General features: G+C 66.1%; 55 protein-coding genes, 1 pseudogene and 1 riboswitch (1 of these 57 only partly in view). Of the genes and pseudogenes, 24 read left to right on the forward strand and 32 right to left on the reverse strand.

Going from position 1 to position 55494, the window contains the following annotated elements; all coding sequences use genetic code 11:
- The 3 genes from QW887_RS27740 to QW887_RS27750 form a co-directional block, all read left to right on the forward strand.
- A partial coding sequence (locus QW887_RS27740) for a hypothetical protein (RefSeq protein WP_316195499.1) occupies window positions 1-516 on the forward strand: 516 nt, incomplete at its 5' end.
- A 114-nt stretch (window positions 517-630) separates the two neighbouring features.
- Window positions 631-861 (forward strand): hypothetical protein, encoded by a 231-nt coding sequence (locus tag QW887_RS27745; protein ID WP_315718098.1) that lies wholly within the window; start codon window positions 631-633, stop codon window positions 859-861.
- Between the two features lie 52 nt (window positions 862-913).
- Window positions 914-2965, forward strand: a complete 2052-nt coding sequence (locus QW887_RS27750; protein ID WP_316195501.1) for a S8 family serine peptidase — start codon at window positions 914-916, stop codon at window positions 2963-2965.
- A 709-nt stretch (window positions 2966-3674) separates the two neighbouring features.
- Here the strand turns inward: QW887_RS27750 and metW are convergent.
- Window positions 3675-4340 (reverse strand): methionine biosynthesis protein MetW, encoded by a 666-nt coding sequence (gene metW / locus QW887_RS27755; protein ID WP_315718100.1) that lies wholly within the window; start codon window positions 4338-4340, stop codon window positions 3675-3677.
- Between the two features lie 3 nt (window positions 4341-4343).
- The gene (locus tag QW887_RS27760) at window positions 4344-5558 is read right to left on the reverse strand and encodes a homoserine O-acetyltransferase (RefSeq protein WP_315753818.1); all 1215 of its coding nucleotides are present in this window, start codon (window positions 5556-5558) and stop codon (window positions 4344-4346) included.
- Between the two features lie 91 nt (window positions 5559-5649).
- Window positions 5650-5729, reverse strand: a riboswitch (SAM riboswitch).
- A gap of 197 nt (window positions 5730-5926) precedes the next feature.
- Here QW887_RS27760 and QW887_RS27765 point away from each other — a divergent pair.
- Genes QW887_RS27765 through QW887_RS27775 form a run of 3 tightly spaced genes read left to right on the forward strand, consistent with a single transcriptional unit; the run spans window position 5927 to window position 8827 of the window.
- Window positions 5927-6760, forward strand: a complete 834-nt coding sequence (locus QW887_RS27765; protein WP_315718102.1) for a chorismate mutase — start codon at window positions 5927-5929, stop codon at window positions 6758-6760.
- A gap of 37 nt (window positions 6761-6797) precedes the next feature.
- Window positions 6798-7895, forward strand: a complete 1098-nt coding sequence (gene hisC / locus QW887_RS27770) for a histidinol-phosphate transaminase (RefSeq protein ID WP_316195503.1) — start codon at window positions 6798-6800, stop codon at window positions 7893-7895.
- Window positions 7892-8827, forward strand: a complete 936-nt coding sequence (locus QW887_RS27775) for a prephenate/arogenate dehydrogenase family protein (RefSeq protein ID WP_315753824.1) — start codon at window positions 7892-7894, stop codon at window positions 8825-8827. Before hisC ends, QW887_RS27775 begins: the two co-directional genes overlap by 4 nt.
- 2 nt (window positions 8828-8829) lie before the next feature.
- Here QW887_RS27775 and QW887_RS27780 read toward each other — a convergent pair whose 3' ends face one another.
- A complete protein-coding gene (locus QW887_RS27780; protein WP_316195505.1) occupies window positions 8830-10014 on the reverse strand; it encodes a DUF2125 domain-containing protein in 1185 nt (394 codons plus the stop codon).
- 99 nt (window positions 10015-10113) lie between these two features.
- Here QW887_RS27780 and QW887_RS27785 point away from each other — a divergent pair, with 99 nt between their 5' ends.
- Entirely contained in the window at window positions 10114-10710 is a 597-nt protein-coding gene (locus QW887_RS27785) for a gamma-glutamylcyclotransferase (protein ID WP_409977989.1), read from the forward strand.
- A gap of 3 nt (window positions 10711-10713) precedes the next feature.
- Here the strand turns inward: QW887_RS27785 and QW887_RS27790 are convergent, their stop codons facing one another.
- From QW887_RS27790 to ftsE, 4 genes are all read right to left on the reverse strand, one after another.
- Window positions 10714-11481 carry a lysophospholipid acyltransferase family protein gene (locus tag QW887_RS27790; protein ID WP_315718107.1) on the reverse strand — a complete coding sequence of 256 codons (768 nt, stop codon included), beginning with the start codon at window positions 11479-11481 and terminating at the stop codon, window positions 10714-10716.
- A gap of 12 nt (window positions 11482-11493) precedes the next feature.
- Window positions 11494-12207, reverse strand: a complete 714-nt coding sequence (locus tag QW887_RS27795; protein ID WP_315718108.1) for a YdcF family protein — start codon at window positions 12205-12207, stop codon at window positions 11494-11496.
- A 255-nt stretch (window positions 12208-12462) separates the two neighbouring features.
- Entirely contained in the window at window positions 12463-13431 is a 969-nt protein-coding gene (locus tag QW887_RS27800; RefSeq protein ID WP_315826642.1) for an ABC transporter permease, read from the reverse strand.
- Window positions 13424-14083, reverse strand: coding sequence for a cell division ATP-binding protein FtsE (gene ftsE / locus QW887_RS27805; RefSeq protein WP_006615648.1), 660 nt, complete (start codon window positions 14081-14083; stop codon window positions 13424-13426). The genes QW887_RS27800 and ftsE overlap by 8 nt, the downstream gene beginning before the upstream one ends.
- Window positions 14084-14297: 214 nt before the next feature.
- Here ftsE and QW887_RS27810 point away from each other — a divergent pair, with 214 nt between their 5' ends.
- From QW887_RS27810 to QW887_RS27820, 3 genes are all read left to right on the forward strand, one after another.
- Entirely contained in the window at window positions 14298-15152 is an 855-nt protein-coding gene (locus tag QW887_RS27810) for an MJ0042-type zinc finger domain-containing protein (protein WP_316187402.1), read from the forward strand.
- 54 nt (window positions 15153-15206) lie between these two features.
- The gene (locus QW887_RS27815; protein ID WP_315718112.1) at window positions 15207-15587 is read left to right on the forward strand and encodes a response regulator; all 381 of its coding nucleotides are present in this window, start codon (window positions 15207-15209) and stop codon (window positions 15585-15587) included.
- A gap of 302 nt (window positions 15588-15889) precedes the next feature.
- On the forward strand, window positions 15890-16831 hold the full coding sequence (locus QW887_RS27820) for a transposase (protein ID WP_316195507.1): 942 nt from the start codon (window positions 15890-15892) through the stop codon (window positions 16829-16831).
- 254 nt (window positions 16832-17085) lie between these two features.
- Here QW887_RS27820 and QW887_RS27825 read toward each other — a convergent pair whose 3' ends face one another.
- The 7 genes from QW887_RS27825 to QW887_RS27855 form a co-directional block, all read right to left on the reverse strand.
- Complete coding sequence (locus tag QW887_RS27825; protein ID WP_315718114.1) at window positions 17086-18255, reverse strand: mandelate racemase/muconate lactonizing enzyme family protein; 1170 nt, start codon at window positions 18253-18255, stop codon at window positions 17086-17088.
- 34 nt (window positions 18256-18289) lie between these two features.
- Entirely contained in the window at window positions 18290-18997 is a 708-nt protein-coding gene (locus QW887_RS27830) for an SDR family oxidoreductase (RefSeq protein WP_315718115.1), read from the reverse strand.
- A complete protein-coding gene (locus QW887_RS27835; RefSeq protein WP_315718116.1) occupies window positions 18994-20064 on the reverse strand; it encodes an ABC transporter substrate-binding protein in 1071 nt (356 codons plus the stop codon). Before QW887_RS27835 ends, QW887_RS27830 begins: the two co-directional genes overlap by 4 nt.
- Before the next feature lie 21 nt (window positions 20065-20085).
- On the reverse strand, window positions 20086-20925 hold the full coding sequence (locus tag QW887_RS27840) for an ABC transporter permease (RefSeq protein WP_315718117.1): 840 nt from the start codon (window positions 20923-20925) through the stop codon (window positions 20086-20088).
- Window positions 20918-21745 (reverse strand): ABC transporter ATP-binding protein, encoded by an 828-nt coding sequence (locus QW887_RS27845; RefSeq protein WP_315718118.1) that lies wholly within the window; start codon window positions 21743-21745, stop codon window positions 20918-20920. Before QW887_RS27845 ends, QW887_RS27840 begins: the two co-directional genes overlap by 8 nt.
- Before the next feature lie 72 nt (window positions 21746-21817).
- Complete coding sequence (locus tag QW887_RS27850) at window positions 21818-22762, reverse strand: dihydrodipicolinate synthase family protein (protein ID WP_316195509.1); 945 nt, start codon at window positions 22760-22762, stop codon at window positions 21818-21820.
- A 28-nt stretch (window positions 22763-22790) separates the two neighbouring features.
- Window positions 22791-23606: an IclR family transcriptional regulator gene (locus QW887_RS27855; protein ID WP_315718120.1), complete on the reverse strand. Its 816-nt coding sequence runs from the start codon at window positions 23604-23606 to the stop codon at window positions 22791-22793.
- 221 nt (window positions 23607-23827) lie between these two features.
- Here QW887_RS27855 and greA point away from each other — a divergent pair, with 221 nt between their 5' ends.
- A complete protein-coding gene (greA, locus tag QW887_RS27860; protein ID WP_315718121.1) occupies window positions 23828-24310 on the forward strand; it encodes a transcription elongation factor GreA in 483 nt (160 codons plus the stop codon).
- 29 nt (window positions 24311-24339) lie between these two features.
- Complete coding sequence (locus QW887_RS27865; protein ID WP_315753845.1) at window positions 24340-24804, forward strand: metallophosphoesterase family protein; 465 nt, start codon at window positions 24340-24342, stop codon at window positions 24802-24804.
- A 55-nt stretch (window positions 24805-24859) separates the two neighbouring features.
- Here QW887_RS27865 and QW887_RS27870 read toward each other — a convergent pair whose 3' ends face one another.
- Window positions 24860-27208, reverse strand: a complete 2349-nt coding sequence (locus tag QW887_RS27870; RefSeq protein ID WP_316195511.1) for a phosphocholine-specific phospholipase C — start codon at window positions 27206-27208, stop codon at window positions 24860-24862.
- Between the two features lie 225 nt (window positions 27209-27433).
- Here QW887_RS27870 and QW887_RS27875 point away from each other — a divergent pair, with 225 nt between their 5' ends.
- Window positions 27434-28264: a MurR/RpiR family transcriptional regulator gene (locus tag QW887_RS27875; RefSeq protein WP_315753849.1), complete on the forward strand. Its 831-nt coding sequence runs from the start codon at window positions 27434-27436 to the stop codon at window positions 28262-28264.
- Between the two features lie 65 nt (window positions 28265-28329).
- Here the strand turns inward: QW887_RS27875 and QW887_RS27880 are convergent, their stop codons facing one another.
- Window positions 28330-30972, reverse strand: coding sequence for a TIGR02302 family protein (locus QW887_RS27880; protein ID WP_315718126.1), 2643 nt, complete (start codon window positions 30970-30972; stop codon window positions 28330-28332).
- A 1126-nt stretch (window positions 30973-32098) separates the two neighbouring features.
- On the opposite strand from QW887_RS27880, the gene QW887_RS27885 reads away from it, so the two are divergent.
- The 3 genes from QW887_RS27885 (at window position 32099) to QW887_RS27895 (ending at window position 34833) form a co-directional block, all read left to right on the forward strand.
- Window positions 32099-32905: a hypothetical protein gene (locus QW887_RS27885; protein WP_315718127.1), complete on the forward strand. Its 807-nt coding sequence runs from the start codon at window positions 32099-32101 to the stop codon at window positions 32903-32905.
- A gap of 37 nt (window positions 32906-32942) precedes the next feature.
- Window positions 32943-33986: a restriction endonuclease gene (locus tag QW887_RS27890; RefSeq protein ID WP_315718128.1), complete on the forward strand. Its 1044-nt coding sequence runs from the start codon at window positions 32943-32945 to the stop codon at window positions 33984-33986.
- 151 nt (window positions 33987-34137) lie between these two features.
- A complete protein-coding gene (locus tag QW887_RS27895; protein ID WP_315718129.1) occupies window positions 34138-34833 on the forward strand; it encodes a hypothetical protein in 696 nt (231 codons plus the stop codon).
- 2 nt (window positions 34834-34835) lie between these two features.
- On the opposite strand, the gene QW887_RS27900 is transcribed toward QW887_RS27895, so the two are convergent.
- The 3 genes and pseudogenes from QW887_RS27900 to QW887_RS27910 all read right to left on the reverse strand — a co-directional run bounded on the left by QW887_RS27900 (window position 34836) and on the right by QW887_RS27910 (window position 37119).
- Window positions 34836-35627 carry a hypothetical protein gene (locus QW887_RS27900; protein WP_315718130.1) on the reverse strand — a complete coding sequence of 264 codons (792 nt, stop codon included), beginning with the start codon at window positions 35625-35627 and terminating at the stop codon, window positions 34836-34838.
- A gap of 277 nt (window positions 35628-35904) precedes the next feature.
- Window positions 35905-36170 (reverse strand): annotated as a pseudogene (locus QW887_RS27905) (N-acetyl-gamma-glutamyl-phosphate reductase); the annotation flags it as partial.
- 94 nt (window positions 36171-36264) lie between these two features.
- Window positions 36265-37119 carry a LysR family transcriptional regulator gene (locus QW887_RS27910; protein ID WP_041751260.1) on the reverse strand — a complete coding sequence of 285 codons (855 nt, stop codon included), beginning with the start codon at window positions 37117-37119 and terminating at the stop codon, window positions 36265-36267.
- A gap of 132 nt (window positions 37120-37251) precedes the next feature.
- Between QW887_RS27910 and QW887_RS27915 the strand changes: the two genes are divergently transcribed.
- Both QW887_RS27915 and QW887_RS27920 read left to right on the forward strand, forming a co-directional pair.
- Window positions 37252-38238 carry a zinc-dependent alcohol dehydrogenase family protein gene (locus tag QW887_RS27915; protein WP_316195514.1) on the forward strand — a complete coding sequence of 329 codons (987 nt, stop codon included), beginning with the start codon at window positions 37252-37254 and terminating at the stop codon, window positions 38236-38238.
- Between the two features lie 53 nt (window positions 38239-38291).
- Window positions 38292-39116, forward strand: a complete 825-nt coding sequence (locus QW887_RS27920) for an SDR family NAD(P)-dependent oxidoreductase (protein WP_316195515.1) — start codon at window positions 38292-38294, stop codon at window positions 39114-39116.
- 99 nt (window positions 39117-39215) lie between these two features.
- On the opposite strand, the gene argC is transcribed toward QW887_RS27920, so the two are convergent.
- A complete protein-coding gene (gene argC / locus QW887_RS27925; protein ID WP_316195516.1) occupies window positions 39216-40190 on the reverse strand; it encodes an N-acetyl-gamma-glutamyl-phosphate reductase in 975 nt (324 codons plus the stop codon).
- A 104-nt stretch (window positions 40191-40294) separates the two neighbouring features.
- Between argC and QW887_RS27930 the strand changes: the two genes are divergently transcribed.
- Both QW887_RS27930 and QW887_RS27935 read left to right on the forward strand, forming a co-directional pair.
- Window positions 40295-40609, forward strand: coding sequence for a hypothetical protein (locus QW887_RS27930; protein ID WP_316195518.1), 315 nt, complete (start codon window positions 40295-40297; stop codon window positions 40607-40609).
- 33 nt (window positions 40610-40642) lie between these two features.
- Window positions 40643-40927: a HigA family addiction module antitoxin gene (locus QW887_RS27935; RefSeq protein WP_316195577.1), complete on the forward strand. Its 285-nt coding sequence runs from the start codon at window positions 40643-40645 to the stop codon at window positions 40925-40927.
- Between the two features lie 274 nt (window positions 40928-41201).
- On the opposite strand, the gene lysA is transcribed toward QW887_RS27935, so the two are convergent.
- The 3 genes from lysA to argH form a co-directional block, all read right to left on the reverse strand.
- Window positions 41202-42467, reverse strand: coding sequence for a diaminopimelate decarboxylase (lysA, locus tag QW887_RS27940; RefSeq protein WP_315718141.1), 1266 nt, complete (start codon window positions 42465-42467; stop codon window positions 41202-41204).
- A 275-nt stretch (window positions 42468-42742) separates the two neighbouring features.
- A complete protein-coding gene (lptM, locus tag QW887_RS27945; RefSeq protein ID WP_315718142.1) occupies window positions 42743-43036 on the reverse strand; it encodes an LPS translocon maturation chaperone LptM in 294 nt (97 codons plus the stop codon).
- Window positions 43037-43119: 83 nt separating this feature from the next.
- Window positions 43120-44511, reverse strand: a complete 1392-nt coding sequence (argH, locus tag QW887_RS27950; RefSeq protein ID WP_315718143.1) for an argininosuccinate lyase — start codon at window positions 44509-44511, stop codon at window positions 43120-43122.
- A gap of 98 nt (window positions 44512-44609) precedes the next feature.
- Here argH and tlpA point away from each other — a divergent pair, with 98 nt between their 5' ends.
- Window positions 44610-45299, forward strand: coding sequence for a thiol:disulfide interchange protein TlpA (gene tlpA, locus QW887_RS27955; RefSeq protein ID WP_316195520.1), 690 nt, complete (start codon window positions 44610-44612; stop codon window positions 45297-45299).
- 10 nt (window positions 45300-45309) lie between these two features.
- Here the strand turns inward: tlpA and QW887_RS27960 are convergent, their stop codons facing one another.
- The 6 genes from QW887_RS27960 to QW887_RS27985 form a co-directional block, all read right to left on the reverse strand.
- On the reverse strand, window positions 45310-45507 hold the full coding sequence (locus tag QW887_RS27960; RefSeq protein WP_315718145.1) for a putative motility protein: 198 nt from the start codon (window positions 45505-45507) through the stop codon (window positions 45310-45312).
- Between the two features lie 77 nt (window positions 45508-45584).
- Entirely contained in the window at window positions 45585-46463 is an 879-nt protein-coding gene (locus QW887_RS27965) for a 3-hydroxybutyryl-CoA dehydrogenase (protein ID WP_315718147.1), read from the reverse strand.
- Window positions 46464-46562: 99 nt separating this feature from the next.
- Complete coding sequence (locus tag QW887_RS27970; RefSeq protein WP_316195522.1) at window positions 46563-47507, reverse strand: electron transfer flavoprotein subunit alpha/FixB family protein; 945 nt, start codon at window positions 47505-47507, stop codon at window positions 46563-46565.
- The gene (locus QW887_RS27975; protein WP_315718150.1) at window positions 47507-48256 is read right to left on the reverse strand and encodes an electron transfer flavoprotein subunit beta/FixA family protein; all 750 of its coding nucleotides are present in this window, start codon (window positions 48254-48256) and stop codon (window positions 47507-47509) included. The genes QW887_RS27970 and QW887_RS27975 overlap by 1 nt, the downstream gene beginning before the upstream one ends.
- A gap of 132 nt (window positions 48257-48388) precedes the next feature.
- A complete protein-coding gene (locus QW887_RS27980) occupies window positions 48389-48961 on the reverse strand; it encodes a cob(I)yrinic acid a,c-diamide adenosyltransferase (protein ID WP_315736202.1) in 573 nt (190 codons plus the stop codon).
- A 45-nt stretch (window positions 48962-49006) separates the two neighbouring features.
- Window positions 49007-49201, reverse strand: coding sequence for a twin transmembrane helix small protein (locus QW887_RS27985; RefSeq protein ID WP_315718162.1), 195 nt, complete (start codon window positions 49199-49201; stop codon window positions 49007-49009).
- 130 nt (window positions 49202-49331) lie between these two features.
- Between QW887_RS27985 and QW887_RS27990 the strand changes: the two genes are divergently transcribed.
- A complete protein-coding gene (locus tag QW887_RS27990; protein ID WP_315718152.1) occupies window positions 49332-50225 on the forward strand; it encodes a YihY/virulence factor BrkB family protein in 894 nt (297 codons plus the stop codon).
- On the opposite strand, the gene QW887_RS27995 is transcribed toward QW887_RS27990, so the two are convergent.
- From QW887_RS27995 to QW887_RS28005, 3 genes are all read right to left on the reverse strand, one after another.
- Complete coding sequence (locus tag QW887_RS27995) at window positions 50152-51540, reverse strand: ATP-binding protein (protein WP_316186175.1); 1389 nt, start codon at window positions 51538-51540, stop codon at window positions 50152-50154. The genes QW887_RS27990 and QW887_RS27995 overlap by 74 nt on opposite strands.
- Window positions 51541-51864: 324 nt before the next feature.
- Window positions 51865-52734, reverse strand: a complete 870-nt coding sequence (gene gluQRS / locus QW887_RS28000) for a tRNA glutamyl-Q(34) synthetase GluQRS (protein WP_316171837.1) — start codon at window positions 52732-52734, stop codon at window positions 51865-51867.
- Window positions 52734-53600: a nucleotidyltransferase domain-containing protein gene (locus QW887_RS28005; protein WP_316186177.1), complete on the reverse strand. Its 867-nt coding sequence runs from the start codon at window positions 53598-53600 to the stop codon at window positions 52734-52736. Before QW887_RS28005 ends, gluQRS begins: the two co-directional genes overlap by 1 nt.
- A gap of 93 nt (window positions 53601-53693) precedes the next feature.
- On the opposite strand from QW887_RS28005, the gene QW887_RS28010 reads away from it, so the two are divergent.
- Window positions 53694-54347 (forward strand): DNA-3-methyladenine glycosylase 2 family protein, encoded by a 654-nt coding sequence (locus tag QW887_RS28010; protein ID WP_316195524.1) that lies wholly within the window; start codon window positions 53694-53696, stop codon window positions 54345-54347.
- Window positions 54348-54456: 109 nt separating this feature from the next.
- A protein-coding gene (locus QW887_RS28015) for a DUF2855 family protein (RefSeq protein WP_316195526.1) crosses the window boundary here: on the forward strand, window positions 54457-55494 show its 5' portion. 54 nt of this gene lie beyond the right edge of the window; only the first 1038 of its 1092 coding nucleotides appear in the window; the start codon lies at window positions 54457-54459; its stop codon lies beyond the right edge, outside the window.

Below are 55494 nucleotides of genomic sequence, written 5' to 3' on the forward strand. Positions count from 1 at the left end.
AGCGTGCTCAAGAAGATCGGACAGGGCGTCCAGACCGGCCTCGACGTCGGCCACAACCTCGGCATCTTCAGCGCTGGCCAGCCGGGCCAGCAGGCGGCGGCCGCGCAGCCCACCGACATGGAGCTGCAGAGCTTCTGGAGCGTGCTCAAGAAGATCGGTCAGGGCGTCCAGACCGGCCTCGACGTCGGCCACAACCTCGGCATCTTCAGCGCTGGCCAGCCGGGCCAGCAGGCGGCGGCCGCGCAGCCCACCGACATGGAGCTGCAGAGCTTCTGGAGCGTGCTCAAGAAGATCGGTCAGGGCGTCCAGACCGGCCTCGACGTCGGCCACAACCTCGGCATCTTCAGCGCTGGCCAGCCGGGCCAGCAGGCGGCCGCCGCGCAGCCCACCGACATGGAGCTGCAGGGCTTCTGGAGCGTGCTCAAGAAGATCGGACAGGGCGCGCAGACCGGCCTCAACATCGGGCACACGCTCGGCATCTTCAGCACCGGCCAGCCCGCAGGCACGATGCACTAGGACGGCGGATCTGAAGCAGCGACCCGCGCCATTCGCAACGCGGGTCCAAACAAGCAAGGCGTTGGGCGCACGAACAGTCCGCCCACCGCCGACCTGACATGGAGGGAGCGACGCATGGCGGATCCGAACTCAGAGCAGGAATTCATCGTGCAAGGCGAGCCGGTCAAGTCCGGCCAGCTTGCTGATCATTTGAGCCGCGAGCCCGGCGTGAAACGCGTCGGTCAGGTCGCGCCCGACGTCGTCATCCTGTCGATGACGAAGAGCCAGGCCGACCGCCTCCGATCGACTTTCAGCACGATCGTGGTGGAGCCGAATGCTCCGCTGAAACCCTTTGGCGCCGGCTGACTTCAGCCGCGCCCCCCGACGATGTCACGAGCGAGGATGAAGGAGCCCGCAAATGGCCGCACGAAGCAAACCTGAAATCTCGGATCCGAAGGATGCGGCCGGCACGGCCGTCAACGGCACCGGAGCACGGCCCGGAGCGGGGCAGCCACCAGCCGAGGCCGTTGCCGCACCGCGGGCGGCAACGCCGGTAGCCGCCGCTGCAGCCCCTGCCGCGCAAGGCACGGGCCGAAGCGACGGCGGCAAGGACGGCGGCAAGGCGCCGCCGGCAGCGGACCAACCCGTCGCAACGATCTCGCAGCGACGGGCGCAGTACATCCTGGCCCCGCGCCAGCAGACGGGGCTTGCGACCTTCAGCGCCGACTTCATCGTCCAGCAACTGACAAACACTCCGGACATCGACGTGGTGAAGACCATCCAGCCGCCGCGCCTGCTCGGATTCCAGAGCGCCGACCCGGGGCAAGCCCCGCTCGGCCCGATGGTGCTGGCCCGCATGGCGCCCGACAAGGCCGAATTGCTGAAGGCCCAGGCCGGCGCACGGCTCGCGGTCGAGCGCGATGCGCCGCTCACCTACATGCTCGATCCGACCGTCCCGCAGGTGCCGGCGCCGCACCAGCTTCCCAATCCCGGCGTTCTCATTCCCTTGGCCGACGGGTTCTCGACGACGATCGAAGTGGTCGGCGAGAGCGGCCCGCTGCCGGAGGTGGAAGTGTACGTGTTCGGCAGCGTATGGCCGGTTCAGGGCGTCACCGACGCCAGCGGCCGCGTCACGCTCAAGATTCAGGGCGAGACGCCCGACACCATCCGCTCGATCCTGATCAAGCCGCGGGTCGATTACTGGACCTTCTGGCTCGATCGTCCGCAACTGACCCCCGACAGCGTGAACCGCATCGCCGCGAAGACGCTGGGCGCCTACCTGCGCGGCTTTCCCGGGCAGCAATTGCTGGGATGGGGCCAGCGCGCGATGGGCCTCGACCGCGTTCCCCTCGCCTACAATGGCGCAGGCGTGAAGATCGCGGTGATCGATTCCGGCGCAGCACCAACCCATCGCAATCTGCACGGCGTCACGATCGGCAAGAGCATCGTCGGCAATGATCCCGCGAGCTGGACCATCGATACGATTGGCCACGGCTCGCATTGCGCCGGGATCATCGCCGGCGGGCCTGTCGGCAGCGGCGGAGGCATTCGCGGCTTCGCTCCGGCGGCCGAAATCCATGTCTGCCGGATCTTCCCGGGGGGCCGGTTCAGCGATCTCGTCTCGGCGCTCGACTACTGCATGGAGAACGGCATCGACGTCGCCAACATGAGCCTGGGCGGCGGCGAGCCGTCGCAGATCATCGAGGAGCGGATCCTGCGGGCCAAACAGATGGGCCTCGCCTGTATCGTCGCCGCGGGAAATTCGTCGGGGCCGGTCCAGTTTCCCGGCTCGACGCCGCATTGCCTGTCGGTCGCCGCGATGGGCAAATGGGGCGAGTTTCCCGAGGACAGCTTCCACGCCCAGCAGGCGCTGGACGGCTTCCGCAGCAGCGACGGATATTTTCCGGCCAAGTTCAGCTGCTTCGGGCCGGAGATCGACGTCTGCGCGCCGGGCGTCGGCATCGTGTCCTCGCTGCCGGCCGATGGCTTCGGCGCCTGGGACGGCACCTCGATGGCGACGCCGCACGTCACCGGCCTCGCCGCGCTGGTGCTGGCGCATCATCCCGACTTCAAGGGTCCGTTCGCGACGCGCGACGCGCGGCGTGTGGAGCGGCTGTTCCAGATCCTGAAGGAGACATCGACGCCGCTGCAATTCGGCGATCCCAATCGTGCAGGAGCCGGGCTGCCGAATGCGATGCGCGCCCTCGGCCTGGAGGCGAGCGTGGCCTCCGCGCCCGCGGCCGATCCCTCGCTCGACGTGCTCCGTCGCCTGTTGGGACTGGCGCGCGGCGCGCCGAACGCCGCGACGTCTCCGACGCTGGCGCCGCAGGCGCCGAATGGCAAGCTCAACGGATCCGGTTCGGTTGCCCGGGGCCCGGCAACGACCACCGGCGAGTGGTCCAGCCCGGCGGTCGGTGATCCCAGTCCGGCGCAAATCCGCGACATCATGCACAAGGTCGGCTTGCTGTAGATTGCCGGCCCAGCCACAGCGACGAAGCGGCGTCGTTGCACGACGGGCAGTTTGCGCATGAGCGTCATGCGCGAATTGCCCGTCGTGTTAGTTCGTCGCACGTTTGGCACTTGCGCCGTCGGGCAAATCAGGCGCAGATTTCCGCGCGTCCCGCCTCGCAGCAAGAGGGGCGTATCGCGGTCGTCACGAACGCTGAGTGTGGGATGCGATGGGCGTGTCGGATTGCGCGTGGGGCTTGCCTCGCGCGGACGAACAATTCCGATGCGCACGGTCAAGTCGCGCGGTCCTGGCATCCCGACGCTGATGCCAAGTTTGTTGTGGTGTTCTGCATCACTCGGACGACGGTGGCCAGAAAGCCCGGCGCACCGGGGAGAACGCGAAGCAGCCGTTCAACCATCGCGCAGGGAAGGCCGGGTGTTCCGGCTCGTACCTGTGGTTCCTGCCGCCTGCATTTTTTCCGCAGGCGGGCCATGGGTGCGGCCAGCATCCGGCCTTCCCTGCGCCTCTTCGTTATCGGAGGCAGGACTAATGCAAAGCTCGGGTGTAGACGCACCGCGGGAACGCAGCACTTTGTATCAACCGCTCTCGGCTCTTTGAAAAGTAAAAACCGCCAACCCCAAGCTCGTCATGGCCGGGCTTGTCCCGGCCATGACGTGGAGAGAGCGAGCCATCAACTTAGACCGCGCCCCGCTGCAGCAGCGAGCGCGCTCTACCGCCCCTTCTCCGCCCTGCTCAGCAGGAACACGCCCTGCTCGCCGAACATGTTCCAGAACCACCAGGGCATCGCGACGCGCAAGGGACGGCCGTAACTATCAAGCGCGACGGCGCGCTCCATCTTGACGCCGATCTCATCGCAGAGCTGCACGAAGTCCTTGATGGTGCAGAAATGGATGTTCGGCGTGTCGTACCAGGTGAAGGGCAGATTGTCGGTTCGCGGCATGTGGCCGCCGACGAGCAGTTGCAGGCGCAGCCGCCAGAAGCCGAAATTCGGAAAGGTGACGATGGCGCGACGGCCGATGCGCAGCAGATTCTCCAGCACGACCTTGGGCTGCCGCGTCGCCTGCAAGGTCTGCGACAGGATCACATAGTCGAACGCATCGTCGGGATAGTCGACGAGATCGGTGTCGGCGTCGCCCTGCACCACCGCGAGCCCCTTGGCGACGCAATGATTGACGCCCTCGCGCGACAGCTCGATGCCGCGGCCGTCGATGCCGCGGCTCTCCAGCAGCTGCAAGAGATCGCCGTCGCCGCAGCCGATGTCGAGCACCTTGGAGTCGCGCTCGACCATGCCGGCGACCAGCAGATGATCCGGCCGATAGGCCAGCACCTCGCCGCCGGAAAAGCCGTTCAGCGGCAACACGCCCTGCATGCTCATGGCTCAGCCTCCGTTCGCGGCGTTGAGGCCGCGCGCCTTGCCGGCGGAATCGAGAAAGGCGCTGGCGATCTCGAAGAACTCGGGGACGTCGAGCAGGAACGCGTCGTGCCCCTTGTCGGTCTCGATCTCCGCGAACGACACCCGCGCGCTGGAGGCATTGAGCGCATGCACCAGCGCCCGCGATTCCGCGGTCGGAAACAGCCAGTCGCTGGTGAAGGACACCACGCAGAAGCGGGTCTTGATGCCGCGGAACGCCGCCGCCAGCACGCCGTCATGATCGGCGGCGATGTCGAAATAGTCCATCGCCCGCGTCAGATAGAGATAGGAGTTGGCGTCGAAGCGCTCGACGAAGGACGAGCCCTGATAGCGCAGATAGCTCTCGACCTGGAAATCGGCGTCGAACGAGAACGTCGGCAGTTCGCGGTCCTGCATGCGGCGGCCGAACTTGCGATGCAGGGCGGCATCCGACAGATAAGTGATATGCGCGGCCATCCGTGCCACCGCGAGGCCGCGATGCGGATGAGTGCCCTTGTCGCCGTAGCGGCCGTGGTCCCAGTCGGGATCGGCCATCACGGCCTGGCGGCCGAGCTCGTGGAAGGCGATGTTCTGCGCCGAATGCCGCGTCGCGCAGGCGATCGCGAGATTCGCGAACACGCGGGTGGGATAGGCCACCGTCCATTGCAGCGCCTGCATGCCGCCCATCGAGCCGCCGACCACGGCGAACAACGTGTCGATGCCGAGATGATCGATCAGCATGGCCTGAGCGCGCACCATGTCGGGGATGGTGATGATCGGGAAATCGAGCCCCCACACCTTGCCGGTGGCGGGATTCAGCGAGGCCGGGCCGGTCGAGCCCATGCAGCCGCCGATCACGTTCGAGCAGATGATGAAATAACGGCTCGGGTCGAGCGGGCGGCCAGGGCCGACCAGCGTCTCCCACCAGCCGGGCTTGCCGGTGACGGGATGGCGGTTGGCGACGTGCTGGTCGCCGGTCAGGGCGTGGCAGACCAGGACCGCGTTGGACCTGTCGGCGTTGAGTTCGCCATAGGTCTGGTAGGCGATCTGGAACGGCGACAGGTCGACGCCGCAATCGAGCCTGAGCGGCTTGTCAGCGCCGAACTGCGCGACCAGCGAGCTCGGATGATCGACCTCGTGCGAGCGCTCTTCGGGCGCAATCGTGCGCAGCGCGGAGGTGGGTTTCGGCGTCAGGCCTGTCATGTCTCTCACCCCGGCCATCCGGCAAGGGCTCCCGAACCACGTGACATATCAGGCCATGAAAAACCCGGCCTGAACTGGGGTTCGGCCGGGATCGATAACGTCCCCGGCCTGTTTAGCGAGTTTTTTAACGTGGCTGCAAGCCGGCCGGCTCAAATGACCACGGAACAGGCAGAAACTAGTCCCGCGGGCGCTCCGCGTCAAGGCAAGCTGGGGTTGACCGCCGATCGGGCGCCCCACGGCTGCAAACCAGCCAAGCCTAGGCGGCACAAGGTAAACTTGCTGTTGCGCGCGTCTCCCGCATCGGAGAGAACGACATCCGTTCCAGTCGGCCGCACGTTAACCGGTGGCCTGCGAAGAGTGACCAGCCCATGTCCAACCCGCCGCCTGCCCCGCCTTCGCTTGCCGATTTGCGCAAGGAGATCGACGCGATCGACGAGCAGGTCCATCAGCTCCTGATGAACAGGGCCGACATCATCGACCGGCTGATCAAGGTCAAGAAGACCCAGGAGGTCGGCTCGGCATTCCGGCCGGCGCGAGAGGCCGACATGATGCGGCGCCTGGTGCAGCGCCATCGCGGCATCCTGCCGCTCGACACCGTCGAGGGCATCTGGCGCGTGATCGTCTCGACGTTCACTTACGTGCAGGCGCCGTTCTCGGTTCACGCCGACGTGTCGGTCGGCGAATCCGCGATGCGCGATTCCGCCAGGTTCCATTTCGGCTTCGTGGTGCCTTATGTCGCCCATTTCAGCGCCCAGGCCGCCGTCGAAGCCGTGGCGCGCTCGAAGGGCGATCTTGCGCTGGTGTCGACGACATCGGGGCATACGCCGTGGTGGATCACGCTCGAGCCCGTGGGCGCGCCGAAGATCATCGCCCGGATGCCGTTCATCGAGCGTGCCGACCATCCGGCGGCGCTGCCGGTGTTCGCGGTGTCGCGGGTCGCCGACGACGCGCTCGTGCTGGAGGTCGAGACCTGGAGCATCCGCGTCTCCGGCTGGAATGCGCAGGTGTCGCGCGCGCTGTCGCCGCTGGCCGACGTGGTCGCGGTGCCCGATACCGCCTTCGACGGCGCCGCGCTGCTGGTGTCGATCGAGGCGCCGTCGAACCTCGACAAGATCAAGGCTGCCCTGATCGCGGCGGGCGCCTCGGTCCGCTCGACGGCCCTCGTCGGCGGCCATGCGAAACGCTATACGGTTCCGAGCTGAGACGCCTCGCGCCAGTGATGATTTTCCGGAGTTGATGATGAACCGCCCCGTGCCGAACCCCGGCATCCTCGACATCGCGCCCTACACGCCGGGCAAGAGTCCCAAGCCGGAGCCTGGCCGCAAGGTTTTCAAGCTGTCGGCCAATGAGACCCCGTTTGGTCCCTCGCCGAGGGCGATCGAGGCGTTCAAGAGCGCGGCCACGCATCTGGAAGATTATCCGGAAGGGACCTCCCGGGTGCTGCGCGAGGCGATCGGCCGCACCTACGGCCTCGATCCCGACCGCATCGTCTGCGGCGCCGGCTCCGACGAGATCCTCAATCTGCTGGCACACACCGTTCTCGGCCAAGGCGACGAGGCGATCTCCACCGCGCACGGCTTCCTGGTCTATCCGATCGCGACCATGGCCTGCGGCGCCAGGAACGTGGTTGCCGCGGAGACGGAGTATCGCACCGATGTCGACGCCATCCTTGCCGCGGTGACGCCGCGCACCAAGCTGGTCTGGCTCGCCAACCCGAACAACCCGACCGGCACCTACATCCCGTTCGACGAGGTCAAGCGGCTGCGTGCCGGCCTGCCGTCGCATGTCCTGCTGGTGCTCGACGCCGCCTATGCCGACTACGTTTCGCGCAATGACTACGAGTTCGGGCTCGAGCTGGTGGCGACGACCGAGAACACGGTCGTCACTCATACCTTTTCCAAGATCCACGGCCTCGCGGCGCTCCGTGTCGGCTGGATGTTCGGCCCGGCGCACATCGTCGATGCGATCAACCGAATCCGTGGGCCGTTCAACGTCTCCTCGCCGGCGATGCTCGCCGCGGTCGCCGCGATCGAGGACACCGCGCATCAGCAGATGTCGAAGACGCACACGGAAACGTGGCGCAACTGGCTGACCGAGGAGATCGGCAAGCTCGGGCTGAAGGTGACGCCGAGCGTCACCAATTTCATCCTGATCCACTTCCCGACCGACAAGGGCAAGACCGCGGTCGAGGCCGACGCATTCCTGACCCGGCGCGGCCTCGTGCTGCGCGCGCTCGCCAACTACAAGCTGCCGAACGCGCTGCGCATGACGATCGGCACCGAGGAAGCCAATCGTCTGTTCGTGGAGGCTCTCAGCGAATTCATGAGGGCGAAATGAGCGTCGCGGGGCGGTTCGAACGCATCGCGCTGATCGGCTTCGGCCTGATCGGCGGCTCGATCGCACGCGCGGCGCGGCTGCAGGGCGTGGCCGGCGAGATCGTCACCACCGCGCGCTCGGAGAAGACTCGCGCGCGCGTCGCCGAACTCGGCCTCGTCGACCGCGTCGTGGCGAGTAATGCGGAGGCGGTCAAGGATGCCGACCTCGTCATCCTCTGCATTCCCGTCGGCGCGTGCGGTCCGGTCGCGGCCGAGATCGCGCCGCATCTGAAGCCCGGAGCCATCGTCTCCGACGTCGGCTCCGTGAAGGGCGCCATCGTTCGCGACATGGCGCCGCATCTGCCAGCGCATGTTCATTTCGTGCCGGCGCATCCGGTCGCCGGCACCGAGAATTCGGGACCGGATTCTGGTTTCGCCGAGCTGTTCATCAACCGCTGGTGCATCCTGACGCCGCCGGACGGTGTAGATGCCGACGCGATCGATCGTCTGCGCGCGTTCTGGGCGGCGCTCGGCGCCAAGGTCGAGATCATGACGCCGGATCACCACGACCGCGTGCTCGCGATCACCAGCCATCTGCCGCATCTGATCGCCTACACCATCGTCGGCACCGCCGACGAGCTGGCGCAGGTCACGGAGTCCGAGGTGATCAAGTTCTCGGCCGGCGGCTTTCGCGATTTCACCCGCATCGCCGCCTCCGACCCGACGATGTGGCGCGACATCTTCCTGAGCAACAAGGATGCGGTGCTCGACATGCTCGGCACCTTCACCGAGGACCTCTCCAAGCTGACGCGGGCGATCCGCCGCGGCGACGGCGATGCGCTGTTCGATCACTTCACCCGCACCCGTGCGATCCGCCGCGGCATCGTCGATATCGGCCAGGATTCGGCGGCGCCGGACTTCGGCCGGCCGCTGCCGCAGTTGAAGAAGAGCTGAGGTCAGAACAGCGGCGGGACGCGGGCGACCTTGAACGGACCGAGCACGACGACGCCATCGGAGAAGCGCAACGGGAAGGTCCGCGCCTTGCGCCCTTCGAGGGTGGCCTCCTTGCCGAGCGCATTGATACCGAGCGCGACGCCGACATTGGCGTTCTGCTTGACGACCTTGCCGAGGCCGGGAATGGCGCGGTCGAGCGCACCGAGCAGGTTGTTGACGTCCTGCGACTTCACACCCGGCGCTACGCGATCGAGCGTCCCCTGCGGCACGCCGTTTTCGAGCATCTTGTCGAGACCGAGCGCCGGAATGACCTTTTCGATCCCGGCCACCGTCATTTGCACTTCGCCATCAATGCCGCCATTGGCGGTCAGGCTGAGCGTGCCCGACGCAACGGCCAGCAGCTCGCCCTGCTGGATGCGCGACTGGACGATCTCGACATGACCGCCCGCCGCCTGGATCTCGCGAAACCGCTCCGGCCAGGGTTTGGGCCGGAAGTCCTTGAGACCCGTGACGCGGGTCTGGATGTCGGTATTGAACGGTTCGGCGAGCAGAGGATGGCTGCCTTGGATGCTGCCGCTTTCGATCTGCAGCGCAGTCTCCAGCACCGGATGATCGGACGGCGTGCCGTCGGCGAAGCGGCCGTGCAACTCGACGTGATCGGCGCGCGCGGCGGGCACGGCAGTGTTGCCCTCGATGCGGTCGATGGTCGGTTGTTCGAACACGAGGTCGGCGCGCTGTGGCGGCCCTGGCAGGCCGCGGACACTGGCTTCGCCGACGCGCCAGTTCGCGGAGAACGAGGTCGGTCCGCGCCCATCAGCAATCGTCGCGGGTCCCTTGAACTCCGCGATGAGCCGCTTCGGGTCCCACACCTGGGCGACGACGAGGATCTCGTCGAGCCTGGCATTCATCAAAGGCGTGCCCGCGGCCTGGGAGAAGAGGGCCACGCTCGGATCCGTACAGCGGACCTCGAGCCGGAACGGGAAGCCGGCGACCGAGCGCTTCGCGCAGTCATAGACGCGTCCCGATTTTGCTTCGCGCGCACGCCAAGCGTCGGCCTGGACATCCACTTGCGAAGCGGCGAAGAACCAGAATGCGCTCCACGCAACAGCGGCGATCAGGAGCAGAACGGGAGCTATGAAGAGCCCCCAACGAGAGCGCCTGCGGCGCGCTTGCGGCAAACGAGACATGCAGGACACCCTTTGGGCAGCAATTTTGGCAATTCGGCGATCACGGATTGTGTATCTAAATTAACAATTCGCGAGCATCACACTTAGGCTTCCGCATTGATGTCCGCAATGACCCTCTCCGAACGCGACCTTCCCCACGGCGACCTCTGGGTCTTCGGCTACGGCTCGCTGATGTGGCGGCCCGGATTCGCTTTTCTCGAGCAGGTGCCGGCGCGGCTGATCGGCGAGCATCGCGCGCTCTGTGTGTATTCGTTCGTCCACCGCGGAACGCCGGAGAAGCCGGGCCTCGTGCTCGGTCTCGATCGCGGCGGCGCGTGTCGCGGCATTGCGTTCCGGGTGGCAGCAGACAAGCGCGACGAGACCATCGCCTATTTGCGGGCGCGTGAGCAGGTGACCTCGGTATATCGCGAAGTGACGCGCTCGGTTTGGCTTGAAAACGACGCGCGCGAGCGGGTGAGCGCGCTGGTCTACGTGGTCGATCGCGGCCATGTGCAATATGCAGGCCGGCTGTCGCCGCAGGAGCAGTTGCGCCATGTACGCCAGGGTCACGGCCAGTCCGGCGCCAATCGCGACTACGTGATCTCGACCGTGAAGGCGATCGAGGCGCAGGGCTTTCGCGACGCGCAGTTGCATCGGCTGGCGACGATGCTGCACGATGACGGCCACTCGCTGCATCCTGCGCCAAGCAAGACATAGCCCTCAAGCCTTCACCGGCGCCGGCACCCGGCCAAACAACTGCGCCTGTTCCGCCTGCCCCGCGGCGACGAGCCGGCCGGTCGCCTCTTCGATGACGCTCTGAATCCGCGCCATGAACTCATCGCGCGGCAGGCCAGGCGGCAGCGGATCGAGAAACTCCACGACGAGCGTGCCCGGATAGCGCAGAAATGTGCGGCGTGGCCAAAACAGACCCGAATTCAGGGCCACCGGCAGGCAGGGTACGCCGCAATCCGTGTAGATCAAGCCGACGCCGCCTTTGTAGTCCGGCGGTGCGCCCGCCGGACGCCGGGTGCCTTCCGGGAAGATCACAAACTGACGGCCGTGCTTCACCTCCTCTGCCGCCCGCCGCATCACCTGCTTCAACGCGCGGGCGCCGGAGCTGCGGTCGATCGCGATCATGTCCGCCTTGACGAGATACTGTCCGAACAAGGGAATCCGCAGCAGCTCGCGCTTGAGAACGAAGAACGGCGCATCGAAGAAATGCAGCAGCGAGATCGTCTCCCACATCGACTGATGCTTGGCGGCGACGATCAGCGGCCCCTTCGGGATCTTCTCGACGCCGCGATATTCGACGCGGATGTTGCAGACGACGCGCATCAACAAGATGTTGCTCTGCGCCCACCAGTTGGCGACGCGCAGCAGCGCCTTGCGGGGCATAGCCAGGGTCGGCAACGCGATCAACGCCCAGAGCACGAAGTTCGGGTAGAATAGGATGTTGAACAGCAGCGAACGCAGGAAGATCGAGACCATCAGAAACCCAGTTCAATTGGCTTGCGCCGTCGTCGGTCGGCGCGACACCGAGCCGGTTGGCGGATCGAACTCGGGCGCGAGATCGAGGCCGAGATCGGCCAGCCGCAGCCGCATCTCGGCGGCGACATATTTGGCATATTCGGACAGCAGAAGTCGCACCGTCGGCGCGCTGGTCCACCACGGCTCGTCGCGCCATTTCTCGCCGACGACCGCATAGGGAATGAGATCCATGCTCGGCATCGCATGCGACAGTTCGACGATGGCCCGCGGCATGTGATAGTTCGACGTCACGACGATCAGCGACTTGAAGCCGCGCTCGCTCGCCCATCGCCGCGTCTGCGCGGCGTTGCTGCGGGTATTGATCGCCGAATAATCCAGATCGACGCAGCAGTTGATGAATGATCGCGCCTCGGGCAGCGACCGGGTGATGTCGCTGGCCTCGTTGGTCGGGTGCACACCGGAGATCAGCAGCCGCCGGCCATAGCCTCCCGCCAGGAGTTCCACCGCGTCCGATACGCGTGACGAGCCGCCGGTCAGGACCACGATTCCGTCCGCCTTGCGCTCGGGCTGGATCTCGGCGCCCCGCAATTGCGAGAGGAAGCCGACGAAGCCGACCGCCGCGACGAAGAAGCCGACCCCGAGCGTCGCCACGGCGCCCGCGAGCGTCCGCCACACCGCCACGGTGAGCGGCAGCTTTCGCCTGCTATGGTCAGTCTCCGGCTCCATGCAACGCCTGGCTTGTCCTTGCCTGCCTGCGCGCGGCGCCATGCCGTCGCGCGATCCCGTCGTTCAAGTCCGGGAACGCAGGCAGGTTTCGCCGGCCTCCCGATCACGTTCGCTCGCCGCCGATCCTGGCGTGCGAGCTCCGCCGTGTTCGTGACCCAGCTCACCCCGTCCTGCCTCACCCCGGCGCAGACGATTTTAGGCGGTTTTCGGGCCAAGTGAAATCCGCAACGAGACGGCTGGGGATAGAAGCCGCCATCAGTCGATGCTCGCCAGGGTCGTGAACAGGGTCCGGCGTGCGGCCCAGCCGGTCACCGCGGCGATCACCACGGCCTGCAGCGCGATCGCGACATAGCCGAGCGGGCGCAGCGAGAATGTCCCCAGCAACGCCGCGAACTGATCGCCGACGGGAGTGCCGGAGAACCAGTTGGCGATCGACTCCGAGAACCCGAATCCGAGCATCGCAAGGCCGCCACCGATCACGCCCCCCTCCAGTCCGAGCTGCAAAAAGTGCCGCAGGAAGTGGTTGGCGATGTAGCGGTCGCCGGCGCCGACGAAATGCAGCACCTCGACGATCGGCCGGTTCGCGGCCATCGCGCCGCGGGTCGCGAACGACACCGAGATGATGGTGGCAGCGATCACCAGCAGCAGAATGCCGAAGCCTGCGAAAAGCGTCGCGCCTGTCATCGAGCGCATGCGCTCGATCCAGGCGCGGTGGTCATCCACGCTGGCGGTCGGCGCAACCTGGGTCACGCGGCTGCGCAGGGCGTTGAGATCGAAGCTGGTGCCGGGCTGGACGCGCGCGATGATGACGCGCGGCACCGGAAGCTCGTCGAACGACAGGCCGCTGCCGAGCCACGGCTCCAGCAGCTTGCTGGATTCCTCCTTGGTGAACGGCCGGACCTCCACGATTCCGGACTGCGCCCGCATCGCCTCCGTCACCAGGGCAATGTCGCGCTCGATGTCCCGGCCGGTCTTGGGGCGAACCTGGACGGTGATCTCGCTCGACACCTCCGACTGCCACTCGGCCGCGGACTCGCTGACCAGCAGCACGCCGCCGGTCGTGATCGAGGCCAGGAAGGTCATGATCGCCACCACGGCGACCAGCGCGCGGCCGGCGATCGAGGCGCGCGGCACGATCGGCGACACGATGCGGGCCTGCGCCGGCAGTTGCGGGCGGTCGTCGCCGAGATCGACCAGGAGGCCGCGATCGTCTACGCTACTCATAGATGTGCAATCGTCCCTGATGCAGCACCAGCCGGCGGGCCTCGTATTGGTCCATCAGCGTGATGTCATGGGTTGCGATGATGACCGCCGTCCCCGAGCGGTTCAATTCGATGAACAGCCGCAGCAGGCGGCGCCCGAGCGTCGGATCGACGTTGCCGGTCGGCTCGTCCGCGAGCAGCAGTTGCGGCCGCGAGATCACGGCGCGCGCGATCGCCGCGCGCTGCTTCTCACCACCCGACAGGATCGGCGGCAGCGCGTCCATGCGCTCGCCAAGGCCGACCCATTTCAGGAGGTCGATGACCTCCTTGCGGTAGCTCGATTCATCCCGCCCCATGACGCGAAACGGCAGCGCCACGTTCTCATAGGTCGTCATGTGGTCGAGCAGCCGGAAGTCCTGCAGCACGATGCCGATGCGCTTGCGCAGATCGGCGATCTCCTCCTTGCTGAGCAGCGAGATGTCGTAGCCGAACAGATTGACCAGGCCGCGGGTCGGCCGCAGCGATAGAAACAACAGCTTGAGCAGCGAGGTCTTGCCCGCGCCCGACGGGCCGGTGAGGAACTGGAAGGAATGGGCCGGAATCTGGAAACTGAGGTCGCGGAGGATCTCCGGCCCCAATCCATAGCGCAGCCCAACATTTTCGAACCGAACCAAAGCGTCAGCTCCGTTCGACCGCGTGCGCGGCAGACCCGCACGCTCCAAGCTCAGCGGTACGATGGCCCGATTGAGCGCCCGTTATGGTTTCCGGTTCGTTAACGGTCGCCGTGTACCATTCGCGCGATTGAGTTCCGAAGTTCGTCGACATGGCGGTCCTTGTAGCACGAACTGTCGGAAACAAAGCGGCAATGGCCGTTGGAGAACAGGCGCGATGTTCATCGTTTGCCCTCATTGTACGACATCTTATGCCATCGACGTGGCAACCCTGGGTATGGCTGGACGCAGCGTACGCTGTTCCCGTTGCAAGGAGGTCTGGCTGGCGCGACCGGAGGATGCGGTCGAGGCGCCCGCCCCCATGCCTGCCATGGCGGAGGCCGGCGCGGCGGCCGCGCCCCGTGACGCGGCCGACGAGTGGGAAGCCCTCGCGCGCCAGGAAGACGACGACGAACGGACGCCCGACGTGGAAAGTCCGCCGCTGGCTGCCGGCTGGCCCGAGGATGCCCTCGCCGAGCCCGACGACGACACGGCCGATGCCGAGCAGCCGTTGCAGAGCGGGGCTTCGCGCCTCGCCGGTCTCCGCAAGCTCATCAGGCGCCCGACGTTGCCGGATTTCCCAGGCAACAAGGTGTTGAACCTGCCGGTGCTGACGGCCGCCATGGCGGCGCTCACAATTGCGCTGGTGGTGTGGCGCGCCGACGTCGTCAGGCTGCTGCCGCAGACGGCCTCGTTCTACAAGCTGGTCGGGCTCGAGGTGAACCTGCGCGGCCTGACCTTCAAGGACCTGAAGGTGGCGACCGAAACCGTCGACGGCAAGCCGGTGCTGGTGATCGAGGGGACGATCGTCAGCCTGACGAAGAAATCGGTCGACCTGCCGCGGCTGCGCTTCAGCGTCCGTGACGCGCAGGGCACCGAGATCTACGCCTGGAACACGCTGCTCGAGCAGACCGCGCTCAAGCCCGGCGAGCGCACGACGTTCAAGTCGCGGCTCGCCTCGCCCCCTCCCGAAGGCCGCAATATCGATATACGGTTCTTCAACCGGCGCGATCTCGCCGCCGGCAGTGCATGATGGTTCCGGTCTCGTGGGTCGCCCGCGGGGCCCACGAGACGGAGACGAAACGACATGTCGCGCGTGCTGATCGCCGACGACGAAGATTCGATGCGGACCTTGGTCGCGCGCGCCATTGCCATGGATGGACATGAGATCGTGACGGCGCAGGACGGTGCCGAGGCGCTCGACATCCTGACGCGCGAGGCCGGCGCCTTCGACCTGCTGCTGACCGACATCCAAATGCCCATCATGGACGGCATCGCGCTGGCGCTGTCGGCGGCACGCGATTTTCCCGACCTGACCATCCTGCTGATGACCGGCTTTGCCCATCAGCGCGAGCGGGCGTCGAATCTCAGCGCGATCGCTCACGACGTCATCACCAAGCCGTTCTCGATCGCCGACATCCGCACCGCGGTCGCCGACGCGCTGGCGTCAAAGGCTGCGAAGGCGTAGGGCGCCAACGATGATCCTCGACGTTGCTGCAGTCCGCGCTGTCATCCCTGCAAACGCAGGGATCCATAGCCACCGCCGCCGTTGAGGGACAAGACTGGTCCCACATCTCGCGCCATCACATCGCCCTGGGGGTATGGGTCCCTGTGTCTGGAAAGTCTGCCATGATGATGGTGGGCGGGAAGCCGTTGGGTCCTTGGCGCTAGACGCCGTGAGCCGGCTCGGTCTCCCGCCCGTTCCATTTATCAACCTGAACAGTTGCACGAGGCTGCGCCAACAGACCTCGCATCACAGGGACAGGCACCGTGATCGTACCTTTTCGTTGCGTCGGAATCGACGTTTGCAAACCCTATCTCGATATTTTTGATGAAGCCGTGGGGGCGCCGGAGCGCATCGCCAACGGGCCACAGGCCATCACACAGCTGGTGGCGCGTTGGGGATGCGATGTTCTGGTGGTCTTTGAGGCCACGGGTGTCTACGACCTCGAACTGCGCGAGGCCCTGCGTCGGGCGGGCATCCGCTTTGCGCGGATCAACCCGGCTCGAGCTCGCGATTTCGCCCGCGCCAGCGGCCAACTCGCCAAGACCGATCCGATCGACGCGCGAACGCTGGCAGCCTTTGGGCGCGCCATGCAGCCAGCCACCGAGCAGGCCATGACGCCTGCCCAAAGCGCCCTCGCCAGGCTTGCAAAACGGCGGGATCAACTGGTTGCCATGCGCGCCCAGGAAAAGAACCGCCGCAGCGAGGCCGAGGACCGCGCCATGGCCGAACGCATCAGCCGCCTGATCGAGGTCCTCAATGACGAGATCGTCGAGATCGAGGCCGAGATCAACGCGCTCATCAAAGCCGAGCCGGTGCTTGCGGAGCAGGCACAGCTGATGCGCTCCGTGCCCGGTGTGGGACCCGTCGCCTGCATGCAACTCATCACCCAGATGCCGGAACTCGGCCATCTCGGGCCAAAGGAGGTAGCCGCTCTTGCGGGCCTGGCTCCCTTCAATCGCGATAGCGGGGCGTATCGTGGCAAGCGCAAGATCGGCGGCGGCCGGAAGCGTGTCCGCGACGCCCTCTACATGGCCGCCCTCAACGCCGTCCGCCGCGCCGATCGCTTCAAGATCTTTTACAACCGTCTGCGCCAAGCCGGTAAACCCGCCAAGCTCGCCCTCATCGCCGTCGCCAGGAAGCTTCTAACCATCCTGAATGCCATGATGCGCGACCGAAAACCTCATGCGATCACTCCATCAACATAACAGTTGCCGGGTCGGCGCCACGCCGTCGCTTCGCGCCATCGCGGCTTGCCCGGGACGACAGCGATGGGTGCGATGGAGCGCGGACGTGCCTGATGGGCTCGCGCCTGCGTAAAGGTCGCTGAAGGAACTGATCCTCTCTCCTCCGTCATTGCGAGCGCAGCGAAGCAATCCAGAATCCCTCTGCGGAGACCATCTGGATTGCTTCGCTGCGCTCGCAATGACGCTGGGGCGGCCGTCGGACGCCCCGCTCAGCTTCACGCGCTGAGCGCGCGCATCTCGGCATAGAGATCGGATTTGCCCTCGAAACCGATGCCGGGGAGGTCGGGCATCGTGATGTGGCCGTCGGTCACCTTCACGCCGTCGGGGAAGCCACCATAGGGCTGGAACAGGTCGGGATAGCTCTCATTGCCGCCGAGGCCGAGGCCGGCGGCAATGTTGAGGGACATCTGGTGACCGCCATGCGGGATGCAGCGCGACGGCGACCAGCCATAGGTCCTGAGCACGTCGAGCGTGCGCAGATACTCGCACAGGCCGTAGGACAGCGCGCAGTCGAACTGCAGCCAGTCGCGATCGGGGCGCATGCCGCCGTAGCGGATGAGGTTGCGCGCGTCCTGGTGGCTGAACAGGTTCTCGCCGGTGGCCATCGGGCCGGGATATAAATCGGCCAAGGTCGCCTGCAGGTGATAGTCGAGCGGATCGCCCGCCTCCTCGTACCAGAACAGCGGATAGTCGCGCAGCATCTTGGCGTAGGCGATCGCAGTCTCCAGGTCGAAGCGGCCATTGGCGTCGACCGCGAGCTGATTGTTGGGGCCGATCTCGGCGAGCACGGCCTCGATGCGCTGGCGGTCCTCGTCGATCGGCGCGCCGCCGATCTTCATCTTCACGACAGTGTAGCCACGCTCGAGATAGCCGCACATCTCGCGGCGCAGCGCCGAGAGATCCTTGCCGGGATAGTAGTAGCCGCCGGCAGCGTAGACGAAGACGCGCGGTTCGGCCTTGCGGCCGTGCCGCTCCGCGAGCAGACGGAACAGCGGCTTGTCGGCGATCTTGGCGACCGCATCCCAGATCGCCATGTCCAACGTGCCGACCGCGACCGAGCGCTCGCCGTGGCCGCCGGGCTTCTCGTTGATCATCATCGCCGCCCAGGCCTTGTCCGGGTCGATGTTGTCCTTGCTGGCATCGAGCAACGATGTCGGGTCAGCTTCCACGAGGCGCGCGCGAAAGCGCTCGCGGATCAAGCCGCCCTGGCCGTAGCGGCCGTTGGAGTTGAAGCCGTAGCCGACCACGGGCCGGCCATTGCGCTCGACATTGGTGATGACCGCGACCAGGCTCGACGTCATCTTGGTGAAGTCGATATAGGCATTGCGGATCGGCGACGAGATCGGCTTCGTCACCTCGCGGACGTCGACGATACGAACGGTCATGGTCATTCTCCTGGTCGGGGTCGCACGCGCCGTTTCAGAGCGAGGCGCCTGCGCAGATGGTGATGGTCTGGCCGGTGATGGCGCCCGCTTCCGGCAACAGCAGGAAGGCGGTGAGCGCAGCCACCTCGACCGGATCGACGTAGCGCCCCATCGGCGGCAGCACCGGGGCGATGCCGGCGCGGCTGGGATCGCGCAGAAACGGCGTGTCGGTCGCAGCCGGTGCGACGACGTTGACGGTGATCAGGCGCGGCGCCAGCTCGATCGCCCAGGAGCGCGCGAGGCCGGTGAGTGCCGCCTTGGTCGCGGCGTATTGGCTGCGGCCGGCCGCGCCATTGGCGGTGCGGCTGCCGATCAGCACGATGCGCCCGCCTTCGCGCAGGCGCGGCGCCAGCGCATTGGCCAGCGCCTCCGCGGCGCCGACATGGACGCGCCACATCCCTTCGCTGCTCTCGGCCTGCAACTCGCCGAGACGGCCGACACGCATGTAGCCGGCGGCGTGGACCAGCGCGGTCACGGCGCCGACGTCAGCAAGGCGCGCGATCAGCGTCTGCGGTTCGGCGAGATCGGCCTCGAAGCCACCGAAGTGTTCGTGCGACAGCACCGAGGCCGCGCGGTCGATGCCGGTCACGCGCCAGCCGTCCGCCAGCAGACGCTCGGCGATGGCGCGGCCGATGCCCGAGCTGGTTCCGGTCACCACCGCATGGCGAAGGCCCGAGCTGCTGTCGTGGTCCTGTGCCGTCATCCCTTGTACGCAGCCGCCTCGGCCCTGACCTTCACCGCATCGAAATTGTTGATCTTGTCGATCAGCTCATTGGTGTAGAGCGCAGCATAGTCCGTGATGTCCAGCCCGTTCATCGCGGCCTCGGTGCGGAACTCCTGCTCGTTGATCCCGCCCATCTTCGTATCGGCATAGGGCGGCGCGTAGAGCTTGATGCGGCGGCTGATCGACTGCAGCACGGCCTTGACCGCCGCGTCCTCGCTGGCACCGCGCGGCGCCGTCTCCGGGTACATCTTGAGAAAGGCCCTGGCGCCGGCGGTCGGATTGGCGAGCAGGAATTGCGACGCCTTGCACACCGAGCGGCCAAAGCCGACCAGGAGATCCCTGTCCTTCTCGAACGTCTGCGGCATCGCCATCAGGAACTGGCCGCCGACCATCGGGATCGTGGTCGGACGCGGCAGATAGGCCAGCTCGATGCCGGCCGCCTCGATCTGGCCGAAGCCAGTATCGAAATAAGCGAGCGCATCGATCACGCCGCGCTGCAGGGCGACGCCCGCCGGCGTGCCGTTGCCGACCGCGACCCAGCTCACATCCTTCTCGGGATCCAGGCCCAGCGCCTTCAGCACGTTCTTGGTGACGGGATATTCGGTGGCACCGAAGTCGGACACGCCGATCTTCTTGCCTTTGAGGTCCGTGTAGCTCTTGAGCCCCGAGCCGGGCGGGACGGCGATGTCCCATTTGTACGGATAGGTATATTGATAGAACAGTTTCGCGCCACTCCATTCGCCCTTGGCGAGCAGCGGCAGCGCTGTCGACGGCACGCCGACGCCGACGAAGACGGAGCCCCGGTCAGTCGCGACCTGGACGTTGGCATTGGTGCCGAGCGCCTGGACGTCGAGCGAGAACCCTTCCTGCGCGTTGTAGCCGAGCGCCTCGCCGATCACGCAATTGATGATAGTGGCGTTGAGCGCCTTGAGCCCGACGCCGAAGCGAAGCTTCTTCGCGTCCGCCGCCATCAGGCCGGCCGGCGCGCCGCTCATCAGCAGCGCCGCGCCGGCACTGCTCTTCAGGAATGACCTGCGCGAAACCATCCTTCGTTCCTCCCTGTGGTCCTATTTTTTCCGGTTGGCGCCCCAGTGCACGACCTTGGCCTCGCACCAGCGCACGATCCCATGCAGCACGATGCCGAGCACGCCGAGAATGATCAGCGCGGCGAACACGCCGGCGACGTCCGACACCGCCTGCGCCTGCGTGATGACGACCCCCATGCCACGCTGGGCGCCGAGGAATTCGGCCACGATCGCGCCGAGCAGTGCATAGACCACCGCCATGTCGAGGCCCGCGAAAATGAAGGGCGCGGCGTTGGGCAGCTTGACGATGCGGTAGGTCTCGAAGCGCGAGGCCGACAGCGAGCGCATCAGGTCGATACGCTCGGGCTCGACGGCGCGCAGCCCCGTGAAGCTGTTGATCAGCACCGGGAAGAACGACAGCAGCGCCGAGATCGCGACCTTCGAGCCGTCACCGAAGCCGAACCAGATCACGATCAGCGGCGCGATCGCCACCTTGGGCAGGCTCTGCAGCGCGAACGCATAGGGCATCACCAGGCGCTCGATGGCTTCGACCTCGGCCATCAAGGAGCCGATGACGAGGCCGAGCCCGACGCCGATGGCGCAGCCGGCGGCGGCGTTGCTCAGCGTGCTCCACAGCGGCAGGTAATAGCCGAGCGGGCTGGCCGGGCTGACCGCGAGCCCGGACCACAACGCACGAACGACCGCTTCGGGCTTCGGCAGGATGTAGGACGGGATGTTCAGCAGGTTGACCGCGGCGATCCAGCTCAGGATCAGCACCGCGAGGCCGATCCAGGCGATCGGCGAGCCCAGGCTGACGCGGCGCCGGGGGCTTGCGGGCTTCTGCGACAGGGCTGAAACGGCGACGTTGGCGAGATCAGTCATGGCCGTGCTCCTGTGCATTGAGCAGCCCGCGAACTTCCCTGGCAAGCCGCGCATAGTCCGGATGCAGCACGATGTCGTCGAAGCTGCGCTGCCGCGGGATCGGCACGTGGAGATCGGCAAGGATGCGGCCGGGACGCGCCGACATCACGATGACGCGGTCGGCCAGGAAGATGGCTTCCGAGATCGAGTGCGTAATCAGCAGGACGGTCTTGCGGTTCTCCTGCCAGATTCGCTGCAGCTCGAGGTTCAGCCGCTCGCGCGTCAGTGCGTCGAGCGCGCCGAACGGCTCGTCCATCAGCAGGATCTCGGGATCGCGCGCCAGCGCGCGGCAGATCCCGGCGCGCTGCTGCATGCCGCCGGACAGCTCATAGGGATATTTGTCGCCGAAATCGCCGAGACCGGTAACGGCGAGCAGCTGCTCGATGCGATCGCCGGCCGGCGCATGTTTGCCGCCGACGCGCAAGGGCAGCCCGACATTGTCGCGCACCGTCATCCACGGCAGCAGGTTGGCCGCCTGGAACACGACGCCGACCTTGCGCGAGGGACCGGCGACGGCCTCGCCATCGAGCAGCAGCCGGCCGTCGCTGTAACTATCAAGCCCCGCGAGCAGACGCAGCAAGGTGCTCTTGCCGCAGCCGGAGGGACCGACGACACAGACGAACTCGCCCGGCTTGATATCCAGCGAGATCCGGCTCAGCGCATGGACCGCCGCGCCGGAGGCCGAGACGTAGGTCTTCGACAGTTGATCGATCGCGATGAGCACAGCCTCGGGCACAGCCGCAGCGCGCCGGGTTGCATCGTCGACATCCATCGTCAGCATCAGCGTCCACCCGGTGTCTTTTTGTTGTGATCACGGGGCAACGGCCGGCACCGGCCGTCGCCTCTCGCAAGCTCAGGCCGCAGCCTTCACCGTCAACCCGGCCGCGGCCACCGCGGCGCGGATCGCGGCCATCTCCTCGGCGCTCGGCGCATGCGTCGGCGGCCGCACGGTGGCATCGCGGATCACGCCGGCGACCTGCATCGCCGCCTTCATGCGGCCATGCGCCTCCCCGGTCGGCTCGCCGCCGCCATACACCGCGTCCTTGAGCGGATCGATCATGGCCTGCAGCTTCATCGCAAGCTTAAGGTCGCCAGCGGTGACGGCAGCGAACAGATCGTAGATCAGATCCGGAATCAGCGAGGCGAAGCCGACCAGCGCACCATCGACGCCCTGCACCATCGAGGCCAGCAGATATTCGTCATGACAGGTCAGCAGCGCCTTGTGCGGCGCCGCGGCGCGGATCGCCTTGAGGTCGCGCGCATATTTGTTCATCTCGCGGGTACCGATCTTGAATGCCTGGACGTGGTCGAGGCGGGCGAGCTCGGCGAGCAGCTCCGAGGAGAACGAGGCGCGGGTCCAGGCGGGATAGACATGCACGATCAACGGCAGCCTGGTGGCTTCGCCGATGGCGCTGAAATAATCCAGGCAGTGCTCGCGCTTGAAGCCGAAGCGCAGCCAGTGATGGGGCGGCATGACGTCGAGAGCAGTCGCGCCCGCTTCCTTCGCCATCAGCGCATGCTCGATGCCGTCCTTGATGCCTTCGCACACGACGGAGGAGATGGTCGGGCAGATGCCGGTGAGCGCCTTGGCGACGATGCGCGTCACCTCCGCGCGCTCCTTCGCCGTGAGGCTGAACACCTCGCCGGTGTGGCCATTGGTCATGATGCCGACGATGCCGCGTCGTTTGCTGAGCCACGCCGCATAGCGCGTCAGCTCGGCCTCGTCGATCGAATGGTCGGCGTTGAAGGGGACGGCGATCGCCGGGATGATCCCCTTGAAATTGGTCATGACGCTCATGCTTGCTCCTGTTTCGTCACATCGACGTTCATCGTTTCGCGACCGTCGCAGTCGCCCCGCCCATGGCCTCCAGAGCCCGGGACAGCTGGGCTGCCGCTCTGAGCAGCGGCGCCACGCCGAGCCGCTCGAAGTCGTCCGCGGTGATGCGCATGGTGGGCGCAGCGATACTGATCGCCGCGAGCGGAATGCCGTCGCGGTCGATGACGGGCCCGGCGAGCACGCACAGCCCCGGCGCATTTTCCTGATTTGACAGCGCGTAGCCGGCAGCCTTCACCTGGCGCAGGCGCTGCAGCAGCGCGTCGAGATCGGTGATCGTGGTTTCGGTGCGCTTGATGCGCGGCTGCGCCTCGAGCACCTCGATCTGCGTCTCGACCGGCAGCAATGACAGGATCGCCTGGCCGACGGCGGTCGAATAGACCGGCGCGCGGCTGCCGATGCGGACGTCGACGCCGAGCCGGACGAGGCCCGCCTGGATGCGCTCGACATAGACGATGTCGCTGCCGTCGAGCACCGCGAGCGAGGCAGCCTCGTTCATCTCGCCGACCAGGCTGCGCAGGATCGGGCGCGCCTGTGTGCGTAGCTCCGAGCGCGCGATCGCGTTGAAGCCCAGATCGAGGCATTTCAGCGTCAGGCGGAAGCGCCTGGAGTCGCCGACCTTCTCGACATAGCCGAGCATCACGAGCGTGTTGAGCAGTCGGAACGTGGTGCCCTTGTCGAGCGCCGCGCGGCGCGCAACGTCGGCGAGCACCAGCTCGGGCTCCTCGCTGGTGAAGGCATTGAGCACCTGAAAGCCCTTGGCCAGCGACTGCACGACGCTTTTGCCAGCCTTGCTGTCCTCGTCCACGTGGAGGCTCCGACGTTTCCTGCTTGACGCCGGCCTTGACGACCGGCATTTCGATTTTCTAATGTTCGGATTGCGAACTATAGTTCGTATATTAGAATGCGCGTAGCCGCTGCTGTCAAGCGCGCTCGCGCGCGGCATGCGACACGGCTTGAAATCCGCGCAGCCGGCATGATCTCTCCCTGAGGGCCGCGACATCTCGCGGCCCTTTTCAGGAGTCCGGCGTGAGCGTCGCATTCACCAAGGAAGAGAGCGCCGAGACGGCGGCCGAAACGCAACTGCCCGACCGGCCGGTCTCGCCGCATCCGAATCTCGTGACCGCGACCGGACTCAAGGCGCTCGAGGAGCAGTTGCGCGAAGCGCAGGCGGCGTTTGAAGCGGCCCAGGGAATCGAGGACGTCAACGAGCGGCGACGGGAGTCGGCGCTGCCGCTGCGCGACGCGCGCTACTTTGCAGCGCGGGTGCGGACCGCGCAGGTGATGCCGGCGCCGACATCGACGGAGCAGATCGCGTTCGGCAGCACGGTGACGTTCAAGCGCGGCGACGGCCGCGTCCAGACCTACACCATCGTCGGCGAGGACGAGGCCGATCCGAAGCGCGGCATGATCTCCTATGTCTCCCCTGTGGCTCGCCTGCTGATGGGCAAATCGGCCGGCGACATGGTCGAGGTTACCGGACAAGAGCTGGAGATTCTCACGATCGCCTGAGGCGATGCCCATCACGCCGGCAGGAAACGATGCTCAAAGTTGGAATCATCTCCGACACTCATGGGCTGCTGCGGCCGGAGGCAGTGCGATGTCTGTCGGGCGTCCACCACATCATCCACGCCGGCGATATCGGCCGGCACGAGATCGTCGAGCGGCTTCGCCTGATCGCGCCGGTGACTGCGATCCGCGGCAACATCGATACGGCAGATTGGGCGAATGCATATCCTGCGACCGAGACCGTCAGGCTCGGCACGCGTGCCGTCCATGTCGTGCACGACGTCCACGACCTCGCGATCGATCCTGCAACGGCGGGTATCGACATCGTCGTGTCCGGTCATTCGCATCGCGCAGGCGTCGAGACACACAACGGCGTGCTCTACCTGAATCCGGGCAGCGCAGGGCCGCGCCGCTTCAAGCTGCCGATCACCCTGGCGACGCTGAACATCTCCTCCGGCCAACTGTCACCCGCGATCCACGATCTCGGCAGCGGCTGACGCAAAGCGAAAGGGCGCCCATGGGCGCCCTCTGCAAATCTCGTGGATGCATCGATCAGAAGCGGTCGGCCAGCGCCATGCCGGGATCGCTGAACGAGGGACGGCCGGTCTCGACATGTCCGGCGACGCGCCGGTAGAAGCTGTCGTCGGTGTCGCTGGTGACGACGAAGTCGTACCACAGGCCGGACTTGCGCAGATGCCAGTAGAGCTCGCTGTGGCGGCCGGGCGCAGACACCTTGACGGTCCACGACGTCGATGGGCCGCCATGGCTCGGTCCGGGGAAGAAGGTCGGTGCGCCAAAGCCGAAGCCGGGAGCATCGAAGTCGGGCGCCGACCGGAAGCCCGGCACCACGCCAAAACCCACCGGATGGAAGCCCGGGCGCGGACCGAAGCCGGGACATTGCGGCTCCAGCGCGGCCGAGACCGAGGCGGTGACGGCCTGCAACGGGCCATAGATCTCGTTGGACTTCACCGTGAAGCTCACGCGGGCATGGCCGTCGTTGCGCAGCTGCATGTGCAGGCCGCCCTCGAAGACGTTGTAGCCGACGAAGATCTCCGGGTTGGCGGCATTCGACGGCCTGACCTTGTCGAGGTCGCCCTTGAAATGGCGATGGAAGCCGTTCGGGCCGAGCACCCAGAGATCATATAGGCCATCGCTGCCGACGCTCCATTCATCGTCGATCATCTTGCCGGCCTCGACGGTGTAGCGGCGCGGAATGAGATCGAGATGCTGCTTGTCGTAGACGTGGAACACCGCGCCGGCAAAGCCGGTGTTGGCGAACAACAGATTCACCTTGCCCGCGGCGGCGTCGACCTTCGCGGTGGCATGCAGGATATAGGGCAGCGGACGCGAATAGCGCGCGCCGCTCTCCTGGAACAGCGGCTGCGGTGTCGCGGGCGCAACCGGCGCCGGCAACGTCTTCTGGTGCGCGTCCGAGGCCTGCCAGTTGCTCTGATCGGGCAGCTCCGGGAAGCGCGGATCGTTCGGGCTGGCGAAGTCGAACGCCGAGGTGAGATCGCCGGAGACGGCGCGGTGCCAGGGGCTGATGGCGTCGACCTTGATCGCAAAGCGCTTCTCAAGGAAACGACCGATCGAGGTGTGGTCGAACACCTGCGAGTTGACCCAGCCGCCCTTGCTCCAAGGTGAAACGACGTACATCGGCACCCGCGCGGAGAGGCCCCAGGGACGGATGTTGCCGCTGATGGTGTCGGTCGCAGTCAGCACGTTGCCGACGGTGTTGGAGAAATACTCGCCGTCGAGCGGCAAGGTCGCCTTGCCCATCAGCTTGCCGTTGATGTCGTAGGACGGCACTGCGGGCGCCGGCAGATGATCGAAGAAGCCGTCATTCTCGTCGAAGGTCAGGAAGAAGACGGTCTGGCTCCAGACCTCGGGATTGGCGGTCAGGGCTTCCAGCACCTGGTCGGTGAAATTGCCGGCGCGGGTCGGGCTGCCGCCGCCGGGATGCTCGGAGTTGGCCTGCGTCGGCAGGATCCACGACACCTGCGGCAAGGTGCCGGCCATCACGTCGGCCTTCAGCCGGTCGAGATAATCCGGGCCGCCGGTCAGGCCGTGCACGTAGTTCGGATCGCTCGGCTGGGCATGACGGAAGCTGGAGAACGCCAGGCAGCCGTGCATCGCGCCGGTCCAGTTGTCGTTCATGTCCTGATAGATGTGCCAGCTGACGCCGGCCTTGTTCAGCAGATCGGGCAGCGTGTCCCAGGCGAAGTCGCTGCCGACATATTTGTAGCTCGCCTGCGGTTGCGGCTGACCGGCGACCCAATTGTGCGGGTTCGGCCAGCAGCGCAGGTTGTTGGGCTCGGAATCGTTGGTGGTGGAGTTGATGCCCTGAGCGCGCAGCGCCGGATTGAAGTTGGAGCCCGACCAGAACACGATGCGGTTGGGATCGGTGCCGGTGGTGATCGAGGCGTGGTAGGCGTCGCAGATCGTGAACGCCTCGGCGAGCGCGAACTGGAACGGAATGTCGTCGCGGCCGAAATAGCCCATCGCATAGGGCGTCTTGTACTTCGCCCAATAGCCCATCTTGCCCTGATTCCACGCCGCCTGGCTGTCGCCGAAGGAGTGCGGCGTGCCGTAGCCCACCAGCGCGTTCGAGGTCGTGGAGTCGCGGTGATAGGGCGGAATCTCGCGGCTGCCGTCGGACTGGAACCAGACCGGCTTGCCGCTCTCCAGCGGGATCGGGAAGCGGTCGCCGAAGCCGCGGACGCCGCGCAGCGTGCCGAAGTAGTGGTCGAAGGAGCGGTTCTCCTGCATCAGGATGACGATGTGCTTGACGTCCTGAATGGTGCCGGTCCGGCGCCGTGCCGGAATGGCCAGCGCCTGGCGGATGCTGGCGAAGGCAGCCGCCGCCGTGGCGCCTGCCAAGAAATCGCGACGTGTTGTCATGCTGATACGACCTTTTGAAATCTTGAAGAACGTATTCAGGGTTGGCGGGGCGAGCCCGACCTGCTCCTGCGAACGTCCCTGGCGTATCAGCGCGACTTGACAGCGCTGTGAAATTTTTATTTACGAAATGAATCTGAATGAGATTTTCTCAGCATCGGACACAGCGTATCGGGGCACAGCGTGACGGGATCGACCTTTCGTTCTGGGCCGGGCGTGAACGGCATCTTGTTTCGTATTCGGGAGCTGCAGAACGAGCTGCCGCCGAAAGCGCGGCAGATCGCGGAGCTGGTCATCGCCCGGCCGGAGCCGTTCATCCACATGTCGATCACCGAGGTCGCGGAAGCCTGCGGCGTGAGCGAGGGGACGATCGTGTCGTTCTGCCGGCGGGTGGGAGTACGCGGCTTCCAGGAGCTCAAGATCATGCTGGCGCGGGACCTGATCGAGCCGGTCCGGCTGATCCAGGAGGACCTGCATCGCGGCGATGATCCGGCGACGGTGACGGACCACATCTTCGCGGCGCATGCCGCCTCGCTGCAGGAGACGCGGCGGCTGCTGTCGATGGACGCACTGGCGCAGGCGGCCAGACTTTTGCGCGAGGCGCGGCGCGTCGAGATCTACGGCATCGGGAGCTCGGCGCCGATTGCGCAGGACCTGTCGTACCGGCTGCTGCAGCTCGGGCTGGCGGCCAATGCGATCGTCGATTCGCATGTCCAGGCGGTCAGCGCCGGGATGACCGGGCCCGACGTCGCGACCGTCACGGTGTCGCATTCGGGCAGCACGGTCGAGACCGTGCTGGCGACGCGGCTGGCGCAGGCCGCGGGTGCGCGGACCATCGGCATCACCCGGCTCGGCAAGTCGCCGCTGGCGGCGCATTGCGAGGTGCTGCTCTACACCGTCGCCAACGAGACGCGCTATCGCCCGGAGGCGATGAGCAGCCGTGTCGCGCAGCTCGCGATCATCGACACGCTGGTCAGCTGCTGCGCGCTGACCGACACCGAGCGCTCGGTCGACCGGCTGCAGCACGCGGCGCGCATCCTGTCCGAGAAGCGCTACTGAACTGCGCGGCCTCCGGTCAAAACAACGATGAGCCACGGGGATGATCTCCCGTGGCCGATCCATCCTCAATAGTCCTTCAGCAGCCGCTCGATGTAGTCGAGCTCGAGCTGCGGCCGCGACTGATCGCCGAGCCGGCGGCGCAGCTCCTCGAGGATGCGGCGGACGCGCTGCACGTCGATCTCGCCGGGAATCTTCTGCGAGAAATCGTCGATGTCGCGGCCCGGATGCATCGGACGTCCGAGCGGGTCGGTCTGCTGCGCGCCCTGCTGGCGGCCGGCGCGCTGGCCGGGGCCGTCGCCCGGCTGGTCGCCGTCGCCCTGCTGCATCGCCTCGGCGAGGCTCTGCGCGCCCTTGCGCAGCGCATCCAGCGCCTTGCCCTGCGATTCCACGGCGCCGTCGGCATTGTTGTCGCCGAGCTGGCTGCCGGCATCGCCCATCGCGCTGTCGGCATCGTCGAGCCCGTCGCCGGAATCGCCCTGGTCGCCTTGATCCCCCTGCTCGCCTTGCTGGCCGGGCTGCCCCTTCTGGCCTTTCTGACCCTTCTGTCCCTTTTCGCCCTGCTGGCCCATGCCACGCTTGGCGAGCTGGTCCTGCAGCTGCTTCAGGCGGTCGCGCAGCGCCTGCTGGTCCTGCTGCAGGTCGCCCATGCCCTGGTCCTGGTCGCCCTGCTGCTTGTTGCGGTTGCGGCGCGAGTCCTGGCCCTGCTTGAACGTCTTGTCGCGGAGCTGCTGCTGCTTGCGGATCATGTCGCCGAGCTCGTTGAGCGCCTGCTCCATGTCGTTGTCGCCGCCCTGGTTGGGCTGCGCCATCTGCAGATTCTCCAGCATCTGCTGCAACTGCTCGAGCAGCTCGCGCGCGCCCTCCTTGTCGCCCTGCCGCGACAGCCGCTCCATGCGGTCGATCATGTTCTGCAGGTCCTGCTGGCGCAGCACCTTGGTGTTCTGATCGAGCGGCCGCTGCGCCATCTGCGGGTTGTTGCGCAATTGCTCGGCGAGCTGGCGCATGTAGTTGTCCATCGCCTTGCGCAGATCCTCGGCGAGCTTCTTGATCTCCTCGTCGCTGGCGCCGCGCTCCAGCGCCTGCTTCAGCGCGTCCTGGGCCGCGCGCAGCGCCTTGTCGACGTCGGAGATGTTGCCGTCCTCGATGGTGACCGCGAGCGCCCACAGGCTCGCCACGACCTCGCGCAGCGCATCGTCGGTGCGCGCGGCCTCGAGCTGGCGCGTCACCGAGCGCAGGCCGAGATACTGGCCGGGCTCCGGCGTGAACAGCTCCGGCGCGATCGCCAGCGCGTCGAGCGCGGTGAACACGTCGCCGTTGCGGTTGCCGTCGAGCGCCAGCAGGCGCCGCTGCTCGATCAGCGCCCGCGCCAGCGGTTTTGTGAACAGCCGCTCCGGCAGCCTGGTCTCGAACGGCTCGCTGGTGCCCTCGTTGCCGGCCTCGTCCTTGGCCGTCAGCGTGAGCGTGACGTCGGCGCCGGCGTACGGGTCCTCGCTGAGATCCTTGACGGTCTGGCCGACGCCGTTGCGGGTGCGCGCGTTCGGCAGCACCAGCGGAAACTCCGGCGGCTGGAACAGCGGCCGTGCGGCGGGCGCGTCGGCCGTCTTGCTTTCGTTGCTTTCGGCAGCCTTGCTTTCGACAGGCCGCGCAGCGACCTTGGCGCGGGCTTCGGTGACGCCGTAATCATCCTCGAGCTTGTAGGACAGCTTCAGCGAGCCGCGCGCCTGCCGCTCCGGGTCCTTGGCCATGCTGATGACCGGCGGCTTGTCCGGCGTCGCCGCGAACACCCATTGCGGCTGCCCTGCGGGCGCGCGGACGTGAACGGTGCCGTCGGTCTTGATCGTGTAGTGCTTCTCGGTGGTGCCTTTCGGCGCGGCCTCGCCGGCCGCGACCTCGCCGGGCGCCGCCTCGGCGACGCCGCCTGACGTGATGATGTCGAGATTGCCGCCGCTGGAACGCACGATCAGCGTCGAGCCCTGGGGCACCACGATCGGGCCGCTCGACGGCACCGCGCCTTCCTTGTTGGCGGCGGACAGGATGATCGGCGGCTTCGCGGTGTAGAGCGGCGGCTTGACCCAGGCATCGACCCGGACCGTGACCGGCGTCAGCACGCCGTTCCAGTCGAACGCCGAGGCGAGGCGCATCGGCCGCTCGTCGCCGGCCGCGATAGAGGTCGCGACCAGGAGCACGATCACCAGCGCGCGCACCGCCCAGGGGTCGTGCAGCGACAGCCGCGGCCGCGGCGTGCCGGCGCGGATGCGCTTGATCGAGGCCAAGGTGCGCTCGCGCTGCGCCTGCCACAGCGCGTGCGCGATCGGATCCTTGGTGGTCAGCGTGTCGGTGAGAGCGGTGGCGGGGCGATGGGCGATGCCCGAGCCGCGATCGAGCCGCGCCAGGCCCTCGTCGCGGGTCGGCCAGCGATATCTCAGCATCGGCACGGCGGCGCCGAGCAGCAGCAGCAGAAACAGCCCGACGCCGATCATGCGGACCGCGAACGGCAGGCCGAGCCAGAGGCCGGCCCAGGAGACGATCAGGAACAGACCGACCACCGTGAGCAGCCGGGCGAGATGCGGCCAGCCGCGCTCCCAGGCTATGGCGAGACGCGCCCGCTTCAGCGCCTGCGCCAGCTTGAGCCGCGCCAAGCCATCATGCGCAAGGCCATCGGGCGTGCTGCTTGCCGGCCCGGCCGGCTCGGGGGTGATGCCGCTCAACAATCTCTCCAGGTTGCCCGGATGTTCACCCTAGCACAAAGGCAGCCGTGAGGCACCCGCTCTGCGCGGGCTTTCCCGCCGCCAGCCGCGGTTCACACGGGAGTGTGACCGACCGGTTCCCGGAAAGCTACGGGGCACCCAGACGACAGCGGGGCATCCCGACGACATCGACATCCGAGTGTGACGCCCGCCGCCCACCCCAAACTCCCGTCATTGCGAGCGCAGAAGCAATCCAGGGGCTGCGGGCGTGACTCTGGATTGCTTCGTCGCTGCGCTCCTCGCAATGACGTCGTGGCGAACGTCACGATGCACATGATCAAACACTCGCGGAGGAATCATTAGCAAAACGAGCACCATCCTTCTCGCGACGCCATCTGCGCCCGAGTGATACCCGACATCTCACCCTCCTCGAACAGAGGGCGCAGGGAAGACCGGGCGCCGGCCGGCGCCCATGGTCCGCGTGCAGCAAGAAAGCACGCGGCAGAACCACAGGCTCAGCCGAGATCACCCGGCCTTCCCTGCGCGATGGTGTTACGACTTATACGCGATCTTCCCGGGGAACGGCTGTCTTGCCCCCGTCGCCGGCGGTTCGTCACCGCCAACTTGGCATCAGCACCGCGATGCCAGAACCACGCGACTTCCTCGTCGCACCGGGATCGTTCGTCCGCGCGAGAGACCCGCGCTGCGACCCAGTGCGCCCACCGCATCCCGCACCCGACGTCCGTGACGATCGCGAAGCGCCCCCTCAGCGGGACGGGATGTCGGGAGTAGATCATGATTTCGGATAAAGCGCAACAGGAAATTTTTCTGTACGACGGCTGAACAGGATGAGCCGGGCTGAAGGTATTCGTGAAGTTGGTTGCCTGCGGGGCATACGGCAGCGGCTTTAGGCGCCGGGAGTCGAATCAATGGTCGCAAGGGCCAAGGGCAAAGCCCGTCCGCCGCTACGTCAAGCCCATCGTGGGCTTAGTCAATGCGTGCGCGGGAGCTATCAGAATGGTTGAATGCAGCGTTACCGTATAGGCTTACACGGTGCGCGCTGCGACGGAGTTGGCGCAATTATACCCGAATCCCTATATGCTGATCCACAGCCGCAACCTAAATTAGCGGTCCTGGGGAGATCGTCATGCGGACCGAACAGCAAGTCCAGGCAGCGGCGGCGGCAGCAGCCGAAAAGGCGAACGGAGGAAAGTTTACAGATCCTCTGTTCTACAAGCCAGAGCATCAGGCCTTCTGGCGGGAGGTCGTTCGAGCTGCGCTCGATGCTGCCGATGCGGCCAGACCGACAAAGCCATCGACGCCGGTGTCGAAGGAGGAAATCCAAACGTTCTCCGAGCACTGCGTTTATATCCGCTCGGTTTGGGTGCTCATGATGCGAATATGGCGGGACAGCACTCAGGATGAGCGCAATTTGATGGAGAGCATAGCGCCAACCTTCTTCGCTGACGTTGGCCAGACTCTCACCGAAATGATGATCATCGCCGCTTGCCGGATCACTGACCGTGCAACTTCCGGCGGCAATGAGAATTTTACGGTCGAGCTGTTTGCTAATAGCTTCGTGTCGGACGCCGAGACCTACAAGCAGCTTGACGGGCTCCATCAACGCATGAAAAAGTTGCGCGAACAGATTCTACCCGCCCGACACAAGCTCGGCGCGCATGCCGACCGCGACGTTATCCGAAAGGGCCAAGTTCTCGGCCACGCAAGCTTCGAGGACTGGGAAGAGTTCTGGTTGGCGCTCCAGGATTTTGTGCGCATCGTTAACGAGAAGACGACCGGTAAGCCCTTCGAGATCGACGCTGGCGGCGTATTTGGGGATGCAGAGATGATGCTCAAAGCGCTCCAGCAAAGCACGCACTTCGAGAAACTGCTGAACGGAAGCGACGCGGCTGTGGCCGACGCCTGCCTGAATTTGGTGCTGCCCAAAGGCTGACAATCACATTAGCGGCACGTTAGCGGGAGACGACCTGATGCCTCGCCTCTGGATTGTTCGCGCTGGAAAACACGGCGAACGTGAGCTTGCTGCAATAGAACAGAACAGGCTTCTGCCCGGGTTTCTCGAAGTTGGTGATCTCACGAGCCGGCCGAGTCGCGACGCAATCCTGGGTCATTTGCAGCAGGCCCTTCCAGAGTTGGCACAGAACACGCTCAAGAACTTCGCCGCGCAGCTCAATCAATTCGCTCATACTATCCAGATCGGAGATCTCGCCGTGATGCCGCGGAAGGTCACGAATAGCGTCGCTATTGGAAGAGTCACAGGTGAGTACGTCTATAACAGCGACGACCCCTATCGGCATTCTCGTACAGTGGAATGGCTAAAGTCCGCAGTTCCACGCGACACGTTCAAGCAAGACTTGCGTCATTCATTCGGCGCGTTCATGACAATTTGTGAAATCAAGCGCAACGGTGCTTTTGAGCGGGTGCGCAGTGTGCTCGAGACTGGGCTAGATCCAGGAGCGCTGCTTGGTACTCAGGGAACTGCCCCCGTGCGCGCCACCGATGACGAGCCAGAAGCGGGAGACTATGCGAGCGATATCGAGGAGATCGCCAATCAGCAGATTATATCTCTGATTAAATCAGAGTTCGCTGGCCATGCGCTGGCCGAGCTGGTCGCGGAAATTCTCCGCGTTGAAGGTTATACCACAAGAGTGTCACCGCCCGGCCCAGATGGCGGGGTGGATATTCTCGCAGCAGGTGGCGCTTTTGGGCTTGGTCAAGACCGAATGTGCGTTCAGGTGAAGTCTGGCGATGGGGCGGCTAACCACGACGTGGTATTGCGCCTCATCGGCTCCATGTCGAATGTCCAAGCGAGCACCGGACTTTTGGTCAGCATCGGAGGGGTTAACGCACCAGCGCATAGAGAACTCGACCATCATTTCTTCAAGCTGCGGCTCTGGCAAATGCCTGACCTGCTGAAGGCGCTTTTCCGGGCCTACAATGATCTTTCGGAAGAGACCAAGAACAAGTTGCCGCTAAAGCAAATTTGGGCACCCATCTCCGGGGACGAAGCATGATTGCCTGGACCGGTTAGGACCCAAACTCGGATCACGTGACGGTGCAGTCCAATGCACTTAACTCCTGCACACAGACTTCACCCCTATTAAGGGCACGGGCGCCGTAGTCCGAAAGCGATATTGTCAGTAAACTCAATCTCAATGTGATCTCATGTCCGAACAAGAACAAAATACTCCGGCGATGGTGGCGCTGCGCGCCTACGAAAGAGAGCGACGAGAGCAATTCGCTATCGGCGTCGACACAGCTCCTCTCGATGTCTCCGATCTGCAACGGGCCATGAGCCAACTCGTTCGCGAGGATATTCGGTTCGTACCCGTGATTGCCTGCGCATTTGCCGACAACGAACTAGAGGAAATGTTCAGGCAATTCCTGCCAGATGATATTCCTGGAGGAAAGAGCAGCATGCTCGGCCGCTTTGGCCCCATCTCCAACCTATTTGCTCGTATACAATTCGCGTTCGCGTTTGATATGGTTCATTCGGATGTGCTGCTCGCCCTGGACAAGTTGCGGGGCTACAGGAATAAGATCGCACACAGCTGGGATCAGGACGGCCTGCCCGACTTTGTCGAAACTCGCCTTCCATATATGGACGAGCTTGAGAGCACCTTCCTTCACATGAACATCAAAGACGGCGGCGATGGGGATCTGTCTGCGGAAGGGTCCTTGCGCTTGAGGACCGTCTGGCTTCTGGCCCGTCTATTCTATGAGAGAAGAGTCTACACCCTTGCCAAGATGGCCAAGCTCAACCCTTACAATGCGCTCTACGGAGAGGACAGCCCTAGGGCGCTAAGAACGATTTATTTGACCGCGCACCATTACACCGAGCTCGTTTTTAGCCGCGAGTAGTGTCAGCCGCCAAACATCTTCGCCAGCAAATTGACGATTTCGGCGGTTGCCACCTTCATTCCCAAATCCCTCCCCAGATCAACCAATCGCCTTCCCCACCGCTTGAGCTTGCCGGCGTCAGGCTGGGCTTTCGCGGCCTCCTCCTTAACTACCAGTGCCGTATCGCTATAAGCCTCTTTTTGATCCTGTTGGAGTTCTGCGAACTCTTGTGAGGCTAAAGCCTTCTCGATCGCGAGCACTAATTCTTGATGATTTTGAGCGAACGCCTGTTGTGAAAAATTGTCACCGACACCGACCTGTTGGATGGCTCCAGGGCTATTAGTCTGGTTGTTGATAACGTTGACAACGGCGTCCTTCTTCAACCGCTCGCTCCCTATCATCCCGTGCTTGAAGTCGTCGAGTAACCGCTCCCGCTTCTCCTGCATCGCGGTCTGCATACGGTCCACAATCTCGGCATAACCACCGCCAAAAGCCTGATCGTTCACCCCGGCACGCGCTCTGACATCTTGGAGAATCCGCTCCACCATTTGGCTCGAACAATACGCGACTTGGTCGTAAACCTCACCGGTATGCTGACCGGTGTGGTTGTAGACGAACTGAATCGCAGAATTAATATCCCGCTCGAGAAGCTGAACTCCTACCTCCCAAAAGCGAATGAATGTTCGCGAGTTATGAAGAGCTCCGGCCAAAGTGGCCTCGCTCATGATCTGCGAAACCTCCTTCTGGAAGTCTTCAACGGTCTTCAAAGTTCGCGCGTTCAAATTCCGACAGATATAGGCAATTTCGTCAGGCATTCGATCAACCTGAGGCTGCAGGACATACATGCCTTATTTATAAGCAACTAATGTCAAACTGGATACACATTTTGCTGATGGTCGATCCTTCGGATTGGCCACGAGGCGGTGTCGGAAGAGATGGCGATAGTTCCACCGTACGCCCCCGCATTGCGGCGAATGAGACGAAGCTATACTATTGCGTGGCACACGCACTACAGCTTGTGACCGGGTGAAAAAGCGGCGCTCAATGGGCGGCGCACTCCAAGACCACCACCGTAAAGCTCGCCAAAGCCCTTCACGGCCAAACCGGCGCCCCTCAAGCCCCGCAGTCTCGGGCAGCCCGCACATCAGGTTTGCATTCTGCACCGCCTGCCCGGCTGCGCCCTTGCCGAGATTGTCGACGACGCCGAGCGCGATCACCAGGTTGCGGTCGGGGTCGGCGGCGTAGCTGACGAAGGCGAGGTTGGAGCCGGTGGCCCATTTGGTCTGCGGCGGCGTGTCGGTGACGCGGACGAAGGCGCTGCCTTCGTAGAAGCGGCGGGCGGCGTCGAGGCACTGCGCTGGATTGCGGTGACACTGCACAAAAATCGAGGCACGCGAGGGACGAGATCCGGAGCGCCGACGAGATCGAGAGCGCCGCAGTGTCAAACGTATCTCACGCGGACGCCAGTTGCGAGATGACGAGGTCGAGCAGCGCCCGCAGCCGGGCGAGCCGGCGCAGATCGCGGTGATAGCCGACATAGGTGTCCCGCCCCGGCGGCTGCTCGCCGATGTCGACGGGCCGCAGGCCCGGCGTCGCGTCGCCGAGCGGCCGGGGCAGCACGGCGAGCCCCGCGCCTTGCGCTGATAGCATGGCCTGAACGTCGCGGTTGTTGCTGCGCATCGCGACCTCGGCCTTCGGCAGTCGCTTCGCCAGCCAGCGCGCATCGGGCATGTCGGCGAAGGCCGTGTCCATGGTGACGACCCTGATCCCCTGGCCATCGCCCTCGACGGCCTGCGGGCCGTCGAGCGGACCGTACACGGCATAGGGGATGTGCAGGAGCCGGCGCGAGATCACCTCCGGCTCGTCGAACGCGCGGATGCGAAACACGAGATCGGCCTCGCGGCGGGGAAGACTGTAGAGCCGCGCGTCGGTCAAGAGCTCGACACAGACGCGCGGGTGCAGCCGGCCGAATTCGGCCAGAACCGGCGTCAGCATCAGGCGGCCGAACCAGTCCGACGACGAGATCCTGAGAAAACCGTCGAGCTGCGCCTGCGCGCCCGCCAGGCGCCGCTCGAACGCGAGCGCCTCCTCCTCCATCCGCTCGGCGTGGGCCAACACCGCCGTGCCCTCGTGAGTCAGCACGAAGCCTTCGGCCGTGCGCTGAAACAGCGTCTGGCTCACGGCCGCTTCGAGCGCCGCCAGGCGGCGTCCCATGGTCGGCTGAGACAAGCCGAGCCGGCGCGCGGCCGCGCCGAGCGTGCCCTCGCGCGCGATGGCGAGGAAGATCCGCAGGTCGCTCCACTCCATGCGAGGCCTTTCGACGACGGGGGCGACGGACACGAGACGCCCATTCAAAACTGAATGGATTACATACGAACTCGATGATGTCCATTCATGGCACGACGACCGATGATGCCTCCATCACAACAGGAGGTCGCCATGACCATCTCGATGAAGGCTGCCATTCTCCACGAAACCGGCGCGCCGCTCCGCGTCACCGCGATCAGCCGCCCCGCGCCGGGACGCGGCGAGGTCCTCGTCCGCATCGCCGCGGCCGGCACCAACCCGCTCGATACCAAGATCCATGCCGGCCAGGCCGCGCATGCCAGGCAACCGGCCCCCGCCATCCTCGGCCTGGACATGGCCGGCACGGTCGAGGCCACAGGCGAAGGCGTCACCCGGTTTCGTCCGGGCGACGAGGTCTACGGCATGGTCGGCGGGGTCGGCGGCCACCCGGGAACGCTGGCCGAATATGTCAGCGCCGACGCGGATCTGCTCGCGGCCAAGCCGGCGAACCTCAGCATGCGCGAGGCGGCCATCCTGCCGCTGGTGACGATCACGGCCTGGGAAGGTCTGGTCGATCGCGTCGGCATCCGGCCGGGACAGACGCTGCTCGTCCTGGGCGGCGCCGGCGGTGTCGGTCACATCGTCGTCCAGCTCGGCCTCGCCTTCGGCGCAACGGTTTTCGCAACGGGACGTCCAGAGAGCCGGCCGGTGATCGAGCGCCTGGGCGCTGTTTTCATCAACCGCAACGAACCGATCGCCGACACCGTCGAGCGCATCACGGCGGGCCGCGGCTTCGACATCGTCTACGACACGGTCGGCGCGCTCGACACCGCCTTCGCCGCGGTCGCGCGGTTCGGCCATGTCACCTCGTCGCTGGGCTGGGGCACCCATCCGCTGGCGCCGCTGTCGTTCAAGGGCGGCACCTATTCCGGCGTCTTCACGCTGCTGCCGCTGCTCGACGGCAAGGGACGGCGGCATCATGGCGAGATCCTCGCCCAGGCCGCACAGCTGGTGGAATCCGGCAAGCTCACGCCGCTGCTCGACCCACGCCGGTTCGCCCTCGAGGACGTCGGTGCGGCCTATGACGCGCTCAAGACGGGCGGCACCGGCAAGATCGCCATCGACATCGCGGCGGCATGAGCCGGCGCGACCCACGAGCCTCACACGCAACGGCAATATCGAGGAATAGTCCGATGAGAGTCTGGTTCATCACAGGGGCCTCGCGCGGCTTCGGCGCGCTGGTCGCGCAGCAGGCGCTGGACAGAGGCGACGCCGTCGTGGCGACCGCCCGCAATCCGAAGGCGATCGTCGATCGCATCGGGGCGCATCCCGACCTCCTGGCCCTCGCGCTCGACGTGACCAGGGAGAGCGAGGCGGTCGCGGCGGCGCAGGCGGCGATCGACCGCTTCGGCAGGATCGACGTGCTCCTCAACAACGCCGGCTTCGGCCTGATGGGCGCGGTCGAGGAAACCAGCCAAGAGGAGATCGAGGCCGTCTTCCGCACCAACGTGTTCGGACTCCTGGCCGTCACCCGCGCCATTCTGCCCCACATGCGCAAGGCACGGTCCGGCCGCATCCTCAACATCTCGTCGATCGGCGGCTATCGCGGCTCGGCCGGCTTCGGCGTCTATGGCGCGACCAAGTTCGCCGTCGAGGCGTTGTCGGAGGCGATGCGCGCCGAGCTCAAGCCGCTCGGCATCCATGTGACGGCGATCGAGCCGGGCTACTTCCGGACCGACTTCATGGACGCCTCGTCGCTGAAGGTCAGCCGCATCGTGATCCCCGATTACAGCGCGACGGCAGGTCGGGTCCGCGCGAACGCCGGCACCGTCAACGGCGCCCAGCCCGGCGATCCCGACAAGCTCGCGCGGGTGCTCGTCGACTTCGCCGGCGAGCCCGATCCGCCGGTGCGGTTACCACTGGGGGCCGACACCGTCGCGGCGATCGAGGCGAAGCACGCCTCCGACGCCGCCATCATCGCCCGATGGCGCGAGGTCGCGCTCTCGACGGGCTTCTGAGTGGGGACCACGGTGACGGTGCACCGGATCAAACGCTGAGGAGAGACGCCGTTTGATCACCCGTGCCGTCTCCCGCTGCTGTGACAATCGCGGCCGACCTCACGGCCAGACCGGCGCCCCCTCCAGCCCCGCGGTCTCCGGCAGCCCGCACATCAGATTCGCATTCTGCACCGCCTGCCCGGCTGCGCCCTTGCCGAGATTGTCGACGACGCCGAGCGCGATCACCAGGTTGCGCTCGGGGTCGGCGGCGTAGCTGACGAAGGCGAGGTTGGAGCCAGTGGCCCATTTGGTCTGCGGCGGCTTGTCGGTGACACGGACGAAGGCGCTGTCGGCGTAGAAGCGGCGGGCGGCGTCGAGGCACTGCGCGGTGGTGGCGCGGCCGCGGGCGTAAATGGTGGCGAGAATGCCGCGGGTCATCGGCACCAGATGCGGCGTGAACACGAGGCCGGCGGCGCTGCCGCCGCCGATCCGCGCGATCGTGCTGATGATCTCGGGCATGTGGACGTGCCTGAGCAGGCCGTAGGGGATCAGGTTCTCGTTGCTCTCGGCGTAGCCGAACTTGCTGTCGCCGCCGCGGCCGGCGCCGGAGATGCCGGTCTTGGCGTCGATCACGATGTTGTCGGGCGAGATCAGTTTGTCGGCGAGCAGCGGCGCCAGCGGAGTCAGCGCTGCCGCGGGGAAGCAACCGGGATTGGCGATGCGGGTCTTGCCCGCGATCTCCCTGGGCCAGACGTCGGCGAGGCCGTAGGTCCAGCCGTCGGCGTAGCGGTGGTCGCCGCCGATGTCGACGATCTTCACGCTGCTTGGCACGCGCGCCAGCGCCTCCCGCGAGGCGCCGGTGGGGAGCGAGGCGAACAGCACGTCGAGCTGCGGCAGGCGCGCGGGGTCCCACTTCTCGATCACGAGATCGGCGAGCCTGCCCGGCACGCCGGGGAAGCGCTCCGCCAGCCGCTGGCCGGCGCTGCCCTCGCCCGCGGCGTAGACCAGCTCGAACGCCGGATGCCCCGCGACCAGGCGCATCGCCTCGCCGCCGCCAAAGCCGCTGATCCCGACAATGCCGACGCGAATGCTCATGGGCGTATCCTGATGTGGAGTGGAGAAGCGAGTTGAGTAAGATACGAGCGGGCGGAGACATATGCGATGGCCCCGCTCCCGCCCGCAAGTGGTGACGTCCGACAATGAGCACCATCGACCCCACGCGATACAAGCTCTTCGATCGAATGGCCGGCGGGCTCTTTCAGGGAACTGCCAAAGTCTTCTCATCAGAAGAGCGGCTTGGCGCCTTCCTGCTCGAGTTCTTCAGGGACGACGAGTTCGAACCACTGCTGGCTGAGCTCCGGGACATTGCATCGATGGAGATGAGCGACCAGGACTGGGAAACCTATTGGTGGCGTAGCCCGGCTCAGAGCGTCCCCCGGGATGCCAAGGCGAGCCACCGGTTGCTGGAGGCCGTCATGGGCGCAATTTCCACTGCAATTTCAGGCCGAGCGTAGCCAACGAACACGAGAGCGCAGATCGCGAAGAAACTGCCGCCGGTTCATCCCGGTGAAATCCTGCGGGAAGAGTTCCTCGTCCCGCTCAAGCTCACGCCCTATGCGGTCGCGGCCGCGCTGAACGCGCCGCGCACGCGGATCGAGCGCATTGCGCGCGAAGAGAAACCCGTGACGGCCGACACCGCGCTGCGGCTCGGCAAATTCTTCAAGACCGGCGATGCATTCTGGATGAACATGCAGGCCCGTTTCGATCTCGAAACAGCGGAAGACATGCTCGCGCCCGACATCGAGAAGATCGAGGCTTACGAAGCGGTATGAGCGCCAACTAGGCGGAAGAGCGCGACTTCGAGATCAACCCGCAGTCACCCTCCCCTGGAGGGGGAGGGTCGGCTCATATGCGCGAAGCGCATGTGGGCCGGGGTGGGGTGATCTCTCGACGCCCACCGATGCCAGTGGAGAGATCACCCCACCCCGCTCGCCCGCTTCGCGCGCGATCGACCCTCCCCCTCCAGGGGAGGGTGAGACTGAGATCGCGGAGCCTTCCGTCATCGGCACGCTGGCGATTAGAGCAGGATTGCGCGTCAGCCCGCCCTCACAACCACGGCGCCGGTGTATCCATCGCAATAAGCTGCTCCACCTCGATGCGCGGGCGGATCACCGCGGACTGGTCGCCCTTGACCAGCACCTCGGGCACCAGCGCGCGGGTGTTGTAGGTGCAGGCCTGCACGGCGCCGTAGGCGCCTGATGTCATGATGGCGAGGAGGTCGCCGGGCGCAGGCTCGGGCAGTGTGCGGTCGAGCGCGAGGTAGTCGCCGCTTTCGCAGACCGGGCCGACGACGTCGGCGACGAATGACGGCGCACCTGGCGCGGGCTGGATCACCGGCAGGATGTCGTGATGGGCCTCGTAGAGCGTCGGGCGGATCAGGTCGTTCATCGCGGCGTCGATGATGACGAAGTTCTTGGCCTCGCCGTGCTTCACGTAGATCACCTTGGCGACGAGGATGCCGGCATTGCCGACGATCATCCGTCCCGGCTCGAACATCAGGGTGCAGCCGAGATTGTGGCTGACGCGCTTGACCATCGCGGCATAGGCGGCGGGTTCCGGCGGCACCGCGCGGTCCATGTGATAGGGGATGCCGAGGCCGCCGCCGAAATCGACATGGGAGATGTCGTGGCCGTCGGCGCGCAGGGTCTGCACGAACTCGGTGAGGATGCGGAAGGCCGTCTCCATTGGACCGAGATCGGTGATCTGGCTGCCGATATGGACGTCGACGCCGGTGACCTTGATGCCCGGCATCTTCGCCGCGCGGGCATAGACGCGGCGGGCGTGCTCCAGCGGAATGCCGAACTTGTTCTCCGACTTGCCGGTCGAGATTTTGGCGTGGGTGCCGGCATCGACATCCGGGTTGACGCGCACGGAGATGCGGGCGGTGTGGCCGGTCTCGACCGCGAGGCGCGCCAGCAGATCGAGCTCGGGCTCGGATTCGATGTTGAGGCAGTGGATGTCGGCCGCGAGCGCGGCGCGCAGCTCGGCCTCGGTCTTGCCGACGCCGGAGAACACGATCTTGCGCGAGGGGATGCCAGCCGCCAGCGCGCGCTTCAATTCGCCGCCGGAGACGACGTCGGCGCCGGCGCCGAGCTTGGCGAGCGTCCGCAGCACCGACTGGTTGGAGTTGGCCTTCATGGCGTAGCAGATCAGCACGTCCTGGCCGGCAAAGGCGTCGGCGAACACGCGGTAGTGCCGCTCCAGCGTGGCGGTGGAGTAGCAGTAGAACGGGGTGCCTACGGTGGCGGCGAGCCCGGCGAGATTGACGGCCTCGGCGTGCAGCACGCCGTCGCGGTAGTCGAAGTGGTTCATGGGTCAGGTCCGCGCGCGGGCTGCGAGATGAATGATTGTGGCGGCGAATTGCCGGGAAATGGGTCGGATTGTCAAACCCGCGCTGCCACCCTCCCCTGGAGGGGGAGGGTCGATCGCACGCGAAGCGGGCGAGCGGGGTGGGGTGAAGCCGCGAGGACGGTGCGCGTGGAGAGATCGCCCCACCCCGCCTCACGCTTCGCTGCGCTCACCGTGAGGCGACCCTCCCCCTCCAGGGGAGGGTGGCATCGAGCGCTGATCGAGAGGGAGTTCGAGCTCTATTTGCTGTCGAGCAGCGGGTCGAGGATGAAGGGTTTCTTCTGGCCGCGGGTGGCGGCGGGGGCGGCGTCGGCGCCGTAGCCGGAGTTGAACAGGCCGGGCTTGTTGGCGGCATCCGTGGCGGTGTCGGCGGGAGCGGCCGACATCTGCGGCGCCGGCGGGGAGTTGGCCGGCAGGTCCAACGGACCCTTGCGGCCGCAGGCGGCCAGCAGAAGGGCTGAAGCGCCCAGGACGAGCAGGACCCGGGCGGCGGAGGTTGGACGGCGAGCGCGATTCACGTGTGAAATCCCCATGCGGGCGGCACCATACAGAGAATGCACCGGCCTGACGAGTGCGGGAGTGCCACGCCGGGCCGATCAAATTTCGAACGCGAGCCCTACTTTCGCTGTTTTTCCAGCCGCTTCAGCCAGGCTTTGGCCTGCGCGGCCACGTTCTTCGGCGCGGTGCCGCCGTAGCTGGTGCGGCTCTTCACCGAGGACTCGACCGAGAGCACGCCGAGCACCTCGGCTGATATCTTCGGCTCGACCTCCTGCATCGCCTTCAGCGGCAGCTCGTGCAGGGCGACGCCCTGCTTGGCGGCCAAGGCCACGATCCGGCCCGTGACGTGGTGGGCCTCGCGGAACGGCATCTTGAGCGTGCGCACCAGCCAGTCGGCGAGGTCGGTCGCGGTGGCGTAGCCCTCGCCGGCGGCGGCCTTCATGCGGGCCTCGTCCGGCACGAGGTCGAGCGCCATGCCGGTCATGGCGCGGATGGCGAGCGACAGCGCCGCGAACGCCTCCATCGCGCCCTGCTTATCCTCCTGCATGTCCTTCTGGTAGGCGAGCGGCAGGCCCTTCATGACGATCAGGAGCCCGTTCAGCGCGCCGATGACGCGGCCGGTCTTGGCGCGCACCAGCTCGGCGGCATCCGGATTGCGCTTCTGCGGCATGATCGAGGAGCCGGTGGTGAACTTGTCCGACAGCTTGATCAGGCCGACCAAAGGCGAGGTCCAGATCACGATCTCCTCGGCGAAGCGCGACAGATGCACGGCGCAGATCGAGGCGGCCGAGAGGGTCTCCAGCACGAAGTCGCGGTCGGACACGGCGTCCAGCGAATTGGCCATCGGGCGCTCGAAGCCGAGCGCCTCGGCGGTGGCGTGGCGATCGATCGGGAACGAGGTGCCGGCGAGCGCGGCGGCCCCCAGCGGCGATTCATTGAGCCGCTTGCGGGCATCGAGGAAGCGGCCGCGGTCGCGCCCGGCCATCTCGACATAGGCCAGCAGATGGTGGCCGAAGGTGACGGGCTGGGCGGTCTGCAGATGGGTGAAGCCGGGCATGACCGTGCCAGCGTATTCGAGCGCGCGGGTGGCGAGCGCGTGCTGATAGGCGGCGAGCGCCGCGTCGATGTCGTCGATGGTGTCGCGGACGAACAGGCGGAAGTCGGTCGCGACCTGGTCGTTGCGCGAGCGCGCGGTGTGCAGGCGGCCGGCGGCGGGACCGATCAGCTCGCTGAGGCGGCTCTCGACATTCATATGGATGTCTTCCAGGGCCCGCTTGAACTCGAACGAACCCTTGGTGATCTCTGACAAAATCGTGTCTAGACCCTTAGCCATATTTTTCGCATCACCCGCGGTGATGATGCCCTGGGCGGCGAGCATGGCGGCGTGCGCCTTGGAAGCGGCGATATCCTGCGCGTAAAGGTGGCGATCGACGTCGATCGAGACGTTGATGTCCTCCATGATCTCGTCGGGACGCTCCGAGAACCGTCCGCCCCACATCGTGTTGCTCATGTCTGAACCGCTTCCAAGACCTTGCTGACCGCCGCTGGATGGGACACACCGTCCGGTATCCCGAAATTCGCGCCTCTGATAGCCGCAACCGACCCGAGATGACAAACGATAAGCCTGACCCGTCCCCTGCCCGCCCCGCATCCTCGCGGCGGACGCTGCTCGCGGCCGGTGCCGTGGCGGTGGTCGCCGTGGCCGGCATCGCGGCGGTGACCCTTGGCGGATTGCTGAAGGGACGGCCGGCGGGCGACCAGGCCTGTCAGGCGGCGGTCGACACCGCCAAGCGGATCGCACCGCTGATCAAGGGCGAGGTGGCGGCGCTGACGGCGGCAACAGTGCCGCTGCGGCTGCCGGATCTCGCCTTCGAGGACGGCACGGGGGCGGCGAAGAAGCTGTCGGATTTCCGTGGCAAGACGGTGCTATTGAACCTGTGGGCGACCTGGTGCGTGCCCTGCCGCAAGGAGATGCCGGCGCTGGACGGGCTGCAGACCAAGCTCGGCAGCGACGCCTTCCAGGTGGTCGCGGTCAACATCGACACCCGCGACCCGGAGAAGCCAAAGACGTTCCTCGCCGACGCCAAGCTGACGCAGCTCGCCTATTTCGCCGACCCGAAGGCCAAGGTGTTCCAGGATCTGAAGGCGGTCGGCCGCGCGCTGGGGATGCCGACCTCGGTGCTGGTCGACGGCAATGGCTGCGAGATCGCGACCATCGCGGGTCCCGCCGAGTGGGACAGCGCCGACGCGGTCAAGCTGATCCAGGCGGCGACGGCGAAGGCCGCCGCGGGACTCTAATCGGGAGAACTCAGGCGGCGATGTTGAGATTGCCGCCGACGCCGGGGCCGGCATTGGCGAGCGACAATGTCTGCTGCGCGCCGCCGAGCAGCGTCAGCACCGCATCCTTCTGGGCGTTCAGGTTCTGCTTCAGCACCGACGTGGCGACCTGCTGCTGTGTCGCACTCGCCTGCTGCGCCATGACCGCAGCCACCAAGCTCATGTCCATACGCGCTTACCTCGCTAGCGGCACGCTAACCGAGGAGCCTTAACGAAGCGTATCGGTCGAGCCCGGCGGCGGTAAAATCAGCGGGTCGGCACCGGCTTGGGGCCGCGATAGTCGTAGAAGCCGCGCTGCGTCTTGCGGCCGAGCCAGCCGGCCTCGACATATTTCACCAGCAGCGGGCACGGCCGGTATTTGGAATCCGCCAGCCCCTCGTGCAGCACCTGCATGATGGACAGACAGGTATCCAGACCGATGAAATCGGCCAGCTCGAGCGGCCCCATCGGGTGATGCGCGCCGAGCTTCATCGCCGCATCGATCGCCTCGACATTGCCGACGCCCTCATAGAGCGTGTAGATCGCCTCGTTGATCATCGGCAGCAGGACGCGGTTGACGATGAAGGCCGGGAAGTCCTCGGAAACGGCGACCTGCTTGCCGAGCCGGCCGACGAACTCCTTGGCCGCCTCGAAGGTGGCGTCGTCGGTGGCGATGCCGCGGATCAGCTCGACCAGCTCCATCAGCGGAACCGGGTTCATGAAATGAATGCCGATGAAGCGCTCGGGGCGATCGGTGCAGGCGGCGAGCCGGGTGATCGAGATCGACGAGGTGTTGGAGGCGATGATCGCCTCCGGCTTCAGCACCGCGCAGAGATCGTGGAAGATCTTGCGCTTGACGTCCTCCTTCTCGATCGCGGTCTCGATGACGAGATCGCAATCGGCGAGGCCATCGAGGGTTTCGCTGATCGAGATATGGCCGAGCGCCTGGTTGCGGGCGTCCTCGGAGATCACCTTCTTCGCGACCTGGCGGGTCAGATTGCCGTTGATGGTCGCCATGCCCGATTTCAACCGGTCGGCAGTGACGTCGTTGAGCACCACGTCGAGACCGGCCAGCGCGGCAACGTGCGCGATGCCGTTGCCCATCTGTCCTGCGCCGATCACTCCGAGCTTGTTGATCTGAGCCATGTTGTCATCCACCCGAACGGCACGCCTGCTGCGCCCGCCCATGCCCTTGGAAGTGAGAACACCGGCCGCCGCGGTCCCACGCGGCCGGTGCCAGCAGCGTTATTTGCCGAGCTTGCCGAGCGCCTCGGTCAGCTCGGGAACCGCCTGGTAGAGATCGGCCACCAAACCGTAATCGGCCACCTGGAAGATCGGCGCGTCCTCGTCCTTGTTGATCGCGACGATCACCTTGGAGTCCTTCATGCCGGCCAGATGCTGAATGGCGCCTGAAATGCCGACCGCGACGTACAGTTCCGGCGCCACGACCTTGCCGGTCTGCCCGACCTGCCAATCGTTCGGCGCATAGCCGGCATCGACCGCGGCGCGCGAGGCGCCGACGCCGGCGCCGAGCTTGTCGGCGAGCGGCTCGATGTACTTGGCGAAGTTCTCACGGCTCTGCATCGCACGGCCGCCGGAGACGATGATCTTGGCCGACGTCAGCTCGGGACGGTCGCTCTTGGCGACCTCCTCGCCGACGAAGGTCGACAGCGCCGGATCGCCGGCGGCCGCCACGGTCTCGACCGACGCGCTGCCGCCCTCGCCGGCGGCGGCGAAGGTCGAGGTGCGCACGGTGATGACCTTCTTGGCGTCCTTCGACTTCACGGTCTGGATCGCGTTGCCGGCATAGATCGGCCGCTCGAACGTGTCGGGCGCGACGACCTTGATGATCTCCGACACCTGCATCACGTCGAGCAGGGCGGCGATGCGCGGCATCACGTTCTTGAAGCGCGAGGTCGCGGGCGCGACGATCGCGTCGTAGTTCGCGGCGAGCTTGACGACGAGGTCGGCGAGCGGCTCGGCGAGATCATGCGCGTAGGCCGCATCATCGGCGAGCAGCACCTTCTTGACACCGGCGAGCTTGGCGGCGGCTTCGGCCGCAGCCTTGCCGCCCTGGCCCGCGACCAGCACGTCGACATCGGCGCCGAGGGCTGTCGCCGCCGTCAGCGCCTTGTTGGTCGCGTCCTTGATGGATGCATTGTCGTGTTCGGCAATCAGCAGCGTGGCCATCAGAGCACCCCCGCCTCGGTCTTGAGTTTGTTGACGAGCTCGGCGACGTCCTTGACCTTGACGCCGGCCTTACGGCCCGCCGGCTCGGTGGTCTTGAGCACTTCGAGCCGAGGCGTGAGATCGACACCGGTGTCGGCCGCCGTCTTCTCGGCGATCGGCTTCTTCTTCGCCTTCATGATGTTCGGCAGCGACGCGTAGCGCGGCTCGTTGAGGCGAAGGTCGGTGGTGACGATCGCCGGCCCCTTGAGCTTCACGGTCTGCAGGCCGCCGTCGACCTCGCGGGTGACCTTGAAATCGGAGCCCTCGACCTCGAGCTTGGAGGCGAAGGTCGCCTGCGCCCAGCCCAGCAGCGCGGCCAGCATCTGGCCGGTCTGGTTGGAATCGTCGTCGATCGCCTGCTTGCCGAGGATGATCAGACCCGGCTGCTCGTCCTGCGCCACGGCTTTGAGGATCTTCGCGACCGCCAGCGGTTCCACATTGCCCTCGGCCTTGACCAGGATGCCGCGGTCGGCGCCCATCGCGAGCGCGGTGCGGATCGTCTCGGACGCCTGCGCGGGCCCGATCGAGACCACCACCACCTCGGTCGCCTTGCCGGCTTCCTTCAGCCGCAGCGCTTCCTCGACGGCGATCTCGTCGAACGGATTCATCGACATCTTGACGTTGGCGAGCTCAACGCCCGATCCGTCGCTCTTGACGCGGACCTTGACGTTGTAATCGACCACCCGCTTGACCGGCACCAGAACCTTCATCGATCCTCTTTCGCTCTAAATTGTCCGGGGTTGACCTTTCGGGCGCGGAACCTAAAGCCCCCGTACCCCCCGGTCAACGCGCGAGGGGGAAAAAACGCAGGCCCGCACGCCCCGCGTTAACGGTTTTGCGGGTTAACGGTTTTGGCCCGGCACCCACAACACGTCGCCGGCGCCGTTCCGGTTTGCCGCCCGGCTGGCCACGAACAGGAAATCCGACAACCGGTTCATATAACGAATGGCGGCCTCGCTGACCGGCTCGTCAGGCTTGCCGGCGAGTTCCGTCATGATCCGTTCCGCCCTGCGGCAAATGGTACGCGCCACATGCAGATGCGCCGCCGCCGCAGTCCCTCCGGGCAGCACGAACGACGTCAGCGGCGAGAGCCGCTCGTTCAGCGTATCGATGTCGCGCTCCAGGCGGTCGACCTGGCTCGCGACGACGCGCAGCCGCTCCGCCTTGCCCTCGCGCTGCGGCACGGCGAGATCGGCGCCGAGGTCGAACAGATCGTTCTGGATCAGGCCGAGCATCGCATCGATCTCGGGCGCATCGGCCAGATGCAGCCGGACCACACCGATCGCAGCGTTGGTCTCGTCAACGGTTCCATAGGCGGAGACGCGCAGATCGTACTTGGGGCGCCGCTCGCCATTGCCGAGCGCGGTCGTACCGTCGTCACCTGTCCGTGTGTAGATGCGATTCAGGACCACCATGCTGCGTTCTCAACGTCCGTTTCTCGACGCCTCGGCGTCTCGGTCTCAGCGCCCCATCGCCCAGATCGCCGCCATGGCAACGACGATCGCGACGAACTGCAGGATCACCCGCCAGCGCATCAGCTTCTGCGACAGGTTCGGCGAGCCGCCGCGCGTCATGTTGACGAGGCCCAGAAACAGCACCAGGGCGACCGCGCCAACGGCGATGGGAAGGATGAATTTACCAAGAAGTGAAGCCATCGGTGCTAGATAACACCGCAAACGCAAGAGCGCCATGGCGGATCCGCGCAGCCGGCGCTGCAACTTCTGGCTTTTGGAGCCGTAATATCGGATTGTACAAATCACGTTCTTTCGCGGAGTGCAGGGACAGGTGAAGGCGCTTCGCTACATCTTCCACGTCGTCATGGACGCGTTCTACACCTTCCTCGCCGACGACGGCTGGGCGATCGCCAGCCATATCGCGCTGTCGACCCTGATGGCGCTGTTTCCCTTCCTGATCGTCCTGACCTCGCTCGCCGGCTTTCTCGGCTCCAAGGACCTGGCCGACCAGGCCGCCACCTTGATGCTCGAGACTTGGCCGGCGCAGGTGGCGGATGCGCTGACCGGCGAGATCCACGACGTGCTGACCACGACCCGGACCGATGCGCTGACCATCGGCGCCGTGCTCGCGGTCTACTTCGCCTCGAACGGCGTCGAGGCGCTGCGGGTCGCGCTCAACCGCGCCTACGGCGTGATCGAGCAGCGCCGCTGGTACTGGCTGCGGCTGGAATCGATCGGCTATACCCTGGTCGCCGCGTTCACGGCGCTGGCGATGTCGTTCCTGATCGTGCTCGGCCCGCTGATGCTCGCCACCGCCCGGCGCTACCTGCCGCTGGCGGTCGAAGCCAACGAGCGCTTCGTCAACCTGACGCGCTACGGCATCACCATCAGCGCGCTGGTCGTCGCGCTGTTCATCCTGCACGCCTGGCTGCCGGCGGGGCGGCGCAGCTTCATGCAGATCCTGCCCGGCATCGTCTTCACCTTCATCGCCTCGCTGGTGTCAGGGATCGTGTTCGGCCAGTACCTGGCGCGCTTCGCCAACAACTACGTCACGATGTATGCGGGGCTCGCATCGGTGATCATCGCACTGGTGTTCCTGTATTTCATCGCCGCGATCTTCGTGTATGGCGGCGAATTGAACGCTTCGATCATCAAGTCGCGGCTGCCGCGCGGCGTGTCGCTCCAAGAAGCGCAGTCGCTAGAGCCCGCGGCGAAACGGGCTTGAGCAGGAACGCGTCCGCGCCGGCAGCCCGCGAGGCCGCCTCGTCCTCGCCGCGTCCGGACACGCCGATGATCGGGATAGTCCCGTGGGGCGCGTCCAGCTTGCGAATGCGAGTAATCGCCTCGACGCCGTTGATGCCGGGCAGCACCATGTCCATCAGCACCGCATCGTAATTGCCGGCCGCGATCCGCTCCGGCGCCGCCTCGCCGCGGCCGATGAACTCGGCCTGGTGGCCGAGTTCATTGAGGATAGTGTTGAGCACCACGCGGCCGAACGGATTGTCCTCCACCCCGAGGATCCGCAGGGGCCGCGTCGGCGCGAGGGCGACACCATCTTCCGATCCGCCGGCGGTGGCGTGCGGTGTGGCCGCAACGGTCAGCGTCACCGTCAGGGTGAAGGTCGTGCCGCCGCCTTCATGCGGCGCCACTGCGACATCGCCGCCCATGGCGCGCGCCAGTTGCCGGACCGAGGACAGTCCGAGTCCGGCCCCGCCGAAGCGCGAGGCAATCGAAACATTGGCTTGGCTGAACGGCCGGAACAGCCGCTTGATCTCCTTCAGGGTCAGGCCGATGCCCGAATCCGAGACGTGGAAGGCGATCGCGGCGCTGCCCCTGCCCGCGCCTCGGCCTGCGCCCCTGCTCGGCTTGCCGCGACCGCCGCGGCGTGCTGGAACGACCTCCAGCGCCACGCCCCCCTGCTCGGTGAACTTCACCGCATTGTCGATCAGGTTCTCGAGCGCAGCGCGCAGCCGCACGGGGTCGCCGATCACGAGTCCCGGCAAGTCGTCGGAAACGTGGACCTTGACATCCAGCCCCTTGGCGGCGGCGCGGCCCGACAGCGAGTCTCCGGCGGCCCGCGCCAGCACGCGCAGATCGAACAGATCCTCACGCGGCAGCGCGCCGGTGGTCTCGTCCTTGGCAGCATCGACGAACAGGGTGGCGAGGCTCGACAGATGCTCCGCGCCGGCCTTGATCGTATCGACCCAGCGCCGCTCGCGCTCGCCAAGCTCGGAGGTGGCGAGCAGGTCGCTGATGGCGAGAATGCCAGTCAGCGGCGTGCGCACTTCATGGGCGAACACCGCCAGCGCGGCTTCGACGACTCCTGGTGATCCAGCGGCAGCCTTGGGCACGGACTTCGCGGTCTCGGGCTTCCTCACTCCGGACTTGGCCGCGCTTCGCCGGCTCCCCGCCATCGCCGTGACCTGAGGAACGTGCTTCTTGAGCGGTCGCGCCTTGGTGCGCTCCTTGGCCGGCGCCGCCTTCGCGGCCCTGGTCTTCTGCGTTTGTGTCTTCGGCGCTTGTGCTGCGGACGACGGCATCCTCGGGGATGTCGTCCTGGAGGGCGCCTTTTCCGCGGGCGCTCTGGACGCGCCGGCGGACCTGGGCGCAGCCGGCTTGGCCGGTCGGGCCCGACGCCCCGTACTCATCTTCCGAACGCGCTTCATCATGGCCCCTGTGACATGAACTCCGAAAAACGAAGGGGCACTTGTACTGTCATGTCTCGTCGTGCCGCTTTCGATTGAAGCTCCCGATAACCCGCGCCATTGAGCAGCATGGCACGGTCGTTTCCGGGTGTCACGATGCCCCGGAGGTTGTCCCCGCCGGAAACGTTGGGAGACATCGGGGCTTGCGGCAGGACGCGGCTAGACCATGCCGATCCTGTGTCGGATTTCCGCCGGCGAGACGCCTTCCGCACGCAAGGCGCGCAATCCCGTTGCCCGGGAGGACTTGGACAGCTTGTGGCCCTGCGCGTCGCGAATCAGTTGGTGATGCCGATAGGCCGGAGCCGGCAGGCCGAGCAGGACCTGCAGCAGCCGGTGCACGCTCGTGGCATGAAACAGGTCCTGCCCACGCACCACCTCGGTCACCCCCTGCAGGGCATCGTCGAGCACGACGGAGAGGTGATAACTGGTCGGCGTCTCCTTGCGCGCCAGAACCACATCCCCCCAGGCCTCCGGCCTTGCTTCGACCCTGCCACTCTCGCCCGAAGGCCCGGCGCCATGCTCGTCCCAGGCCGGCCGGCCGGCGCGCGCGACCGCGGCGGCCATGTCGAGCCGCAAGGCATAGGGCGCGCCGCTGGCCATCAGTGCCGCACGGCGCGCCTCGGAGAGCGAGGTCGCCGTCCCCGGATAGAGCGGCGCGCCATCCGGATCGCGCGGCCAAGCCCCCTCTGCATCCCGTTGCGCGACCATCCGCGCGGCCTCGGCCCGGCTCTCGAAGCTCGGATAGACCAGCCCCATGCCCCGCAGCCGGTCCAGCGCAGCGCGGTACTCGGCAAGGTGCTCCGATTGCCGCCGCACCGGCTGCTCCCAGGCGATGCCGAGCCAGGCGAGGTCCTCATAGATCGCCTGCTCGAACTCGGGGCGGCAGCGGGTCGGATCGATGTCCTCGATGCGCAGCAGCAAGCGGCCGCCGCTCCGCTGCGCGCATTGGAAGTTCAACAGCGCCGAAAAAGCGTGGCCGAGATGCAGATAGCCGTTGGGGCTGGGGGCGAATCGGAAAACGGGTGGCATCATGATGAGTTCGACGCCACAGAGCCCTGCGCCTCTCCTGCCTGCGTTTCGCGTTCCAGACGCTCGACCACGGTCCGATAGAAGTGCTCTGCCTGCTGCATCATCTCGGCCGTACTGCTGCGGCATTCGCTGAAGGCCGACCGGGCCAGCTCGAACTCGGCATCGACGAACGCGGCCACCACGGGCGGCAGCGGTGCGATGCCGAGCTCGCGGGTCGAGGCTTTCCGCTGCATCAGCTCGGCCACCTCCGCCTGCAAGGCCGCGGGTGGATCGCACTCCGCCATCAAGGTCGGAAAATGCATCGGCGCCACCGCTTCCCTTGGGTGCAGGCGCAGCCAGCGCAGCGTCGCGGCTGGCCGCAGCGCGTAGAAGATCTTCTTCTGCGCAACCTCCGTGCCGTCGCCGAAATACGCGCGGCGTTGCCGTTCACCGAGATGCAGATAGTGCCGCGCCACGGCATCGCGGCTCGCCACGCTCCTGGCGAAGGCGAGAAAGTCATCACGAAACCAAGCGGAGCCACGATACACCACCGGCGACCGCAGCCATTCGATGATGACCGCATTGCCCTTCAGCAGCAGCTGTACCGCCTTGGCCAGGTCCCAGCCGTTGGCGTCGTAATCATCTTCGAGCGGAAACTCGATGACGTCGCGCACCGGCCATGGCTTGATATGATCGGCGGCGCGCCGCACATAGACGAACCGGCAATCATAGTCGCTGTCGGGCGAGGCAAAGCCCCAGGCGCGGCTGCCGCTCTCGATGGCGAGCGGCAGAAACACGCCGTACTCGGCAACGACGCGATCCAGCAGGGAGTCGATCCCGGCGACCTTGTGGCGGGCCATGTCGGAGGGGATGCTACGCAAGCTCATGAGAGTTCCAGCCGTGACTGATGCTGCCTTAGCCCTGGGCCTTCCTGCCGTCCACCCGGCGCGACATGGCCCAGCCTTGCGTTCGGCGGCGCCATGACCCTTCACCTCGGCAGCCAAGCCGTTCTCGAGGACGCGATCCGCGGCCTGGTGAAGCAGGACGCGCGGCTGGCGCCCGTCCTCGAAGCGACCGGCATGCCGGCGCTCCGGAGGCGTGAGCCGGGCTTCGCCGGGATCGCCCACATCGTCTGCGGCCAGCAGCTCTCGACCGCGAGCGCGGCCGCGATCTGGGGCCGGCTGCAGGCGGCATTCGATCCGTTCGATGCCGACGCCGTCCGCCGCGCCCGCGCCGACCGGCTGGGACGGCTCGGCCTCTCTGCCGCCAAGATCAAGACGCTGAAGCACATCGCGCGCGAGCTCGGCGCCGGGCGGCTGAACCTCGACGTGCTCGCCAATGAGGACGCCGACGCCGCGCACGCCACCCTGACCGCCCTGCCCGGCATCGGGCCGTGGACCGCCGACGTCTACCTGCTGTTCTGCCTCGGCCATGGCGACGCCTGGCCGTCCGGCGACCTCGCCGTGCAGGAGGCGGTCAAGGTCGGGCTCGGGCTTGCGACGCGGCCTACGGCCAAGCAGATGATGCCGCTGGCCGAAGCGTGGCGCCCGCTGCGCGGCGCGGCGGCGCACCTGTGGTGGAGCTATTACCGCGTGGTCAAGAAGCGCGAGGGCGTGATCACGCCGGCGAACTAACAACTCCGGCGAACGCCGTTTCAAACAAAGTTGGGGTTGCAAAACGGTCATCGATGTCGGCCAGGATCGCGCCACGACGCACAGCAAACGAACGGCCGAGGTCTTCATCATGCAATCGTCCGATTTCATCGTCGCGCGCGGCGATCTGCAGCAGTGTAAGACGATCGCCACCGAGCTTCCCGATGGCGACGCGCTTCCTGCCGAGGCGCTGCTGGTGAAGGTCGACCGCTTCGCCTTCACCGCCAACAACATCACCTACGCGCTGCTCGGCGAGCAGTTGAAATATTGGCAACTGTTTCCCGCGCCCGACGGCTTCGGCATCATTCCCGTATGGGGCTTCGGCAACGTGATCGCGTCCCGCCATCCTGCCGTCGCCGAAGGCGAGCGCCTGTTCGGCTACTTCCCGATGGCGACGCATCTCGTCATCGAGGCCGCCGACGTCGGCAAGCGCGGCCTGCGCGACGCGGCCGCGCACCGCCAGGGCGTCGCGCCGGTCTACAACGCCTATGCGCGGGTGGGCGACGATCCCGCCTTTGCCGGACGGCAAGGCGATGATCAGGCCCTGCTGCGCCCGCTGTTCATGCTGTCGTTCCTGGTCGACGACTTTCTCGCCGAACAGGCTCATTTCGGCGCCACAACCGTCATCCTGTCCTCGGCCTCGAGCAAGACCGCGTTCGGTCTCGCCCACCTCCTGCATACGCGGCGCAAGGGCATCCGCGTGATCGGGCTGACCTCGCCATCGAATGCGGCCTTCGTCCGCTCGCTCGGCTGCTACGACGAGGTCGTGACCTACGACGCGGTCGACATGCTCGACGCGAGGTCGCGCGCGGCGTTCGTCGACATGGCCGGCAACGCCAGCCTCCGCGCCGCGCTGCATCGGCACTACGGCGACAACCTCGTCTATTCCGGCCGCGTCGGGCTGACGCATCAGGACGGCAGCGATGACGCAGAGGTGCTTCCCGGTGCCCCGCCCACCTGGTTCTTCGCACCCGACCAGATCAGGAAGCGTGCCAGGGAATGGGGACCCGGCGGCATCGAAGGCCGGCTCGGCGCGGCGTGGCGGGACTTCGCCCCGCGGCTCGACGGCTGGCTCACGATCACGGAAGGACGCGGACCGGAGGCCGTACAGCGCGTCTATCTCGACACC

Source organism: Bradyrhizobium sp. SZCCHNRI3052 (genome assembly GCF_032484895.1).
In the GTDB taxonomy this organism is placed as follows: domain Bacteria; phylum Pseudomonadota; class Alphaproteobacteria; order Rhizobiales; family Xanthobacteraceae; genus Bradyrhizobium.

Excerpts from the sequence above, each read along its gene's own strand:
- QW887_RS27895 (WP_315718129.1), top strand. The coding sequence starts at position 34,138 with ATGTCCGAACAAGAACAAAATACTCCGGCGATGGTGGCGCTGCGCGCC.
- QW887_RS27760 (WP_315753818.1), bottom strand. The coding sequence starts at position 5,558 with ATGACAGGCCTGACGCCGAAACCCACCTCCGCGCTGCGCACGATTGCG.
- QW887_RS27800 (WP_315826642.1), bottom strand. The coding sequence starts at position 13,431 with ATGAGTAGCGTAGACGATCGCGGCCTCCTGGTCGATCTCGGCGACGAC.
- QW887_RS27865 (WP_315753845.1), top strand. The coding sequence starts at position 24,340 with ATGCTCAAAGTTGGAATCATCTCCGACACTCATGGGCTGCTGCGGCCG.
- QW887_RS27845 (WP_315718118.1), bottom strand. The coding sequence starts at position 21,745 with ATGCTGACGATGGATGTCGACGATGCAACCCGGCGCGCTGCGGCTGTG.
- argH (WP_315718143.1), bottom strand. The coding sequence starts at position 44,511 with ATGAGCAACACGATGTGGGGCGGACGGTTCTCGGAGCGTCCCGACGAG.
- lptM (WP_315718142.1), bottom strand. The coding sequence starts at position 43,036 with ATGGGGATTTCACACGTGAATCGCGCTCGCCGTCCAACCTCCGCCGCC.
- QW887_RS27870 (WP_316195511.1), bottom strand. The coding sequence starts at position 27,208 with ATGACAACACGTCGCGATTTCTTGGCAGGCGCCACGGCGGCGGCTGCC.
- QW887_RS27995 (WP_316186175.1), bottom strand. The coding sequence starts at position 51,540 with ATGCCGTCGTCCGCAGCACAAGCGCCGAAGACACAAACGCAGAAGACC.
- QW887_RS27930 (WP_316195518.1), top strand. The coding sequence starts at position 40,295 with ATGAGCACCATCGACCCCACGCGATACAAGCTCTTCGATCGAATGGCC.
- QW887_RS27920 (WP_316195515.1), top strand. The coding sequence starts at position 38,292 with ATGAGAGTCTGGTTCATCACAGGGGCCTCGCGCGGCTTCGGCGCGCTG.
- QW887_RS27795 (WP_315718108.1), bottom strand. The coding sequence starts at position 12,207 with ATGGAGCCGGAGACTGACCATAGCAGGCGAAAGCTGCCGCTCACCGTG.
- QW887_RS28005 (WP_316186177.1), bottom strand. The coding sequence starts at position 53,600 with ATGAGCTTGCGTAGCATCCCCTCCGACATGGCCCGCCACAAGGTCGCC.
- QW887_RS28010 (WP_316195524.1), top strand. The coding sequence starts at position 53,694 with ATGACCCTTCACCTCGGCAGCCAAGCCGTTCTCGAGGACGCGATCCGC.
- gluQRS (WP_316171837.1), bottom strand. The coding sequence starts at position 52,734 with ATGCCACCCGTTTTCCGATTCGCCCCCAGCCCCAACGGCTATCTGCAT.
- QW887_RS27960 (WP_315718145.1), bottom strand. The coding sequence starts at position 45,507 with ATGGACATGAGCTTGGTGGCTGCGGTCATGGCGCAGCAGGCGAGTGCG.
- QW887_RS27835 (WP_315718116.1), bottom strand. The coding sequence starts at position 20,064 with ATGGTTTCGCGCAGGTCATTCCTGAAGAGCAGTGCCGGCGCGGCGCTG.
- QW887_RS27970 (WP_316195522.1), bottom strand. The coding sequence starts at position 47,507 with ATGGCCACGCTGCTGATTGCCGAACACGACAATGCATCCATCAAGGAC.
- QW887_RS27745 (WP_315718098.1), top strand. The coding sequence starts at position 631 with ATGGCGGATCCGAACTCAGAGCAGGAATTCATCGTGCAAGGCGAGCCG.
- QW887_RS27850 (WP_316195509.1), bottom strand. The coding sequence starts at position 22,762 with ATGAGCGTCATGACCAATTTCAAGGGGATCATCCCGGCGATCGCCGTC.
- hisC (WP_316195503.1), top strand. The coding sequence starts at position 6,798 with ATGAACCGCCCCGTGCCGAACCCCGGCATCCTCGACATCGCGCCCTAC.
- QW887_RS27815 (WP_315718112.1), top strand. The coding sequence starts at position 15,207 with ATGTCGCGCGTGCTGATCGCCGACGACGAAGATTCGATGCGGACCTTG.
- QW887_RS27915 (WP_316195514.1), top strand. The coding sequence starts at position 37,252 with ATGACCATCTCGATGAAGGCTGCCATTCTCCACGAAACCGGCGCGCCG.
- QW887_RS27765 (WP_315718102.1), top strand. The coding sequence starts at position 5,927 with ATGTCCAACCCGCCGCCTGCCCCGCCTTCGCTTGCCGATTTGCGCAAG.
- QW887_RS27985 (WP_315718162.1), bottom strand. The coding sequence starts at position 49,201 with ATGGCTTCACTTCTTGGTAAATTCATCCTTCCCATCGCCGTTGGCGCG.
- QW887_RS27980 (WP_315736202.1), bottom strand. The coding sequence starts at position 48,961 with ATGGTGGTCCTGAATCGCATCTACACACGGACAGGTGACGACGGTACG.
- QW887_RS27830 (WP_315718115.1), bottom strand. The coding sequence starts at position 18,997 with ATGACGGCACAGGACCACGACAGCAGCTCGGGCCTTCGCCATGCGGTG.
- QW887_RS27975 (WP_315718150.1), bottom strand. The coding sequence starts at position 48,256 with ATGAAGGTTCTGGTGCCGGTCAAGCGGGTGGTCGATTACAACGTCAAG.
- tlpA (WP_316195520.1), top strand. The coding sequence starts at position 44,610 with ATGACAAACGATAAGCCTGACCCGTCCCCTGCCCGCCCCGCATCCTCG.
- QW887_RS27790 (WP_315718107.1), bottom strand. The coding sequence starts at position 11,481 with ATGGTCTCGATCTTCCTGCGTTCGCTGCTGTTCAACATCCTATTCTAC.
- metW (WP_315718100.1), bottom strand. The coding sequence starts at position 4,340 with ATGAGCATGCAGGGCGTGTTGCCGCTGAACGGCTTTTCCGGCGGCGAG.
- QW887_RS27910 (WP_041751260.1), bottom strand. The coding sequence starts at position 37,119 with ATGGAGTGGAGCGACCTGCGGATCTTCCTCGCCATCGCGCGCGAGGGC.
- lysA (WP_315718141.1), bottom strand. The coding sequence starts at position 42,467 with ATGAACCACTTCGACTACCGCGACGGCGTGCTGCACGCCGAGGCCGTC.
- QW887_RS27965 (WP_315718147.1), bottom strand. The coding sequence starts at position 46,463 with ATGGCTCAGATCAACAAGCTCGGAGTGATCGGCGCAGGACAGATGGGC.
- QW887_RS27890 (WP_315718128.1), top strand. The coding sequence starts at position 32,943 with ATGCCTCGCCTCTGGATTGTTCGCGCTGGAAAACACGGCGAACGTGAG.
- QW887_RS27775 (WP_315753824.1), top strand. The coding sequence starts at position 7,892 with ATGAGCGTCGCGGGGCGGTTCGAACGCATCGCGCTGATCGGCTTCGGC.
- QW887_RS27750 (WP_316195501.1), top strand. The coding sequence starts at position 914 with ATGGCCGCACGAAGCAAACCTGAAATCTCGGATCCGAAGGATGCGGCC.
- QW887_RS27825 (WP_315718114.1), bottom strand. The coding sequence starts at position 18,255 with ATGACCGTTCGTATCGTCGACGTCCGCGAGGTGACGAAGCCGATCTCG.
- argC (WP_316195516.1), bottom strand. The coding sequence starts at position 40,190 with ATGAGCATTCGCGTCGGCATTGTCGGGATCAGCGGCTTTGGCGGCGGC.
- QW887_RS27840 (WP_315718117.1), bottom strand. The coding sequence starts at position 20,925 with ATGACTGATCTCGCCAACGTCGCCGTTTCAGCCCTGTCGCAGAAGCCC.
- QW887_RS27900 (WP_315718130.1), bottom strand. The coding sequence starts at position 35,627 with ATGCCTGACGAAATTGCCTATATCTGTCGGAATTTGAACGCGCGAACT.
- QW887_RS27885 (WP_315718127.1), top strand. The coding sequence starts at position 32,099 with ATGCGGACCGAACAGCAAGTCCAGGCAGCGGCGGCGGCAGCAGCCGAA.
- QW887_RS27785 (WP_409977989.1), top strand. The coding sequence starts at position 10,114 with ATGTCCGCAATGACCCTCTCCGAACGCGACCTTCCCCACGGCGACCTC.
- QW887_RS27810 (WP_316187402.1), top strand. The coding sequence starts at position 14,298 with ATGTTCATCGTTTGCCCTCATTGTACGACATCTTATGCCATCGACGTG.
- QW887_RS27780 (WP_316195505.1), bottom strand. The coding sequence starts at position 10,014 with ATGTCTCGTTTGCCGCAAGCGCGCCGCAGGCGCTCTCGTTGGGGGCTC.